Source organism: Cupriavidus pinatubonensis, assembly GCF_019602855.1.
GTDB classification, from domain to species: Bacteria; Pseudomonadota; Gammaproteobacteria; order Burkholderiales; family Burkholderiaceae; genus Cupriavidus; species Cupriavidus pinatubonensis.
Map to the genome: position 1 here is coordinate 794,111 of NZ_CP080766.1, position 57,671 is coordinate 851,781.

Annotated in this window: 44 protein-coding genes (2 of these 44 running past the window's edge); 24 read left to right on the forward strand and 20 right to left on the reverse strand. The window is 65.7% G+C overall.

Going from position 1 to position 57,671, the window contains the following annotated elements; all coding sequences use genetic code 11:
- Both K2O51_RS03590 and K2O51_RS03595 read left to right on the forward strand, forming a co-directional pair.
- Nucleotides 1-1,366: the 3' portion of a mechanosensitive ion channel family protein gene (locus K2O51_RS03590; protein WP_220630489.1), read on the forward strand. The gene continues 923 nt to the left of window position 1, outside the view; the window shows 1,366 of its 2,289 coding nt (coding positions 924-2,289); the start codon falls outside the window, past its left edge; its stop codon occupies nt 1,364-1,366.
- A gap of 394 nt (nt 1,367-1,760) precedes the next feature.
- Nucleotides 1,761-2,942 (forward strand): helix-turn-helix transcriptional regulator, encoded by a 1,182-nt coding sequence (locus K2O51_RS03595; protein ID WP_220630490.1) that lies wholly within the window; start codon nt 1,761-1,763, stop codon nt 2,940-2,942.
- A 75-nt stretch (nt 2,943-3,017) separates the two neighbouring features.
- On the opposite strand, the gene K2O51_RS03600 is transcribed toward K2O51_RS03595, so the two are convergent.
- A complete protein-coding gene (locus K2O51_RS03600; protein ID WP_011299686.1) occupies nt 3,018-3,911 on the reverse strand; it encodes a LysR family transcriptional regulator in 894 nt (297 codons plus the stop codon).
- 101 nt (nt 3,912-4,012) lie between these two features.
- Between K2O51_RS03600 and K2O51_RS03605 the strand changes: the two genes are divergently transcribed.
- The 5 genes from K2O51_RS03605 to K2O51_RS03625 all read left to right on the forward strand — a co-directional run bounded on the left by K2O51_RS03605 (nt 4,013) and on the right by K2O51_RS03625 (nt 8,947).
- Nucleotides 4,013-5,236 carry a CaiB/BaiF CoA transferase family protein gene (locus K2O51_RS03605; protein ID WP_140949812.1) on the forward strand — a complete coding sequence of 408 codons (1,224 nt, stop codon included), beginning with the start codon at nt 4,013-4,015 and terminating at the stop codon, nt 5,234-5,236.
- Nucleotides 5,233-5,700, forward strand: a complete 468-nt coding sequence (locus K2O51_RS03610) for a MaoC family dehydratase (protein WP_011299684.1) — start codon at nt 5,233-5,235, stop codon at nt 5,698-5,700. Before K2O51_RS03605 ends, K2O51_RS03610 begins: the two co-directional genes overlap by 4 nt.
- Nucleotides 5,701-5,763: 63 nt before the next feature.
- Complete coding sequence (locus tag K2O51_RS03615) at nt 5,764-6,747, forward strand: tripartite tricarboxylate transporter substrate binding protein (protein ID WP_220630491.1); 984 nt, start codon at nt 5,764-5,766, stop codon at nt 6,745-6,747.
- A gap of 20 nt (nt 6,748-6,767) precedes the next feature.
- Nucleotides 6,768-7,928, forward strand: a complete 1,161-nt coding sequence (locus tag K2O51_RS03620) for an acyl-CoA dehydrogenase family protein (RefSeq protein ID WP_220630492.1) — start codon at nt 6,768-6,770, stop codon at nt 7,926-7,928.
- A gap of 26 nt (nt 7,929-7,954) precedes the next feature.
- Nucleotides 7,955-8,947, forward strand: a complete 993-nt coding sequence (locus K2O51_RS03625; RefSeq protein ID WP_220630493.1) for an acyl-CoA dehydrogenase family protein — start codon at nt 7,955-7,957, stop codon at nt 8,945-8,947.
- Nucleotides 8,948-9,009: 62 nt separating this feature from the next.
- Here K2O51_RS03625 and K2O51_RS03630 read toward each other — a convergent pair whose 3' ends face one another.
- The 8 genes from K2O51_RS03630 to K2O51_RS03665 form a co-directional block, all read right to left on the reverse strand.
- Entirely contained in the window at nt 9,010-10,563 is a 1,554-nt protein-coding gene (locus K2O51_RS03630) for a SpoVR family protein (protein ID WP_011299680.1), read from the reverse strand.
- A gap of 135 nt (nt 10,564-10,698) precedes the next feature.
- Nucleotides 10,699-11,961, reverse strand: a complete 1,263-nt coding sequence (locus K2O51_RS03635) for a YeaH/YhbH family protein (RefSeq protein WP_011299679.1) — start codon at nt 11,959-11,961, stop codon at nt 10,699-10,701.
- Between the two features lie 37 nt (nt 11,962-11,998).
- Entirely contained in the window at nt 11,999-13,921 is a 1,923-nt protein-coding gene (locus K2O51_RS03640) for a PrkA family serine protein kinase (RefSeq protein WP_011299678.1), read from the reverse strand.
- A gap of 403 nt (nt 13,922-14,324) precedes the next feature.
- A complete protein-coding gene (locus K2O51_RS03645) occupies nt 14,325-15,515 on the reverse strand; it encodes an acyl-CoA dehydrogenase family protein (protein ID WP_011299677.1) in 1,191 nt (396 codons plus the stop codon).
- A 165-nt stretch (nt 15,516-15,680) separates the two neighbouring features.
- The gene (locus K2O51_RS03650; RefSeq protein WP_220630494.1) at nt 15,681-16,460 is read right to left on the reverse strand and encodes an enoyl-CoA hydratase/isomerase family protein; all 780 of its coding nucleotides are present in this window, start codon (nt 16,458-16,460) and stop codon (nt 15,681-15,683) included.
- A 43-nt stretch (nt 16,461-16,503) separates the two neighbouring features.
- Complete coding sequence (locus K2O51_RS03655; protein ID WP_011299675.1) at nt 16,504-17,484, reverse strand: Bug family tripartite tricarboxylate transporter substrate binding protein; 981 nt, start codon at nt 17,482-17,484, stop codon at nt 16,504-16,506.
- Between the two features lie 38 nt (nt 17,485-17,522).
- Entirely contained in the window at nt 17,523-19,250 is a 1,728-nt protein-coding gene (locus tag K2O51_RS03660; protein WP_220630495.1) for a long-chain fatty acid--CoA ligase, read from the reverse strand.
- A gap of 13 nt (nt 19,251-19,263) precedes the next feature.
- Nucleotides 19,264-20,268: a tripartite tricarboxylate transporter substrate binding protein gene (locus K2O51_RS03665; protein ID WP_011299673.1), complete on the reverse strand. Its 1,005-nt coding sequence runs from the start codon at nt 20,266-20,268 to the stop codon at nt 19,264-19,266.
- 340 nt (nt 20,269-20,608) lie between these two features.
- Here K2O51_RS03665 and K2O51_RS03670 point away from each other — a divergent pair, with 340 nt between their 5' ends.
- Nucleotides 20,609-21,757, forward strand: a complete 1,149-nt coding sequence (locus K2O51_RS03670; protein ID WP_220630496.1) for an AraC family transcriptional regulator — start codon at nt 20,609-20,611, stop codon at nt 21,755-21,757.
- An 87-nt stretch (nt 21,758-21,844) separates the two neighbouring features.
- On the opposite strand, the gene K2O51_RS03675 is transcribed toward K2O51_RS03670, so the two are convergent.
- Together K2O51_RS03675 and K2O51_RS03680 are read right to left on the reverse strand one after the other, a co-directional pair.
- Nucleotides 21,845-23,068: a CaiB/BaiF CoA transferase family protein gene (locus K2O51_RS03675; protein ID WP_245001829.1), complete on the reverse strand. Its 1,224-nt coding sequence runs from the start codon at nt 23,066-23,068 to the stop codon at nt 21,845-21,847.
- A gap of 13 nt (nt 23,069-23,081) precedes the next feature.
- The gene (locus K2O51_RS03680) at nt 23,082-23,996 is read right to left on the reverse strand and encodes an SDR family NAD(P)-dependent oxidoreductase (protein WP_011299670.1); all 915 of its coding nucleotides are present in this window, start codon (nt 23,994-23,996) and stop codon (nt 23,082-23,084) included.
- A gap of 193 nt (nt 23,997-24,189) precedes the next feature.
- Between K2O51_RS03680 and K2O51_RS03685 the strand changes: the two genes are divergently transcribed.
- Entirely contained in the window at nt 24,190-25,092 is a 903-nt protein-coding gene (locus tag K2O51_RS03685; RefSeq protein ID WP_011299669.1) for a LysR family transcriptional regulator, read from the forward strand.
- A gap of 36 nt (nt 25,093-25,128) precedes the next feature.
- On the opposite strand, the gene K2O51_RS03690 is transcribed toward K2O51_RS03685, so the two are convergent.
- Nucleotides 25,129-25,614, reverse strand: a complete 486-nt coding sequence (locus tag K2O51_RS03690; RefSeq protein WP_011299668.1) for a DUF2628 domain-containing protein — start codon at nt 25,612-25,614, stop codon at nt 25,129-25,131.
- 934 nt (nt 25,615-26,548) lie between these two features.
- Between K2O51_RS03690 and K2O51_RS03695 the strand changes: the two genes are divergently transcribed.
- From K2O51_RS03695 to K2O51_RS03715, 5 genes are all read left to right on the forward strand, one after another.
- Nucleotides 26,549-27,718 carry an acyl-CoA dehydrogenase family protein gene (locus K2O51_RS03695; protein WP_011299667.1) on the forward strand — a complete coding sequence of 390 codons (1,170 nt, stop codon included), beginning with the start codon at nt 26,549-26,551 and terminating at the stop codon, nt 27,716-27,718.
- A gap of 8 nt (nt 27,719-27,726) precedes the next feature.
- The gene (locus K2O51_RS03700; RefSeq protein ID WP_011299666.1) at nt 27,727-28,926 is read left to right on the forward strand and encodes a CaiB/BaiF CoA transferase family protein; all 1,200 of its coding nucleotides are present in this window, start codon (nt 27,727-27,729) and stop codon (nt 28,924-28,926) included.
- A 63-nt stretch (nt 28,927-28,989) separates the two neighbouring features.
- Nucleotides 28,990-30,363 carry an MmgE/PrpD family protein gene (locus tag K2O51_RS03705; protein WP_011299665.1) on the forward strand — a complete coding sequence of 458 codons (1,374 nt, stop codon included), beginning with the start codon at nt 28,990-28,992 and terminating at the stop codon, nt 30,361-30,363.
- A gap of 10 nt (nt 30,364-30,373) precedes the next feature.
- Nucleotides 30,374-31,213, forward strand: coding sequence for an HpcH/HpaI aldolase/citrate lyase family protein (locus tag K2O51_RS03710; protein ID WP_011299664.1), 840 nt, complete (start codon nt 30,374-30,376; stop codon nt 31,211-31,213).
- A gap of 17 nt (nt 31,214-31,230) precedes the next feature.
- A complete protein-coding gene (locus K2O51_RS03715; protein ID WP_011299663.1) occupies nt 31,231-32,094 on the forward strand; it encodes an HTD2 family dehydratase in 864 nt (287 codons plus the stop codon).
- A gap of 598 nt (nt 32,095-32,692) precedes the next feature.
- Here K2O51_RS03715 and K2O51_RS03720 read toward each other — a convergent pair.
- Nucleotides 32,693-33,661, reverse strand: coding sequence for a Bug family tripartite tricarboxylate transporter substrate binding protein (locus tag K2O51_RS03720; protein WP_220630498.1), 969 nt, complete (start codon nt 33,659-33,661; stop codon nt 32,693-32,695).
- A gap of 92 nt (nt 33,662-33,753) precedes the next feature.
- Nucleotides 33,754-35,268: a class I adenylate-forming enzyme family protein gene (locus tag K2O51_RS03725; protein WP_220630499.1), complete on the reverse strand. Its 1,515-nt coding sequence runs from the start codon at nt 35,266-35,268 to the stop codon at nt 33,754-33,756.
- A 290-nt stretch (nt 35,269-35,558) separates the two neighbouring features.
- Between K2O51_RS03725 and K2O51_RS03730 the strand changes: the two genes are divergently transcribed.
- Nucleotides 35,559-36,752 carry an acyl-CoA dehydrogenase family protein gene (locus tag K2O51_RS03730; RefSeq protein WP_011299660.1) on the forward strand — a complete coding sequence of 398 codons (1,194 nt, stop codon included), beginning with the start codon at nt 35,559-35,561 and terminating at the stop codon, nt 36,750-36,752.
- Between the two features lie 13 nt (nt 36,753-36,765).
- Nucleotides 36,766-37,899 carry an acyl-CoA dehydrogenase family protein gene (locus tag K2O51_RS03735; protein WP_011299659.1) on the forward strand — a complete coding sequence of 378 codons (1,134 nt, stop codon included), beginning with the start codon at nt 36,766-36,768 and terminating at the stop codon, nt 37,897-37,899.
- 139 nt (nt 37,900-38,038) lie between these two features.
- On the opposite strand, the gene K2O51_RS03740 is transcribed toward K2O51_RS03735, so the two are convergent.
- The 6 genes from K2O51_RS03740 to K2O51_RS03765 all read right to left on the reverse strand — a co-directional run bounded on the left by K2O51_RS03740 (nt 38,039) and on the right by K2O51_RS03765 (nt 43,483).
- Nucleotides 38,039-38,779: a GntR family transcriptional regulator gene (locus tag K2O51_RS03740; protein WP_140949824.1), complete on the reverse strand. Its 741-nt coding sequence runs from the start codon at nt 38,777-38,779 to the stop codon at nt 38,039-38,041.
- A 137-nt stretch (nt 38,780-38,916) separates the two neighbouring features.
- Nucleotides 38,917-39,942 carry a Bug family tripartite tricarboxylate transporter substrate binding protein gene (locus K2O51_RS03745; RefSeq protein WP_011299657.1) on the reverse strand — a complete coding sequence of 342 codons (1,026 nt, stop codon included), beginning with the start codon at nt 39,940-39,942 and terminating at the stop codon, nt 38,917-38,919.
- A gap of 75 nt (nt 39,943-40,017) precedes the next feature.
- Complete coding sequence (locus K2O51_RS03750) at nt 40,018-41,034, reverse strand: Ldh family oxidoreductase (RefSeq protein ID WP_220630500.1); 1,017 nt, start codon at nt 41,032-41,034, stop codon at nt 40,018-40,020.
- The gene (locus K2O51_RS03755; protein ID WP_041680383.1) at nt 41,031-41,966 is read right to left on the reverse strand and encodes a hydroxyacid dehydrogenase; all 936 of its coding nucleotides are present in this window, start codon (nt 41,964-41,966) and stop codon (nt 41,031-41,033) included. The genes K2O51_RS03750 and K2O51_RS03755 overlap by 4 nt, the downstream gene beginning before the upstream one ends.
- Nucleotides 41,966-43,141: a UxaA family hydrolase gene (locus K2O51_RS03760; RefSeq protein WP_140949828.1), complete on the reverse strand. Its 1,176-nt coding sequence runs from the start codon at nt 43,139-43,141 to the stop codon at nt 41,966-41,968. Before K2O51_RS03760 ends, K2O51_RS03755 begins: the two co-directional genes overlap by 1 nt.
- A gap of 60 nt (nt 43,142-43,201) precedes the next feature.
- Nucleotides 43,202-43,483, reverse strand: coding sequence for a UxaA family hydrolase (locus K2O51_RS03765; RefSeq protein WP_011299653.1), 282 nt, complete (start codon nt 43,481-43,483; stop codon nt 43,202-43,204).
- Between the two features lie 573 nt (nt 43,484-44,056).
- Here K2O51_RS03765 and bcsB point away from each other — a divergent pair.
- The 8 genes in view from bcsB to bcsG are tightly spaced (at most 30 nt apart) and all read left to right on the forward strand, a layout consistent with a single transcriptional unit that may run on beyond the window.
- Nucleotides 44,057-46,378: a cellulose biosynthesis cyclic di-GMP-binding regulatory protein BcsB gene (gene bcsB, locus K2O51_RS03770; protein ID WP_245001830.1), complete on the forward strand. Its 2,322-nt coding sequence runs from the start codon at nt 44,057-44,059 to the stop codon at nt 46,376-46,378.
- Between the two features lies 1 nt (nt 46,379).
- Entirely contained in the window at nt 46,380-47,558 is a 1,179-nt protein-coding gene (gene bcsZ / locus K2O51_RS03775; RefSeq protein ID WP_220630502.1) for a cellulose synthase complex periplasmic endoglucanase BcsZ, read from the forward strand.
- Complete coding sequence (locus K2O51_RS03780) at nt 47,543-51,340, forward strand: cellulose synthase subunit BcsC-related outer membrane protein (protein ID WP_220630503.1); 3,798 nt, start codon at nt 47,543-47,545, stop codon at nt 51,338-51,340. The genes bcsZ and K2O51_RS03780 overlap by 16 nt, the downstream gene beginning before the upstream one ends.
- A gap of 8 nt (nt 51,341-51,348) precedes the next feature.
- Entirely contained in the window at nt 51,349-53,064 is a 1,716-nt protein-coding gene (bcsE, locus tag K2O51_RS03785; protein WP_220630504.1) for a cellulose biosynthesis protein BcsE, read from the forward strand.
- Between the two features lie 6 nt (nt 53,065-53,070).
- Nucleotides 53,071-53,274 carry a hypothetical protein gene (locus K2O51_RS03790; protein WP_220630505.1) on the forward strand — a complete coding sequence of 68 codons (204 nt, stop codon included), beginning with the start codon at nt 53,071-53,073 and terminating at the stop codon, nt 53,272-53,274.
- Entirely contained in the window at nt 53,271-54,062 is a 792-nt protein-coding gene (gene bcsQ / locus K2O51_RS03795; protein ID WP_011299647.1) for a cellulose biosynthesis protein BcsQ, read from the forward strand. The genes K2O51_RS03790 and bcsQ overlap by 4 nt, the downstream gene beginning before the upstream one ends.
- Nucleotides 54,059-56,626: a UDP-forming cellulose synthase catalytic subunit gene (gene bcsA, locus K2O51_RS03800; RefSeq protein ID WP_220630506.1), complete on the forward strand. Its 2,568-nt coding sequence runs from the start codon at nt 54,059-54,061 to the stop codon at nt 56,624-56,626. The genes bcsQ and bcsA overlap by 4 nt, the downstream gene beginning before the upstream one ends.
- Nucleotides 56,627-56,656: 30 nt before the next feature.
- Nucleotides 56,657-57,671, forward strand: the 5' portion of a protein-coding gene (bcsG, locus tag K2O51_RS03805) for a cellulose biosynthesis protein BcsG (protein WP_220630507.1). 554 nt of this gene lie beyond the right edge of the window; the window shows 1,015 of its 1,569 coding nt (coding positions 1-1,015); it begins with the start codon at nt 56,657-56,659; its stop codon lies beyond the right edge, outside the window.

The following is a 57,671-nucleotide window of genomic DNA, read 5'->3' on the forward strand; positions in this document are numbered from 1 at the left end:
GACCACGCTCGGCACCAATCTGAGCGCCTTGATTTCGACAGGCGCCAACGTGGCAGCCGCGATCCTGATCGGCGTGTTCGCGCTGCGCTTCCGGCGCCAGGTGGGCCAGCTTATCGCGCAGCGTCCGCTCGAATTCCGCCAGTCGCATCCGGCCATGACGGACCTGCTGCGCCTGGCCGGCCAGGCCTGGCATCTGCCCGTGCTCGCCGTGGTCGTGGCATCGGTGATCGGCACCGTGCTGGCCGCCGGCCATGCCGATGTTTTCCTGCGCCGCACGGTGGCCTCGGTGTCGCTGTTCGTTGTCGCGCTGTTGCTGACATTGATCGCAGGCCGGTCCCCGAAGGCGAAGGTGCGTGCGCCGCGCATCCGCGACCGGCGGCGTTCCGCCTATCTGGAGCGCTTCGGCCGCTTCGCCATGGCGCTGGTGCGCGTGGTGATATGGATCTCCGTGATCGAACTGGGCACGCGCATCTGGGGGACGTCGGTGCTCCATCTGGTCGAAGCCTCGCCCGCGGGCCGGCACATTGCGGAGTCCGTGCTGAGCGTGACCGCCACAGTGCTGCTCGCGTGGCTGGTCTGGCTGCTGATCGACACGGCCATCACGCAGGCGCTGTCGCCTGCATACGGCCGGGCCGCGCAGCCCAGCATGCGCGCCAAGACCATCCTGCCGCTGGTGCGCAATGCGTCATTCGTGGCGCTGCTGGTCATCGCGATGATGGTGGTGCTGGCCAATCTCGGGGTCAATGTCACCCCGCTGCTCGCGGGTGCCGGCGTGGTCGGCCTGGCGATCGGGTTCGGCGCTCAGAGCCTGGTCCAGGACCTGATCACGGGGCTGTTCATCGTGATCGAGGACTCCATTGCCATTGGCGACTCCATCGAACTGCCCGACCATGCCGGCGTGGTCGAAGGCATGACCATCCGGACCGTCAAGCTGCGCGACGGCAAGGGCGCGCTGCACACGCTGCCGTACAGCCAGATCAAGGCTGTGAAGAACCTGTCCCGCGGGTATGGCTATGCGGTCTTCAACATTGGCATCGCCTACCAGAGCGACCTGGACCGCGCGCTGGAACTGATCCGGACCACCGGCGCCCAGATCGCGCACGACCACCGCTACTCCCACAAGCTGTTGTCCGGCCTGGACATCCTGGGCCTGGACCGCTTCGACCCGAGCGGCCCGGTGGTGCTGGCGCAGTTCAAGACCCGCCCGCTGATGCAGGCGGAAATCACGCGCGCGTTCAACGCCCTGCTCAAGCGGCAGTTCGACACCAACGGTATCCGCATGGCGTCGCCCAGCCTGACCATCCAGCTCGACGGCGGAACGGCCGGCGCGGCAAGCGTCGAAGCCGTCATGCCGCGTACTGAATGAGATTCTTAAATCACGCAGAAACGGGTACGTTGTCGCTTTTGAGAAACGCGGCTGTCACTTTGACGTCGAAATTTCTTCATGACTCGGTATAGCGCATTAACATCCGCGTTATGCAAGCGTCGACATATTGCCAATGCGGTCCCGCTGCGCTCGCTTGACTGAGCGCTAGCCCCCCAAGGCGGGGATAAATCGAACTGGATTGTTTGGCATGATTGCCGGCATGCAGCATGGACAATGCTTGCAGAGCATCTTGCACGCGGTACCGTCACGTTACGGTGCCGTGGCCACGGCGCGCACAAGAACGCCCGGGCACCACAGCAGCAAGGGAAACACAAAACAGCAGCCATCTTGAAATGGCGATCGGTAAAGGCGTTTGCCACCGGGGGAACTGAATATGGGCGAACACCCGACGACCGACGATGATTTTCATCGTCTGGTCGACTGCATCTACGAGTCCGCAATGGACGTGGCGGCCATGCCCGCCGCTCTGGACCTGTTTTCGCGCTACACAGCCACAGGCAGCCCGCGCTACCTGATCTGGGACAAGCTGTCCGGCCATGCCCGGCTCGGCGTCACCCCGCACGGCTGTTTCACGAGCGGCGTCAGCCTGCCCGACGGCGTCATCCCGCCATCGGATCCGGGCCAGCCGTCATACGCGGGGCCCGCACTAGCCATCGCCGGCGATGCAGAGCCCATGGCGGACAGCGTCGCGACAGCGGTTGCCGTCTCGCGCGACGGCGACGAACTCGAACAGGGCATCCGGCTGATCGACACCGCCGAGATCTGCGTACTCATGAGCGGCACCAGCACGGGACACAGCCATGTCAGCCGATCCGTACGCGAACGCCGGCTGGCCCATGTCATGCCGCACTGGGCGCGCGCCGCGCGCTTGCAGCAGCGCAACTTCGAGCTGAGCGGACTGGCTTCGCTGGGTCTGGCCGGACTCGACACGCTGGACTTCGGCGTGATGGTGCTGCAGGCGGACATGCGCGTGCGCTATGCCAACAGCTGGGCCGAGGCCCTGGTGCAGGCCGACAGCAACCTGTCGCTCGAACAAGGCCTGCTGCACGCGCGCGATCCATCGCTGCAGTCTGTGCTGCACGGACTGCTCGATGGCGCCGTGCGCGGCCGCGGTGCCGACGCGGCCTCGGGATCGTGGATGCACATCACCTCCGGCGGACAACCGGTGCCGATCATCGTCGTGCCGCTGGTGTCGCGCCAGCCCGTGGAAGGTCCCTGGCAGTTGCCGGCGGCGATGATGCTGCTAGGCAACTCGGAATCGCGGTCGGTGCTTGATGCGGCGGTGTTGACCTCATTGTTTGGGCTGTCGCGCAAGGAAAGCATTATTGCCATCCGGCTGGCTGCCGGTGAAACGCTTAACGAGATTGCTGAGCGGGAGTTCCTGTCGCCGCATACCGTGCGGGTGCATATCCGGGATACGTTGCGAAAAACCGGAACCCATCGGCAGTCGGAGTTGGTGAGGTTGTTGCACCTGTTGCCGGGGGTGAATCTAGTGCGGGCAGGAGCTATATCCGCTGCGCGGCCCAAGGGGGGGAGGCAAGGGAAAAGCAGGTGAGGATTGTCGCTCTTGGCCGGCGCTGGTGTTTCGCGGGCCAAGAGCGACACCCCAACCCCAACCCAAAGGCCCCTTTTAACCCCCCACCGCCTCCAACGCCGCCCCCAAAAACCTCTCCACCTGCCGATCCGCATCATCGGCCCGCGCCGCGAACGCAATCCCGATCCGCCCCGCCGGCCGCGGGCTGGAGAGCGGCAAAAACCGCACCCGCCGGTTCGCATACCGCGTCGCCACGCTAGGCACCAGTGCCACGCCAAGCCCACTCTCCACCAGACTGATAATGGTCTGGACCTGCACCGCCTCCTGCGCCACGCGCGGCACAAACCCGGCTTGCTGGCACAGCATCATTGACACCGCATGCAGGTTCGGCACCGCCGCCGCCGGATGCATGATGAACGGCTCGGCCGCGAGCGCCTTCAGCGGAATCGATTCCTCCTTCGCATGCGGGCTGTCCGCAGGCACGGCCGCGACGAAGACGTCGCTCTCCAGCGGTGTCAGCGTGTAGCCGCCGCTGCTCAGGATCGGGAAGCGCACCAGCCCGGCATCCAGCCGGTGCTTCTCGAGCTGGTCCAGGATGTTCGCGGTGGTGGATTCATGCAGCACTAGCTCGATCCCCGGGTGAGCGGCGCGGAAGGCGGGGATCAGCTTGGGCAGCAGCGCATAGGTCGCTGAACCGACAAAGCCGATCCGCAGCGCGCCGCGTTCGCCTTGCGCAGCCGCCATCGCCGCGGCGCGTGCCTGCCCCGCATGGAACAACGCGCGCCGCGCATCCTGCAGCGCTGCTTCTCCGGCCTGGGTCAGCCTCACGCCGCGCGGTGTTCTCACGAACAGCGCGGTGCCGAGCTGCTCTTCGAGCTTGCGGATGGAAATGGACAGCGGCGGCTGCGCCATGTGCAGGCGTTCGGCAGCCCGGTGGAAGTTGCCGGTCTCGGCCAGGGCAACGAACTGCTGGAGTTGACGCAGATCCATCTCGATATCCAGTGAATATCAGTTTCTAAAAAACTAATATTAGACCAGACATGTCCCGGTGATCTACGCTGTGCTCACAGTAAAGATCCGGAGACAGACGCATGCTGCCCTTAGCAGGCATCCGCGTGATCGACCTTTCCACGGTCGTGATGGGCCCCTACGCGAGCCAGTGGCTGGCCGACCTTGGCGCCGAGGTCATCAAGGTCGAGCCGCCCGAAGGCGACTCCACCCGGCGTACCGGCCCGGCCGCCGAAGCCGGCATGGCCGCCATCTTCCTCGGCGTGAACCGCAGCAAGAAGAGCATCGTGCTCGACCTGAAGCAGCCCGCCGCGCAGGAAGCGCTGGACCGCCTGCTGTCCGGCGCGGACGTGCTGATGCACAGCATGCGCCCGCAGAAGCTGGCCGCGCTGGGCCTGGCTCCGGCCAATGTGAAGGCACGCCATCCGCAACTGGTCTACGTGAGTCTGCTGGGCTTTGCCGAGGAAGGCCCGTACGGCGGACGCCCTGCCTACGACGACATCATCCAGGGACTTGCCGGCAACGCCGCGCTGATGGCGGCGCAGACCGGCAGCAGCCGCTATTTCCCGACCATTGCCGCCGACAAGACCAGCGGATTGGTGGCAGCGCTGTCAATATGCGCGGCACTGGCCGGCCGTGCGCGCGGCGACGGACAAGGCACGATGGTCGAGGTGCCGATGTTCGAATCGATGGTCGCGTTCAACCTGGTCGAGCACTTCTATGGCCGGCATTTCGAGCCGCCGCGTGGGGGCACCGGTTATCCGCGCGTGCTGGCGCCGCTGCGCCGCCCATACCAGAGCGCCGACGGCCATGTCTGCATGATGCCGTACACCGATGCCCACTGGCGCGACTTCTTCCGCGCCGCCGGCCGCCCCGAACTGGCCGCCGATGCGCGCTTCACCGATATCTCCGCGCGCACCGCGAACATCGAGACGCTGTACGAGATCACGGGCGAAATCGTGGGCGGGCACAGTACCGCGCATTGGCTGGAGCTATGCGAATCCCTGCAGATTCCGGTGGCACGGATCAACGAACTCGACGACCTGCCCGACGATCCGCACCTTCGCGCGACCGGCTTTTTCGAGCCGGTTGAAGACGCCGCGATGGGCACGCTGCGCTTTCCCGGTGCGCCGGTGCGCTTCGACGGCACGCGCGCGCCGATCGGCGTGCCGCCGCGCCTCGGCGAGCACACCGCGGAGCTGCTGGCGCAGGCCGGCCTGACACAGCAGGACATTGACGGGCTATATGCCACGGGCGCCGCCCGCGGTACTTCCGGCAGCAAGAACGACACCAAGGAGACAGCATGACGAAAAGCGACCTGCCGCGGCTCGGCCAGGGCTTCTACTGGCAGGACCTGAAGGAAGGCCAGGCCTTCCGGACTTTCCGCCGCACCGTCACCGAGACCGACCTCGTCAACTTCATCTCGGTCACCGGCATGGTCGAGGCCATCTTTATCGAGGACGGCTACGACGGCGGCGCGATCGGCGGGCGGCCGGTTCCGGGCGCGCTGACGTACACGCTGATCGAGGGCTTCATCCTGCAGACCATGATCCAGGGCACGGGGCTCGCGATGCTTGAACTCACGCAGCAGATCCTGGCTCCGGTTGTCGTCGGCGACACGGTATGGGCCACGGTCACGGTGACCGGCATCCGGCCGACGTCTCGCAGCGGCCGCGCAGTGGTCGATTCCGCGATCGAGGTCTTCAACCAGCGCAACGAGAAAGTCATGACGTACACGGCACGGCGACTGCTGGCAGGACGCGCCGACTGAAGCCTGCCGCGCCCGGCGGACCGCATTGGAATTGACCTGACGATTTCGTGGAGGAGACAACAGATGAAGGCAAAGACCCTCATTAAGACCATGGCCGCGCTCGTGCCGGCCTTGCTCGCCAGCGCGACTGCGCTGGCACAGGATGGTGCCGGCTTCCCGGCCCATCCGATCCGTCTGGTAGTGCCGTTCCCGCCGGGCGGCCCAACCGACCTGGTGTCGCGCGTGATCGCCAAGCGCATGACGGACGAGCTGGGCCAGCAAGTGCTGGTGGACAACCGTCCCGGCGCCAACGGCAATATCGCCGCCGAGATCGTCGCCAAGGCGCCGGCCGACGGCTATACCGTGCTGTACAACACCTCGTCGATCGCACTGAGCCCCGCGCTCTACAGCAAGCTGACCTACGACGTGCGGCGCGACTTCGCGCCGGTGGTGCTGACCGCCATGGTGCCGCTGGTGCTCGAAGTCAACGCGCAACTGCCGGTGCAAAACGTCAAGGAATTCATCCAGTACGCCAAGGCCCATCCCGACAAGCTGACTTATGGCTCCGCTGGCAATGGCAACGTCACGCACTTGGCTGCGTTCCTGTTCCTGCAGGCCAACGGCCTGAACGCGGTACACGCGCCGTACAAGGGCAGCGCGCCCGCGCTCACGGACCTGGCAGGCGGGCAGGTGCAGTTCATGACCGACACCATCAATTCGTCGCTGCCGTTCATCCGCGACAAGCGCATGCGCGCCCTGGCCGTGACCAGCAGCACGCGCAGCTCGCAATTGCCGGACGTGCCGACCGTGGCCGAAACCGTCATGCCGGGCTTTGAAGTCGGCGCCTGGCAGGGCATGATGGTCCCCGCCAAAACGCCGCCGGAAATCGTCCGCAAGCTCAACGCCGCGACCATGAAGGCGCTGGCCAACCCCGAAACCCGATCCGCGCTGGCCGCGCAGGGCGCCGAGCCGCGCGGCTCGACGCCCGAGGCCTATGCGAGCTACCTGTCCGCCGAGATGACGCGCTGGCGCAAGGTGGTCAAGGACTCCGGCGCCACGCTCGACTGACACGCACCTGGATATTCAACGTGACCGCACTGCTTTCCACTTTCCAGCTCACCAGCCTGCCGCCGCACGCCATGGCGTTCCGCGAGCAGGTCCGGGCCTTCCTGGCCGAACAGATGCCGAAGCTGCCGCCCGAAGTCCGCGCACGCTCGTGGATGGGCTTTGACGCTGCCTTCAGCCGCGCACTCGCCGCGCGCGGCTGGGTCGGGATCACGCTGCCGGCCGAGTACGGCGGTGCCGGCCTGGATCCGTTCTCGCGCTTCGTGCTGGTCGAAGAACTGCTGGCCGCCGGTGCACCGGTATCGGCCCACTGGATTGCCGACCGCCAGAGCGGTCCGCTGATCCTGCGCTACGGCAATGCGGCGCAGAAGGCCAAGTACCTGGCCGCCATCTGCCGCGGCGAAGCGTTCTTCTGCATCGGCATGAGCGAGCCCAACTCGGGCTCCGACCTCGCGAGCGTGGCGACGCGTGCCGTGCGGCAAGCGGATGGAACCTGGCTCCTCAATGGCCGCAAGATCTGGACGACGAACGCGAACCACTGCCACTACATGATTGCGCTGGTCCGCACCTCTGGCACGCCACAGGACCGGCAGACGGGGTTGTCGCAGGTGATCGTCGACCTTTCGGCACCCGGCGTCACGGTGCGGCCGATCCAGGACCTGACTGGCGATGCGCATTTCTCGGAAGTCAGCTTCGAAGACGTGGTGCTGGCGCCCGACGCGCTGGTCGGCCAGGAAGGCAGCGGCTGGGAACAGGTCAATGCGGAACTCGCCTTCGAGCGCAGTGGCCCGGAGCGGCTGTACTCGAGCGTGGTGCTGCTCGATACGTGGCTGGCCGCGCTGCGGCGCCTGCCCGAAGCGCGGCGCGACACCGTCACCGCCGGCCGGCTGGTCGGCCACCTTGCGGTGCTGCGGTCCATGTCGCTGGCCGTAACGGCGCGCTTGGCCGCCGGCGAAAGCCCGGTGGTCGAAGCCGCGCTGGTTAAGGATCTCGGCACGACGTTCGAGCAGTCGATCCCGGCGCTTGTCGAAGCCGCGCTCGGCGACGAACCGGCACTCGCGGCCGATGGCGCGCTGTACCGCACGCTGGCCTATGTCACGCAGATCGCCCCGTCCTATTCGCTGCGCGGCGGCACGCGCGAGATCCTGCGCGGCATGATTGCGCGCGGCCTGGGTCTGCGCTGAACGCGTCCGTTACTGAGTCCACCGCCATGCATAACACCTATTCCGACGCGCTCGACGCCCTGCTGCGCGATCTTTGCCAACCTGCCACGGTCCGTGCCATCGAACAGGGTGCCGATACGGCGCCACTGTGGCAAGCGCTGCTGGAAAGCGGCTTTGCCGACTGCCTGCTGCCTGAATCGGCCGATGGCGCCGGACTATCCCTGTCCGACGCGGCCCCGGTGCTCTACGTACTGGGTCGTCACGCCATGCCGCTGCCGCTCGCGCAGACGCTGTTCGCCCGCGCGCTGCTACACGCGCACGGCGTGCAGGCGCCAGCCGAACCGATCGCACTCGCAAGTTTCGATGACGAGAGCCCAGCCACGCTGGTGGCCGACGCCCGCCACGCGGGCTGGTTCCTGGTGCAGACCGGCACCCGCTGCGTACTGCTGCCGGCGTCCACCGCCGGTGCCGAGCCGACCGGCGCCCACGCCGACCTGACCGTGCGCCTGCGCCGCCCCGATATCCAGGCTGAACGGGCCTTCGAACTGCCCGCCGGCACGCTGCGCACCATCGGCGCCTGCCTGCATGCCGCGCAGATGGCCGGCGCACTGTCCCAGGTCATGGACATGACGCTGCAGTACGCCAACGACCGCCTGCAGTTCGGGCGCGCGATCGGCAAATTCCAGGCCATCCAGCACCAGATCAGCGAGATGGCCGAGCACGTTGCCGCCTCGCGGTTGGCCGCACAGATCGCGTGCGAAGGCTCGGGCAGCACGCCCGATCCGGCCCGCGCCGCCATCGGCAAGTTGCGCGCGAGCGACGCGGTCACGCCCGTGGCCGCCATCGCCCATGCGGTGCACGGCGCCATCGGCATCACCGAGGAATTCGACCTGCAGCTCTACACGCGCCGGCTGCACGCATGGCGCGTGGCCGACGGTTCGGATCGCTGGTGGAGCCGCGTGCTCGGCGAGCTTGTGTGCGCGGAGCCATCACGCGGCGCGGTGGAACTGGTGCGAGACTGGTGCGAGACCGCTGGCTGACATCCGAAACGAAACGGCGGCCCGGTTAGGGCCGCCGTTTCGTACACGGAAAACTCTCAGGCTCAGGCCGCTAGGCTCAGCCCGCCACCGGGCACCTTGCGGTGGCGGCGTTCCGGCTTGCACTCGTACTTGAGTTCGCGCCGGCCATCCTCATACGCCACTTCCAGCCGCACGTTGAAGCCCCACAGGCGCGTCACGTGGCGGATCACCTCGTCGAAGTTGTGCGAAAGCGGCCGGCGGTCGCTTTGCTGGTGACGCAAGGTCAGCGAGCGGTCCCCACCCACATCGACATTGGTGACCTGGATATTCGGCTCCATGCCGGACAAGTCGTACTGCGAGGCCAGCAGCTGCCGGATCATGCGATAGCCCTCATCGTTATGGATGGCCGTCACGCGCAGCTTGTTCTCGCGGTCGTCGTCGAGCACCGAGAACAGCTTGAGTTCGCGAATGACGCGCGGCGACAGGAACTGGAGCAGGAAGCTCTCGTCCTTGAAGTTGCGCATGGCGAAGTCGAGCGTGGTACGCCAGTCCGAGCCGGCGATCTCCGGCGCCCAGTAGCGGTCCTCGTCGTCCGGGTTCTCGCACATGCGGCGCAGGTCCTGGAACATCAGGAAGCCCAGCGTGTACGGGTTCAGGCCACTGTAGTATGGGCTGTGGTACGGCGGCTGGTAGATCACATTGGTGTGCGCCTGCAGCAATTCCAGCATGAACGCGTCGTTGACCAGCTTTTCCTCGTAGAGCTGGTGGATGATCGTGTAGTGCCAGAACGTGGCCCAGCCTTCGTTCATCACCTTGGTCTGGCGCTGCGGGTAGAAGTACTGCGCGATCTTACGCACGATGCGCACGATCTCGCGCTGCCACGGCGCGAGCTTGGGCGCGTTCTTCTCGATGAAGTAGAGCAGGTTCTCCTGGGGCTCCGGCGGGAAGGTGCCTTCCGGCTCGACCGCGTCGTCATCCGCCGCAAGCGCGTGCGAGCGGTGCTTGGGCAGCGTGCGCCACAAATCGTTGACCTGCATCTGCAGGTAGTTCTCGCGCTCGGTCTGACGTGCCTGCTCTTCGGTGATCGACAACTTCTTGGGTCGCTTGTAGCGGTCTACGCCATAGTTTTGCAGTGCGTGACAGGAGTCGAGCAGGAGTTCCACCTCTTGCTCGCCATAGCGCTGCTCGCATTCGGCCACGTAGTTCTTGGCGAACAGCAAGTAATCAATGATGGCGTCCGCGTTGGTCCAGGCGCGGAACAGGTAGTTGCCCTTGAAGAAGGAGTTATGGCCGTAGCACGCATGCGCGATGGTGAGCGCCTGCATGGGCAGCGTGTTTTCCTCCATCAGGTAGGCGATGCAGGGGTTGGAGTTGATTACGATCTCGTAGGCCAGCCCCATGTGGCCGCGCTGGTAGCTGCGTTCCGAGGCCAGGAAGTGCTTGCCGTATGACCAGTGGCTGTATCCCACCGGAAGGCCGGCCGATGCATAGGCATCCAGCATCTGCTCGGCGGTGATGATCTCGATCTGGTTGGGATAGGTGTCCAGGCCGAATTCGCCGGCAATACGGGCGATCTCGCGGTCATACCGGTTGATCAGCTCGAAGGTCCATTCCGAACCCGTGGAGAGATAAGCCATCTTCACCCCCATCTGGCGGGCAAGCGGGCCGCTCCCGGCATACGTTGCCCGGGACGGCGACGCTGCGCCGCGTTGCCACTGTCAACGTCCTGCTGGTCCACCGGAACCGGTGGACCGGAAAGGCCCTTTTGCCCGTCAGGCCGCGCGCTTCTGGAACAGGTCGTGCAGAACCGGATAAATCTCGTCCGGACTGATGATGCGCTGCATCGCGAAGTGCTCGAACTGACCTTTGACCGTCAGGTACTCTTCCCAGAGATTCTGCGGTTCCTCCGAGGCAACCTCCACATACGCGTAGTACTGCACCAGCGGCAGGATCGACTCGCGCAGCAAACGACCACACAGCTCGGAATCTCCGGCCCAGTTGTCGCCGTCGGATGCCTGCGCACAGTAGATGTTCCACTGGCTGGGCGGATAGCGGTCATGGATGACCTCGACCATCAGCTTCAGCGCGCTCGACACCACGGTACCACCGGACTCACGCGAATGGAAGAAATCCTCCTCTTCCACCTCCTTGGCCACGGTGTGATGGCGAATGAACACCACGTCGATGCGCTCGTAGTTACGTTTCAGGAACAGGTACAGCAGCATGAAGAAGCGCTTGGCGAGATCCTTGCGGCTCTCGTCCATCGAGCCCGAGACGTCCATCAGGCAGAACATCACCGCCTGGGCCTGCGGCCGCTTCTTGAGCACGCGGTTGTTGTAGCGCAGGTCGAGCTTCTCGATGAACGGTACGCGGTCGATGCAGGCACGCAGGTGCCGCATCTCTTTCATCAGCTCGAGCGCGGAGTCCGCGTAAGGACCTTCCTTCTCCAGCGCCTCGTTGTAAGCGTCCTCCAGTTCGCGCAGGCGCTTCTGGTACGGGCTGGACAACGCAATGCGCCGGCCGATCGAACTGCGCATGGTGCGCAGGATCGACAGGTTCGAAGGCGTGCCGTCGATCGAGTAGCCGGCGCGCACCTTGCGCACTTCCGCGATCTTGGCAAGGTGGCGCTTGGCCAGGTCCGGCAGCGCCATGTCCTCGAAGAAGAAATTCAGGAAATCCTCGCGCGACAGCGTGAAGACGAAATCGTCCTCGCCCTCGCCGCTATCGCTGGCGCGCGAACCGGTTCCGCCGCCGCCCTGCTGCTGGCGGTCGAATGAATCCCCCCGGACGAACTTCTTGTTGCCGGGATGGATCCATTCACGCCGCCCGCCCGGGCCGTGATGAAAGATCGGCTCGGAGATGTCCTTGACCGGAATGGACACCTGACCGCTTTGCTCGATGTCCATGATCTTCCGGCCGGACACCGCCTTCGCAACCGCCTGGCGTATCTGCTCTCGGTAGCGCTTGATAAAGCGCTGCTTGTTGACGGCACTTTTGTTGCCGCCGTTCTCACGCCTGTCGATGACCGTGCCCATGTATATGCCTTCGAAAAGAGGCCTGGTTCAGGCGCAGTTACGATGATTTTCTTACGCGCAGATACCACTCCACCAGCAGTCGGACTTGTTTCGGCGTATACCCCTTTTCGACCATGCGGTTGACGAAGTTCTCGTGCTTCTCCTGGTCTTCGCGCGAAGACTTGGCGTTGAACGAGATGACCGGCAGGAGATCCTCGGTGGTGGAGAACATGCGCTTCTCGATCACCATCCTGAGCTTCTCGTAGCTGGTCCAGACCGGATTCTTGCCACCGTTGTGGGCTCTCGCGCGCAGCACGAAGTTGACGATCTCGTTGCGGAAGTCCTTGGGGTTCGAGATACCCGCTGGCTTTTCCACTTTTTCCAGTTCGTCATTCAGCGCGTTGCGGTCGAGGATTTCGCCGGTATTCGGATCGCGGTATTCCTGGTCCTGGATCCACAGGTCGGCGAACACCACGTAGCGGTCGAAGATGTTCTGCCCATACTCGGAATACGACTCCAGGTACGCCGTCTGGATCTCCTTGCCGATGAACTCGACGTACGGTGTAGTCAGGTACTCCTTGATATACGACAGCAGCTTCGCTTCCTGTTCCGGCGGGAACTGCTCGCGCTCGATCTGCTGTTCGAGCACGTACAGCAGGTGCACCGGGTTGGCCGCGACTTCGGTGTTGTCGAAGTTGAAGACCTTGGACAAGACCTTGAACGCGAAGCGCGTCGACAGCCCGTTCATGCCCTCGTCCACACCTGCATAGTCGCGATATTCCTGGTACGACTTCGCCTTCGGATCGACGTCCTTCAGGCTCTCGCCATCATAGACGCGCATCTTCGAGAAGATGTTCGAGTTTTCGGGCTCCTTGATGCGCGTGAGCACCGCGAACTGCGCCATCATCTTCAGCGTGCTCGGCGCGTTCGGCGCCGCCGCCAGCGAACTGCTGCGCAACAGCTTGTCGTAGATTTTCACCTCTTCCGACACGCGCAGGCAGTACGGCACCTTGACGATGTAGATGCGGTCGAGGAAAGCCTCGTTGTTCTTGTCCTGCTTGAACGTCTGCCACTCGGCCTCGTTCGAGTGCGCCAGGATGATGCCGTCGAACGGAATCGCCCCGAAGCCCTCCGTGCCCTTGTAGTTGCCCTCCTGCGTGGCGGTCAGCATGGGGTGCAGCACCTTGATCGGCGCCTTGAACATTTCCACGAACTCGAGCAGGCCGCGGTTGGCCAGGCACAGGCCGCCGGAATACGAGTAGGCGTCAGGATCGTCCTGCGGGAAATCCTCGAGCTTGCGAATATCCACCTTGCCGACGAGCGAGGAGATGTCCTGGTTGTTCTCGTCGCCCGGTTCGGTCTTCGAGATCGCAATCTGCGACAGCACCGACGGACGCAGCTTGACCACGCGGAACCGCGTGATGTCGCCATTGAACTCTTGCAGGCGCTTCACCGCCCACGGAGATGGAATGGTGCTCAGGTAGCGGAGCGGAATGCCATAGTCCTCTTCCAGAATCTTGCCATCTTCCTCCGGCGAGAAAAGACCGAGCGGAGATTCATGGATCGGCGAACCCTTCAGCGCGTAGATGGGTACCTCTTCCATCAACGCCTTCAGTTTCTCCGCCAGCGAAGACTTGCCGCCACCAGGAGGCCCGAGCAGATACAGGATCTGCTTGCGCTCTTCCAGGCCCTGCGCGGCATGCTTGAAGAACGCGACGATCTGCTCGATCGTGTCCTCCATGCCGTAGAAATCGCGGAAGGCCGGATAAACCCTGATGACCTTGTTGAAGAAGAGTCGGGACAGGCGCGGATCATGGTGGGTGTCCACCAGCTCCGGCTGACCGATCGCGGCGAGCATGCGCTCGGCCGCAGTCGCATAGGCAGTCGGATCCTTCTTGCAGATATCCAGGTACTCCTGGATGCTGTATTCCTCTTCCTTGCGAGCTTCGAAACGCGTGGCGTAATGGCCGAAAATGTCCATTCCTCACTCCCGTCAGAGTCCTCATCCGAGGTCAAGGCACTGCTACTCCCCTGAGGCTTCGCGTCAGCTTTCGCGGTCCACCACCCCGGCTTGGCGACCTGGTCATGTTGCGAAGTCTTTACTTCATCATAGTCAAATAACGGCGAGGGTGGAGCTCTAGTTGACGATTCGCATGTATGTAAGCAACGGCATTACCAACCAGAAAACACCACATTTGAACCAGAGCGCTTCCTCGCGCGCGACGGGCCATTGACTATGGCTTGTGACAAACCTTACACCTTTCTGCCCTAGCCTGCACAGACGGTTTTGTAACCAGTACACAAAAAAGGCCAGCGATTTCGCCGGCCTTTTGCTGAGGTTTTCGCGGCGTGCATCAGCACACGCCGACTGCTGATGACAGCACTCAGAGCGTGCGTGCGACCAGCTCTTTCATGATCTCGTTCGAGCCACCGTAGATCTTGCCGACACGCGCATTCGCGTACATGCGTGCAATCGGGTATTCGAGCATATAGCCGTAGCCGCCATGCAACTGCAGGCACTCGTCGATGATTTCGCAGTTGCGTTGCGTGCACCACCACTTGGCCATTGCCGCGGTCGCTGCGTCGAGCTTGCCTTCCATCAGCCGCACCATGCAGTCGTTCACGAACGTGGCCGCGATGGTCGCATTGGTCTTGCACTCAGCCAGTTTGAAACGCGTGTTCTGCAAGTCGAGCAACGGCTGACCGAACACCTTGCGCTCGCGCACATAGTCGGTCGTCAGCTCGATGGCGCGCTGCATGCTCGCCACCGCACCAAGGGCGATGATCATCCGCTCCTGCGGCAACTGCTGCATGAGCTGGTAGAAGCCTTGCCCCTCCTGCTCGCCGAGCAGGTTCTCGCAAGGTACCAGCACGTCGTCGAAGAACAGCTCGGCAGTATCCTGGCCTTTCTGTCCGATCTTCTCCAGGATGCGGCCGCGACGGAACCCCGGCAGATCACGGGTCTCCACCATGATCAGCGACACCCCGCGCGTGCCGGCTTCCGGATCGGTCTTCGCAATCAGGCAGACCAGGTCGGCGTGATACCCGTTGGTAATGAAAGTCTTTGCACCGTTGATGCGATAGCAATCCCCGTTTTCTGTCTTCTCGCGCACCGCGCGGGTGCGTACCGATTTGAGGTCCGAGCCGGCACCTGGTTCCGACATGGCGATCGCCGCCACCATTTCGCCGCTGGCCATCTGTGGCAGCCATTTCTCCTTCTGCGCCTGTGTGCCGTAGTTGAGCAAGTAGTGGGCCACGATGCCGCTATGCACGTTATTGCCCAGGCTGGTGCAGATGCCGCGCGCCATTTCCTGCGTGATGACGGCCTCGTGCGCAAAGGTGCCACCACCGCCGCCGTATTCCTCGGGGATGCTCGCGCACAGCAGGCCGATCTGGCCGGCACGGCGCCAGACGTCGCGGTCGATATAGCCCTGCTCGGCCCAGCGCGATTCGTTCGGCGCCAGTTCACGTTCGACAAAGCGCCGCACCGTGTCCCGGAACAGGACCAGGTCTTCGGTCATCCAGGGGGCCTCGGTGGAGGCAGCGGCGGTGGCATTCAGTTCGGGAGATCCCATGATGTGTATCGACTTCGAAATGCAAAGGGAAAAGGAGGACAGGCGGCATTACCGCTGTCGCGCCTCTATATAGATAGGCGTATTTCGTTGAAGCCTTGCGAGGTGGGCGCCTGTCCGCCATACCGCAGCGCAGCATGCCGCACGCACCCTGTTGCTTCGCAGGACTTAGTCAGGCCAGCGATAACGCGGCGGCTGCTTGGACAGGAAGCGATTCGCGGCCTCCTGGCGGTATTCCGTGGCGAACGCGATGCCCTGGCCGTCCGCCTCCATGGCCAGTATGCTGTGCAGGTCCTGGTTCAGCGACGCATTGAGCGCCTTCTTGGTTAGCGCCAGCGCAACGGGCGAGGCCTCGGTGAAGGCGCGGGCCATCGCACGGGCGCGCTCCTGCAGGCTGTCTGCTGGCACGATCTCCATGACGATGCCCTGCTCCTGGGCCGCCTCGGCGTTGAGCTCGCGCATCGAGAACATCAGCGCCTTGGCGCGCTGGAGGCCGACCATGCGAGGCAATGTGTAAAAAACGCCACAATCCGGAATCAAACCCAGACGCAGGAACGGCAACCCGAACCGGGCACGCGGGGTGGCCAGGATGATGTCGGCGGTGAGCGCCAGGCTGAATCCCGCCCCAAAAGCCGCGCCATCGACCGCGGAAATGACAGGAATCTCGAGATTGATCAGCGTCTCGAGCCACGGATGGATATTGCCCAGCCGCTGGCGCCCCTGCGCTGCGCTGATCTCGCCCTGCATGGAGCTGATGTCCCCGCCCGAGCAGAAATCGGTGCCGGCACCAGTCAGGATCAGCGCGCGCACGCTGGTGTCCTGGCGCAGCTCGTGCATCACATCGCCGATTTCGCGGCGCATGACGCCGTTCAGCGCATTCTTGCGGGCCGGGTAATCGAGCGTAAGGGTGGCAATGCCGTCTTCCACGGCATAGCGAATCGTTTCCATTGATGACTCCATGTAATGCTGCGGTTCGATGCCTGACTGGCGCTCAGTCCAGCTGGATATGCGCGTCGCGTACGATCTTGGCCCACTTGGGCATGTCGCCCGACACCACGGCGGCCAGCTCCTGCGGCGCGGAACCGACTGGCTGAAGGCCCATGCCGGCCAGCTTCTGGGTGATCTCGGGCAGCTTCACGATGCGGGCGGTTTCGGCGGCCAGGCGTGCGGTCACGTCCTTCGGGGTGTTGGCGGGCAGAAAAAGCGCAAACCAGCCGCTCGGCTCGAAGCCCTGCAGGCCCTGCTCGGCGAACGTCGCCACGTTCGGAATAGCCTTGTAGCGCTGCGTGCCCGTAATGCCGAGGATCTTGAACTTGCCGCTGGTCAGGTACGGATACGCCGACGTCACATCGACGAATGCCGAATCGACTTGGCCGCCGAGCAAGTCGTTGAGCAGCGGTGCCGCGCCCTTGTACGGAATGTGCGTCAGCTCGATGCCAGCCTGTTGCCGCAACAGTTCGCCGTGCAGGTGCGACGACGTGCCGTTGCCATACGAGCCATAGCTGAGCTTGCCGGCCTTCGCCTGCGCGATGAACTCGCGCATCGTGTTGGCCTGCACGCGGTTGGGCACCACGAACAGATCCGACGACTTGGCGATCAGCGAAACCGGCGTGAAATCCTTGTTCACGTCATACGGCGTACGCTTGTACAGGCTCGGCGACTGGATCAGCGCCGTGATGGCCAGCAGCACCGTGTAGCCATCGGGTGTCGCCTTCGCGACGATGTCGTTGCCGAGCATGCCGCTCGCGCCGGGCTTATTGTCGACCACCACCGGCTGGCCCCACGCCTCGGCCAGCCGCTGGCCGATCATGCGGCCCACGGTATCGGTGCCGCCGCCGGCCGGGTATGGCACGACCATACGGATCGGCTTGCTGGGGTAGTTCTGGGCCACTGCCTGGCCCACGTTGCCAAGCATGGCGGCGCCCGCCAGGGTGCCGGCCTGCGCCAGCCAGGTTCGTCTGCTCTTCTGCATGATGCTGTCTCTCTCCAAAACTCTGTCTTGGTCCGGTCTCACCGGCCTTCCGTGCCCGTCTTGCCCAGGCCCGCCGGTTGCATAGCCTCTTCCTGCAGCGCGCGCCACTGGATCTTGCCCGTGGCCGACTTGGGCAGGGCGTCGACGAATTCGACGATGCGCGGCACCTTGTAGGCAGCCAGACGCTCGCGGCACCAGGCCATGATGCGTTCCGGGTCAGCCTCTGGCGTGCCGCGCGATTCCGCACGCAGCGCCACGACGGCCTTGACCGTTTCGCCACGATGGTCATCGCGCGCGGCGATCACGCAAGCCTCGTGGATCGCCGGATGCCCGTACAGCAGGTTCTCCACCTCGGCCGGCCAGACCTTGAAGCCCGACGCGTTGATCATCCGCTTGAGGCGATCGCGCATGAAGAAGTAGCCCTCTTCATCCATGAAGCCCAGGTCGCCCGTGCGCAGGAAGCGCTTGCCGTCGATCTCGATGAACGACTCTTCGTTGGCCTCCGGGTTGTTCCAGTAGCCGAGCATCACCTGCGCGCCATGGGCGACGATCTCGCCGATCTCGCCTTGCGGCAGTTCGGCCAGCGTTTCCGGGTCGACTACCCGAGCGTCCACACCGAAGGTGGCGATGCCCAGGCATTCGCGCTTGGGCTTCTGACGGGGGTTCGACAGCAGGAACGACGCCGTCTCGGTCATGCCGTAGGCCTCGACGTAGGGCAGGCCGAAGCGCTCCTGCAGCATATTGGCCACGGCATCGGGCATGGCCGCACCGCCACCGCCGAGGAACGCCAGGCTGGACAGGTCGCGTTGCGTCACGCCGGGCTGTGCGAAAAAGTCCACCAGCATCGCCGGCGGCGCGCCCCATACCGAGACACGATAGCGCTCGATCAGGTCGGCGGCGAGCGAGCGCTCCCAGCGCGGCATCAGCACCACGGTGGCGCCGAGGTAGATCGGCGAATGCATGCAGTTCTGCATGCCGAGCAGGTGGAACATGGGGGCCACCGCCAGGACCACCGCCTCCGGCGTACTGCTGCGCCACACCTGCGAGCCCACCGCGGAACTCATCATGGTGCCGTGGGTATGCATGCAGCCCTTGGGGTTACCGGTCGTGCCGGACGTGTAGGCCAGCATGCACAGCGTGTCGTAGCCGGCCTCGTGCGGACGTGGCAGTTGGCCGGCATTGCAAGCGGCCTCCCATGTGACGGGCATCGCACCGCTCGGTGCCGCGCTCAGCGCGGGCGCCGGCTCGCGCAGCCAGGCCGGCACGGGCAGGCCACCGTCGTCATGCAGCATGCCCGCATAGTGGTGCACGATCACATGGCGCAATGCCTTGCCGTGCAACGGGGCAACGCGGTCGTACAGTTCGCTGCCGCAGAACACGGCCACGGCGCCACTGTCGGCGACCACGTGTTCGAGTTCGGCCTCCAGCCACATCGGGTTGGCCGGAACGACCACGGCCTCGGCGCGCAGGATGGCGTAGTAGGCCGCGATGAACTGCGGGCAGTTCTGGCTGAACAGCACCACCCGGTCCCCGGGCTGGATGCCGCAGGTGTGCTGCAGATAGCCAGCCATGCGCTCGACCTCGTCGAGCAGCGCGGCGTAGGAAATCGCGGCGCCGAAGTACTGGATCGCGGTCTTGTCGGGATAGCGGCGCGCGGCCACCTCCAGGTTGTAGAACAGGCTGGTACGCGGCGCATGCAGCGACGCCGGCAAGCCGGCGGGCCAGGCGGGGGAACGGTAAGGCTGGGAGGTACTGGCGGACTTCATGTCAGGCAAAGGCTCAGTCAAGACGAATGTTGTGGGTACGGATCACCTTGCCCCAGCGTACGTAGTCGGACTGCACGGTCTGGGCAAAGGCATCGGGCGTGCTGCCGGTCAGGATCACGCCCAGTTCGTTCATGCGCGCGCGCACCGCAGGGTCGGCAAGCACCTTGTTGACGTCGGCCGAGAACTTCTCGACGATCGCGCGCGGCGTGGCGGCCGGCAGCAGCAGGCCGAACCAGCCGAGCGAATCCATGCCGGCGATGCCGGCTTCCTTGAATGTCGGCACATCAGGCAGTTGCGGCGAACGCGAAGCACCCGTCACGGCAAGCGCGCGCAGGCGCCCGGAGGCGTTATGCGGTTTGGCGCCCATTACGGAGATCACCGCCGATGGCACTTGGCCGCCGAGCAGGTCGTTCAACTCAGGCGCCTCGCCCTTGTAGGAGACATGGATCATGTCCAGCTTGGCGGTCTCGTTGAAGATCTCGCCGTAGAGATGGCCGCTCGAACCGGTGCCGTACGAGCCGAAGGAATACTGTTTAGGCTTGGCGCGCACCAGCGCAATGAATTCCTTCAGGTTCGTGGCTGGCACTGCGCCGTTGACGGCGAACACGAGGTTCGTGGTACCAAGCTCAGACACGGGCGCGAAATCCTTCACCGGGTCGAACGGGGCCTTGGTGTAAAGACTCGGCGCCTGCACGAGCGTCGTGATGGTGAGCAGTGCGGTGTAGCCGTCCGGCTCGGCGCGTGCCACCACTTCCGAGCCGATCATACTGCTGGCGCCAGGGCGGTTCTCCACCACGACGGGACGCTTCCAGGCCTTGCCCAGACCGTCGGCAATGGCACGCGCCAGGACGTCAGTCGCCCCGCCGGCCGGATAAGGAACCACCAGGCGCACGGATTTCGACGGGAAGGCCACTTGCGCCATCGCCGAACCGGCGCCCAGCAAGCCGGTTGCGACCCCGCCCAATGCCAGCAACCCGGCACCAAGACGCTGCAATGCACTACGACGATTTGCCTGCATGTGGTTGTCTCCTTTGTGTTTTTGGTTCGCGGCGAAGGGCTCTGCCCGTTTTGCTGACGCCGGCGATGTATCCGTTGGCGTGGCCGTGTCCGGCTTGCCGGTGGCGGTCCGTTCGGTGCGGACCTTTCCACAGCGAGAGGGTGCGCGATGGGAGGTGGTCCGGACAATGACCAGACGACCCAAAATGATTGGCCGAATCGCTCAGTTGAAAGGCAGGCTTTGGCAAATCCCGATTGTGCGGTGCGACCCGACCGCGATAAGGTCTGCCTCAGGCCACCATGCCGCCAGTCCGCCATTGCCAGGGCAATGCCCGGCGCGCCCCAACACGACGAGGAGACTCATGCACATCGTTGCCACGCCCGCTCACCGGCATCCCGTGCCGGGCATGCCGCGCAGCATCGCCGCGCCGGGTCCGGCGTTGGCCGGCACCGCCAGCACGGTTATGACAACGCTGGCCGCAGCGCCGGCGCCGGCGCGCCACACGATCGCCATCCATCACGTCCAGCAGATCGTGCTCGGCGTGCGCCGGCTCGGCGGCGATATCGATGCGCTGCTGCGCCGCGCGGCCATCTCGCCGGCACTGCTGGCATCGCCCACCGCGCGCGTCACGCAAGACCAGTACGCCGCACTGATCCGCACGCTGCGCCGCATCACGCGCGACGAACTCTGGGGCCTGCTCAGCCGCCCCGTGCCGCCGGGGGTGTTCGCCCAGGCTGCCAGTGCAATGATCCACTGCGCGACGCTGGAAGAAGCGATCCAGGCCGGGCTGCGCCAGTACCGGCTGCACATCGGCGACTTCACGCCTCGGTTGCACCGCAGCAACGATGGCAAGACCGCTTCCGTGCAATTGCAAGCGCATGCGCCGGCAACGCCGTGCCATGTGTTCGCGGAGTCGACGTTCGTCTTCCACGCCTACGGCCTGATCAATTGGCTGGTGGCACGGCGCGTGCCGCTGGCCCGCGTCGACCTGAGCGCAGGCGCGCCGAAGGGACAGACCGACACCGAACGAATCTTCAACACGACGGTCCGGTACGGGCAACCCTGCACGGCCCTGCATTTCGACGCCGCGTGGCTCCGGCTGCCGGTGATGCAGGATGCCACCGGCCTCGGCGAGTTCCTGCGCGAGGCGCCGCACAAGCTGCTTGTGCGCTACCGCGACAACAGTTGCCTGGCCGAACGCATCCGCCTGCACCTGCGCTCGCACCTCGACGACGAACTGCCATCGCTGGAGCAGATGGCGCAGATGCTGCGCCTGACGCCGCAAACGCTGCGCCGGCGGCTGCGCGACGAAGGGCGTGGCTACCAGAATATCAAGGACAACCTGCGGCGCGACGTAGCGATCGGCATGCTCGAGCGCTCCGACCTCTCGCTGCAGCAGGTCGCGCTGCGGCTCGGCTTTTCAGAGCCGAGCACCTTCCACCGCGCGTTCAAGAAATGGACGGGCGTGGCGCCCGGCGAATACCGGCAGCTCGCCAGCGCCGGCAGCTGACGAGCCGGCAAAAACCAGCGCAAACAAAGAAGCCGGCGATGACAACGCCATCGCCGGCTTGACCCTGTCGGGCTTCTACGCACGCGCTCAGACCACGCCCTGCTCCCGCAGTGCAGCGATCCGCTCCGCGGACAAACCGAGCACTTCGGCAAGCACACGTTCCGTGTGTTCGCCAAGGCGCGGCGGCGGCGCGTCATATTGCACCGGCGTGGTTGACAGCCGCAGCGGGCTCTTGACCGTCGGGCAGATCGCACCGTCCTTGCGGACCAGGTCGACCTGCAGTTCGCGATGACGGACCTGCTGGTCGTCGAGCACCTGCGCGTAGTCGTTGATCGGCCCGCACGGAATGCCCTGCGCCTCCAGCGCCTCGACCCAGTGTGCGGTCGAACGTGTGCACATATGGGCCTCAAGCATCGGCACCAGCAATTCGCGGTGGATGATACGACCCGAGCCCGTGGCAAAGCGCTTGTCGGCGGCCAGATCCGGACGCTCGATACCCCGGCAATAGGCCTGCCACTGGCCGTCGTTGCCGGCCGCGACAATCATGTAGCCATCCGACGTCGCAAAGACGTGGTACGGCACCATGTTCGCGTGCGCATTGCCATAGCGCGGCATGGCCTGGCCGGTAATGCGCTGGGCGATGATCGGCGTCGCGCCCACGGCCACCACGGCGTCGAGCAGGGCCATGTCGATATGCTGGCCTTCGCCCGTGCGCTCGGCATGCCGCAGTGCGGCAAGCACAGCCACGGTCGCGTACATGCCGGTCAGCACGTCTACCACCGCCACGCCGACCTTCTGCGGACCGCCGCCGGGCAGGTCGTCGCGCTCGCCGGTCACGCTCATCAGTCCGCCGATGCCCTGGAAGATGAAGTCGTAGCCCGGCTTGTGCGCGCTCGGCCCGGTCTGGCCATAGCCGGTAATCGAGCAATAGACCAGCGCCGGATTGATCGCCTTGAGGCTTTGATAGTCGAGCCCGTAGCGCTTCAGGTCGCCGACCTTGTAATTCTCCAGGACGATGTGCGACTTGGCCGCGAGTTCGCGCACGATCGCCTGCCCTTCCGGGCTCGCGATGTCGAGCGTCAGCGACTGCTTGCCGCGGTTGGCGCCGGCGAAGTAGGTGGCATCGCGCGAAGGCTGGCCTTCGGGATCCGGCAACCATGGCGGGCCCCAGGAGCGCGTGTCGTCGCCGACCCGGGGGCGTTCCACCTTGATGACTTCCGCGCCGAGGTCCGCCAGGTTCTGCGCGCACCATGGCCCGGCCAGGATGCGCGACAGGTCGAGCACCCGGACACCGGCCAGTGCGCCCTGCATGGCGGGCGCCATCTCAGATCGGATCCCAGCTGATCACGTCGGGCGAGCGCTCGAGCTTGAAGAAGCTGTTGCGCATGGCCGGCATGGCGATCTCGCCAATCGATTCCGGCGTCCAGCCTTCGCTCATGTGCACCGAGCGCACCGGCCGCGGCTGGCTCATCAGGATGATTTCGTTGGCGCGCACGGCGAAGATCTGACCGTTGACCTCGGCTGCGGACGGGCTGGCCAGGTAGACGGCCACGGGGCCGATCTTGCCGGCTTCCATCTTCTGCAGCTTGGCCACGCGTGCCTTCTCTTCCGGCGTCTCGGCCGGGATCGAGCTGGTCATGCGGCTCCATGCGAACGGCGCGATGCAGTTCGAGCGCACGTTGAAGCGCTGCATGTCAAGTGCGATCGACTTCGACAGCGCGGCGATGCCGAGCTTGGCGGCCGAGTAGTTGGCCTGGCCCAGATTGCCGATCAGGCCCGAAGTCGACGTCATGTGCACGAAGGCGCCGCCTTCCTGGTCCTTGAAATAGTTGGCTGCGGCGCGGCTCACGAAGAAGGTGCCGTGCAGGTGCACGTCGATAACCGAACGCCATTCCTCTTCATTCATCTTGAAGAACATGCGGTCGCGCAGGTTGCCGGCGTTGTTGACCACGGCATCGATGCGGCCGAAGTTGTCGAGCGCGCACTGGACGATGGCGTTAGCACCGTTCCAGGTCGACACGCTGTCGGTGTTCGCCACGGCCTCGCCGCCGGCCGCGCGGATTTCTTCCACCACGCGCTGTGCGGGACCGGCATCGCCACCTTCGCCGGTCATCGACACGCCAAGGTCGTTGACCACGACCTTGGCGCCGGCAGCTGCCATCGCCAGCGCGATACCGCGCCCGATTCCACCACCCGCGCCCGTTACCAGCGCTACCTTGCCTGCCATCAAACCGCTCATTGCGTTGCTCCTCTGAATGCTTTTCCCGGTCAACAGACCGCGTTTCTGGCGACAATAACGGCTGCCCGCGACGGCCGTGCCAGTCGCAGGCAAGCATGTCCGGATGTTATTGCCACGCGAGATACGATAAATTGGCGGCTGAAACATTGGAATTCACGAATCGCAAAAGTGGCCTTTGGCCTGACGGAACCCCATGCATTACGACCTGACCGACCTGCGCCTTTTCCTCAACGTCGGTGAAACGGAAAACCTGACCCGCGCAGCGGAGCGCAGTTTCCTGTCCCTGCCGGCCGCCAGCACGCGCATCAAGCAACTGGAAGAGGCGTTCCAGACCCAGCTCCTGATCCGCCAGGTGAAAGGCGTCAGGCTGACCCCGGCCGGCGATACACTGCTGCACCATGCGCGCGAGGTGTTCCGCGAGCTCGAATGCCTGCACTCCGACCTGCGTCCCTATGCCAAGGGCGTCAAGGGCAAGGTCCGCCTGCTGGCCAATACGACCGCCACCAACTCGTTCCTGGCGACGGGCCTGTCCCGTTTTCTAAGTGAAAACCCTGACGTCGATGTGGAGCTGGAAGAGCATCTGTCGCAGGAAATCGTGTCCGCGATCAGCGCGGGCGCGGCGGACCTTGGCATTGTGGCGGGCGAAGTCGCGACCCAGGATCTCGACGTCATGCACCTGTGCAGCGACGAACTGATCGTGATTGCGCCGGTCAACCACCCGCTGCCGCAGTTCAAGCGGCTGCACTTCGCCGACCTGCTGGATACCTGCCGCTTCGTCGGCCTGAACCAGTTCAGCGCGATCCAGTCCTTCCTCGACCGCATCGCCAGCGGCATGGGCAAGCGTATCAGCCTGCGCATCCAGGTCGGCAGCTTCGACGCGGTCTGCCGCATGGTCGAGGCCGGCGCCGGCATCGCCATCGTGCCGAACAGCTGTGCGCGCCGCTATGCGAGTCGCAAGGTGCTGCGCTTTATCTCGCTGGAAGATGAATGGGCGCGCCGCGAATTGCGCCTGTGCCGCCGCCCGGGCCGCGAACTGCCACAGTTCGCCGAAACCCTGATCCAGTACCTGGTCGACGCTGCGCGCGAGCCTGTATAGAGTTGGCAATACATGGCCGTTCGCCCACTGGCGGCGCTAGGCCACCAGCCTCGCGAGCGGCCGCAGCGACACCAGCATGACCGCGATCAGCAGCGCCATGGCCGCCACACCCGGCCAGCTCGTGCGGCCGCAGCGCGCAAGGGAATCGTTGACCACTTCGGGCGACCAGTGGTAATCGCGCAGGCGCTGGATCGTCGATTCCGCATGCATGCGGTACAGCTGGTTACCGTAGAAGCCGAGGACCAGCGCCATGGCATAGGCTAGCGGCCGTGCGAGCACATCCGGCATCTGGACATGGAACAATGCGTGCAGCACCGGTTCGGCGCACAGGACGATGGCGTAGACGCCGACCTGCCAGTACATGCGGCGGTAGGCCATCCAGAAGGGCCCAAAGAAGAACGCGGCCCAGTTCCACGCCATGCCGTTGTTCGCCGCCGCGACCTGCCAGCGAGCGCGGTAGTACGGGAAACGGGATCCTACGAACACGGCGAACGCCGCTTCGTCACTGATGATTGCTTTCATGCCACACTCCCCTGCGGTGGGCTCCTGACGACGGGGCCTCCGCGACAGAGCATAGGCCTGCGCCGCTGCGCGGAGCGTGCGGTTGCGCGCAGAAAGATCGAATTTCCCGACTGCGCGCGGCGGGCCGGCTCGAGAGCCAATCAGCTGCCTGGAATGTGCGTGCGAAGCAGGACAGCGCCCTGCCGTTGATCGTGCCGCATGGGGCGGGCGCGCGGGGGACATGGCGACGCTGCGCGGCCTTGCCCGGCGGCACCGCAGTGCCGCCGGGCGCGCCGTCTACGCCCCTCGCGGACATCGTCCCGTCTCGCCGCCATGTGCCGGCCCTGTGCGCCAGGTGAGGACGTAATCCGTTTTGCTTCCCCTGTTTTTTTTGGCGGACCGCAGGTGACGCCTCCCCGTCGCCAATGCGAACCGCCATGCCATTGTGACCGATGCGCGGCGCCGTATCATCATCAAAATTAGTGATGCGCGCCGCGATTCTTCGCGTGGCAGGCGCTCGCCACGTCACGCCACACAAATGCGATGCCGTCCTACAGCGCAACCGGATGCCCCCGGACACGACAGCGCAGCCGTTCCTTCTATCGTGAATACGTACAAAAAAGGAAGGAGCACATCATGCCCTATATCATCGCGTGGCTTCTCGGCGTTCCGGCCTTCGTGCTGATCCTGATCTGGCTGTTCATGCGCTGATACGCTCCGCGCCAATAGCATGCCAGAAGACGCCCGGCTCGCCGGGCGTCTTGCTATTGGGGCTGGCCTTTCACCGCAGAATGCGCACGCTGTGCCGGCCTCGCATCTGGCCACACTGGCCCGCCCCCAAGCCGCACCTAAGCCGCACCTAAGCCGCACCTAAGCCGCTCTTTCGCAAATCCGAATTTCAGGCCAAAGGGCTGTCGGGAATAATGGCCCCATTCAAATCGACCGGGCCTACCCCATGTTTGCAGATCAGGATCAAGACCAGCTTTTCCCGGAAATCCGCGAAGCCGTACGCGACCTTTGCGCGGGTTTCGATTCGGCCTACTGGCAGCGCATTGAAGAACAGAACGGTTTTCCCGAGGAATTCGTTCAGGCGCTTACCCACGCGGGCTGGCTGTCGGCCCTGATCCCCGAGGCCTACGGCGGTTCGGGCCTGTCGCTGACGGCCGCCTCGGTCATCATGGAAGAAATCAACCGCAACGGCGGCAACTCCGGCGCCTGCCACGGCCAGATGTACGTGATGGGCTGCCTGCTGCGCCACGGTTCGGAAGAGCAAAAGAAGCGCTGGCTGCCGGGCATCGCCTCGGGCGAACTGCGCATGCAGTCGATGGCTGTGACCGAGCCGACCACCGGCACCGACACCACCAAACTCAAGACCACTGCCGTGCGCAAGGGCGACAAGTACGTCGTCAACGGCTCGAAGGTGTGGATTTCGCGCGTGCAGCACTCGGACCTGATGCTGCTGCTGGCCCGCACCACGCCGCTCGACCAGGTCAAGCGCAAGTCCGAGGGCCTGTCGGTGTTCGTGGTCGACCTGCGTGAAGCCATCGGCAAGGGCCTGACAGTTCGGCCGATCCGCAACATGGTCAACCACGAGACCAACGAACTGTTCTTCGACAACCTCGAAGTGCCGGCCGAAAACCTGATCGGCGAGGAAGGCAAGGGCCTCAAGTACATCCTCGACGGCATGAACGCCGAGCGCATCCTGATCGCCGCCGAGTGCATCGGCGATGGCTACTGGTTCGTCGAGCGCGCGAGCAACTATGCACGCGAGCGCATTGTGTTCGACCGCCCGATCGGCCAGAACCAGGGCATTCAGTTCCCGATCGCACGCTCCTACGTCAACGTCGAAGCCGCCAGCCTGATGCGCTACAAGGCTGCAGCGCTGTTCGACGCCGGCAAGCCGTGCGGCAAGGAAGCCAACATCTCCAAGCTGCTCGCCGCCGATGCATCGTGGGAAGCGGCCAACGTCTGCCTGCAGACGCACGGCGGCTTCGGCTTCGCGGCCGAGTACGACATCGAGCGCAAGTTCCGCGAGACCCGCCTGTACCAGGTCGCACCGATCTCGACCAACCTGATCCTGTCCTACGTGGCCGAGCACGTGCTCGAGCTGCCGCGTTCGTTCTGAGGCCGCGCATGACTGCATCTACGCCCAACGGCATCCGGCCGCTCGACGGCATCCGCGTGGTGTCGCTCGAACACGCGGTCGCGGCCCCTTTCGCCACGCGCCAGCTTGCCGATCTCGGTGCGCGCGTGATCAAGATCGAGCGCCCTGGCGTGGGCGATTTCGCCCGCGGCTATGACGAGACCGTGCACGGCCAGTCGTCGTACTTTGTCTGGCTCAACCGCGGCAAGGAGAGCCTGACGCTCGACCTGAAAGACGCCGAGGCACAAGCCATCCTGCACAAGTTGCTGGCCGATGCCGACGTACTGGTGCAGAACCTCGCCCCTGGCGCCGCCGCGCGCATGGGCCTCGACTTCGACACCCTGCATCCGCGCTACGAAAAGCTGATCGTCTGCGATATCTCGGGCTACGGCGACGCGGGCCCCTATCGCGACAAGAAGGCCTATGACCTGCTGATCCAGGCCGCGGCCGGCCTGGTCGGCCTGACTGGCGGCCCGAACGAGCCGTCGCGTGCCGGCGTGTCGATTGCCGACATCTCGGCCGGCATGTACGCCTACAGCGGCATCCTCTCGGCGCTGCTGCAGCGCGGGCGCACCGGCAAGGGCCTGCGCGTGCAGGTCACCATGCTGGAAACCATGGCGGAGTGGATGAACCAGGTGCTCTACCTCGGTCACTACGGCGGCAAGCCGCCGGCGCGCGTCGGCGCCTCGCACCCGACCATCGCGCCGTATGGCATTCATCGCACTGCCAATGGCAGCGTGATCTTCAGCGTGCAGAACGAGCGCGAGTTCGCCAACTTCTGCGAGATCGTGCTCGGCAATCGCGAACTCGCACAGGACGAGCGGTTCTCAAGCAATACCGCGCGCGTGCGCAACCGGCCCGAACTCACCACCATCATCGAGGATCGCTTCTCGACGCTGACCGTGGCACAGGTCGAGGAATTGCTCGACCAGGCACAGATTGCCAACGCCCCGATGAACGACATCGAAGGCGTGTGGAATCATCCGCAGTTGCAGGCGCGCGAGCGCTGGCGCAAGGTGGAGACGCCGAATGGCACCGTCGACGCGCTGCTGCCGCCGGCCAATCTTTCCGGCGTGGAGCCGGCGATGGGCGCCATCCCCGCCCTGGGCGCGCACACCGCTTCCATCCTGGCCGAACTCGGCTATGGCGCTTCGGACGTCGAAGCCCTGGCCGCCAAGAAAGTCGTCTGAGCGGAAGGGTCCGGCTTCGCCCGGGCCTTTCCCTTTTTCAAACGTTACCGGCACCCAGCCAACATGAGCGCTGACCACACCTACCCGACCCGCCAGCTCTGCGAATTCCTCGCCCGCTTCACGCTGGCTGACGTACCCGCCCCTGTCATCGAGCGCACCAAGGACCTGTTCCTTGACTGGATCGCCTCGGCGATTGCCGGCAAAGATGCTCCCGCCGTATGCAAGATCCAGGAATTCGCGGCCGCCATGGGCCCGTCGACCGGCGACGCTGAAGTCTTCGTCGACCGTCGCCGCACCTCGCCGTACTTTGCCGCGCTGATCAACGGCGCGTCGTCGCACGTGGTCGAGCAGGACGATGTGCACAATGGCTCGGTGCTGCACCCGGCTGCCGTGGTGTTCCCGGCCGTGGTCGCCGCCGCGCAGGCGGAAGGCAAGACCGGCGCGGAGGTGCTGCTGGCGTCCATCGCCGGTTACGAAGCAGGCATCCGCATCGGCGAATTCATGGGCCGGTCGCACTACCGCATCTTCCACACCACGGGCACGGTCGGCACGCTGGCTGCCGCTGCAGCGGTCGCGAAGCTCTACAACCTCGACGCCGAAGGCATCAACCAGGCGCTGGGCTCGGCCGGCACGCAAGCCGCCGGCCTGTGGGAATTCCTGCGCGATGCTGCGGACTCGAAGCAGTTGCACACCGCCAAGGCCGCCGCCGACGGCCTGCAATCCGCGTGGCTGGCCCGTGCCGGCTTCACCGGTGCGAAGCAGATCCTTGAAGGCGCACAGGGCATGGCCGCCGGCATGTCGAGCGATGCGAACCCGGCCTGCCTGACCGATGGCCTGGGCACGCGCTGGGCCACGGCCGAGACCTCGTTCAAGTTCTTCGCCTCGTGCCGCCACACCCATCCGGCTGCCGACGCGCTGAAGGTGCTGATGCAACGCGAGGGCGTCAGCGCCGACCAGATCGCCAGCGTCACGACGCATGTGCACCAGGGCGCCATCGATGTTCTCGGCCCGGTGGTCAACCCGACCACTATCCATCAGGCCAAGTTCTCGATGGGTACGGTGCTGGGCCTGGTTGCCGTGCACGGTCACGCCGGCCTGCCCGAGTTCGAGCAGCACGCGCTGCAGGACGCGAAGGTTGCCTGCTTCCGCGGCAAGGTGGAGATGGAGCTTGACGACGAGATCAACGCCGCCTACCCGCGCCAGTGGATCGGCCGCGTGACGGTGCGCACCACCGACGGCCGCACGCTGGCCGCGCGCGTCGATGTGCCCAAGGGCGATCCGGACAACACGCTCTCGCGCCCCGAGCTTGAGGCCAAGGCGCTGCAGCTGGGCGCATTCCGCCACGGTGCGACCGAGGCCGAGATGCGTGTGATCATTGCGCGCGTGTGGGCCCTGGAAAGCGCACCGACCGTCAACGACTGGCTGCCCGCACGCTGAGGCACAGACCATGTCCACTGCAGTCACCTACCTGTTTGTGCCGGGCGACCGGCCCGAACGCTTTGACAAGGCCGCCGCGGCGAAGCCCGATGTGATGGTCCTCGACCTCGAGGATGCCGTGCATCCGGACGCCAAGCCGGCGGCGCGCCAGGCCATTGCGGATTGGCTAGCCGCGGGCGCCGCTGCCAATGCCAATGTACGCATCAATGACAGCGCCGCTGCGGGCTTCGCCGCCGACATCGAATGGCTGCGCAGTTTGCCGAAGGGCACGCCATTGGCGGGCCTGATGGTGCCAAAGGCGGAAGACGCCGCGGCACTGGCTGCGATCACCGAGGTCCTGCGCGGGATCAATCCGGAAGCCGAGCTGATCGCCATCATCGAAACCGCGCTCGGGCTGCATCAGGTTGATGCCGTGGCGACTGCCAACGGTGTTGCCCGGCTGGCATTCGGTTCGCTCGACTATGCGGTCGACCTGGGCTGCAGCCACACGCGCGATGCGCTGGCCTATGCGCGTGCGCGTATCGTTCTGGCATCGCGCGTGGCTGGCCTGACGCCTCCCGTCGACGGCGTCACCACGGCGCTGAAGGATGAGTCCGTCCTGGCCGACGACGTGGCCTATGCCCGCGCACTTGGCTTTGGCGGCAAGCTCTGCATCCACCCGGCACAGCTCGGTGCGGTTCGTGCCGGCTTCCTGCCCTCGCCCGAGCAACTCGACTGGGCGCGGCGCGTGCTGGAAGCGACCGCCAGCGGCAGCCATGCCGTGCAGGTGGACGGCAAGATGGTGGATCGCCCCGTCATCGAACAGGCGCGTCGCCTGCTCGCGCTGGCGCAACCGTCAGCGGCACACTGAACACGAAGGTAGTCGTCATGACCCAGAACTCCCAACTCGACCATCTGCGCACATGGATCGGCCGCAGCGAATCGCGCACCGAGACACTGACGCCGGAACCGGTGATCGGCCTGGCCGCCACCTTTGACCTTGACACGGAAGCCGTGGTGCGGGGGCCGCTGCCGCCGCTGTGGCACTGGCTCTACTTCCTGCCGCGCGCGCCGCAGCGTGATATCGGCGCCGACGGCCATCCGGCTCTCGGTGGCTTCATGCCGCCCGTGCCGCTGCCGCGCCGCATGTGGGCCGGCAGCGAGCTGTCGTTCGAACGCCCGATTCACGTCGGCGACACCGTGACGCGTACTTCGACCATCCAGGACGTCCAGCACAAGTCCGGCCGCAGCGGCGAACTGTGGTTCGTCGCCGTTGACCACGAACTGAGCGTCAACGGCCAGATTGCCGTGCGCGAGCGCCACGACATCGTCTATCGCGCCATGCCGGAAATCGGCAAGCCGCAGCCGCCGCGTCCGCGCCTGGAGCATACGGCGCAATGGCAACGCACGCTGCGCGCCGATCCGGTCATGCTGTTCCGTTATTCGGCGCTGACCTTCAACGGCCACCGCATCCACTACGACCGCGAGTACACGCGGGACGTGGAAGGCTACCCGGGCCTCGTCGTGCACGGCCCGATGCAGGCCATGCTGATGCTCGACCTGGTGGCGCGCGAACAGCCCCAGGCACATGTGCGGCGCTTCGGTTTCCGCGGACTGGCACCGCTGTTCGACCAGGACATCATCACCGTTGGCGGCACGGCCGATCCGGCACAAGCCGGCAAGCTGATCCTCTGGACCGGAGACGATGCTGGGGGCCAGGCGATGCAAGGGTGGGCCGAGATCGAAAGCTGATCAAGTTCTCGATTGCAGAAGCGCAAAAGGGGCAAGCGTCAGGCTTGCCCCTTTTTTGTTGGTCCTCCGGCCGAATGGCCGGCATGCGCGAAGGAAGAGAGAGAGAAAAGCAGACCTCGGGCGCCAGCGAAGTTGATGAGCTTGCCGCCGACTACGACCGCGCGCAGCGCAGCCGAAGGCGTCCCACCACTGCCCTCATTGGAACGCTGTACCCGTGTCCGTCTTGGGGATCGTCCAAAAGCCGTCCCGCGCCAGGCACAGTTTCTGACTCACATAGCGTTAGCAGGGTGGAACGGCTGACCACCGTGACAGGCGTCCAAAGCCGTTGGAACCACTGCCGCCGTGGAATTGATGGCCAGCGGCAACGACGCGTTTTTCTGCTTACTCTTTTGTCGCTCGGACAAAAGAGTAAGTCGCCGGCTACGCCGGCGAAACAGCGGCGTCTGTCAAGCACGACCATTCAATCCAACCCAGACCCCTAAAACCGGCAAAACCACCCAACCAACGGCGCCAGCCAAAAGCAAAGCACTACCTTCGCAATTTCGGCGATGAACCATCGGTGTACCGCACAAGACAGCGCAGCACACCCGATCTTCGATCAATCAGCCTGGATATTCGCCGTCTTGACCACGCCACCCCACAGCTTCAGTTCCCGCTGGATGCGGTCAGCGAGCGGCTTCGGACCGGAGATGTTGAGGTCGTAGCCACCGGCCGTCATGCGCTGCTTGAACGCCGGATCGTCGCCGATGGTCTTCTGCGCCTTGATGAGCTTGTCGACCACGTCGGCAGGCAGCTTCTGCGGGCCGATCAGCGCATACCAGCCGGTCAGGTCATAGTCCTTCAGACCGGACTCGATCATAGTCGGCACGTTCGGCAGCGCCGGGTTGCGCGTCTTCGACGTGACCGCCAGTGCCCGTACCTTGCCACCGTTGATATGGCCGATGGCCGTACCGGTGATGTCGAACATGAACGTCACCTTGCCGCTCATCACGTCGGCCATCGCCGGCGAGTTGCCCTTGTACGGCACATGCAGCATCTTGACGTGGCTCATTTGCGCGAGCAGTTCAGCGGACAGGTGGTTGGACGCTCCGACGCCCGCCGAGCCGAACGACACATCGTCCGGATGCTTGCGCGCGTAGTCGACCAGTTCGCCGACGTTCTTCGCCGGGAAGTCCTTGTTCACGAGCAGCACATTGGTGTAGTCCGTGATCCGGCCGATGTACGTAAAGTCCTTGAGCGGATTGAAATTGACCGAGCGCTGGATCAGCGGCGTCATGGTCATGGTCGGGCTAGCCACGAAATACAGCGTGTAACCATCCGGTGCCGACTTGGCGGTCAGGTCGGCGGCAATGGCGCCGCTTGCCCCGGCACGGTTGTCCACGACCACTGGCTGGTGCAGCGCACGGCCGAGCTGGTCGGCATAGATGCGCGCCGCGGTGTCGACCGGACCGCCAGGTGCATAGCCCACGATCAGCTTGATCGGGCGCGACGGATACGCATCGGCCGCCCATGCAGCCCCGTGCAGCAGCGTTGCCATCATCGCGGCAACGGTCATCCAACGTTTCATGTTGTCTCCTCCAGATTGACTTTGTATTACCCGCCGAACGCGAATCGCGATTCGCGATTCGCGTTCGGCGGCAAGAAAAAAGGGCCGGGCAATCAGCCCAGCAGGGCCCGCAGCGGCTGCTTGAGCAGCTTGCCGCTCGCCGTCGTGGGAATCACATCGATCACGCGCACTTCCGCCGGGCGCTTGTACGGTGCGAGGCTGTCCCGCAGATAAGCGTCGAGCTTGGCGCGATCGGGTTCGACGCCGTCCTGCATCTCGATGAAGGCCACGACTTCTTCATTGCCGTCGCTGGTGTTGCGACCGACCACGGCCGACTGCCGCACGCCCGGGAACGCGTTGATCACGAATTCCACTTCGATCGGGTACACATTGAAGCCCGAGCGGATGATCAGGTCCTTCGAACGGCCCGAGATGAACAGCGCGCCGTCGGCGTCGAGGTAGCCAAGGTCGCCGGTATTGAGCCAGCCGCCCGGCAACAACGCTTCGGCGGTCTGATCGGGGTTGCGGTAGTAGCCGAGCATCACACCCGGGCCGCGCACACGGATCTGGCCGCGCTCGCCGGCCGGCAGCAGATTGCCGTCGCCATCGGTGATATTGATCTCGACGCCTTCGACGATGTAGCCGGCCGAGCAGTCGGCACGCGGTGCTTCCATGCGCGTGATGAACAGCGAGCCGGCGTATTCGGTGATGCCATAGCCATGGTGCAGCGGCTGGCCGAAGTACGTTTCCACGTCGCCCTTGAGGGTCGGATCCAGCGGCGCGCCGCCGGTGTAGAGATAGCGCAGCCGCGGATAGGTCTTGCGCTCGCGCTGCTGCGCGACCGCCATGATGCGCGTGAACATCGTGGGCACGCCCTGCAGGATGGTGACGCCCGGCGATTCCAGCGCGTCGAACACCTCGTCCGCATCGAAGCGCGGACGCAGGAACAGGCTGGCACCCCCGTACAGCGTGGCCAGCAGCACCGTGGCAATGCCGAAGATATGCGACATCGGCAGCGCGCCGTACGCGACATCGGCTTGCCCCATGTTGCGCGAGGTCGCGGAAATGCGCGCGAAGTGCGCCAGGCCTTCATGCGGCACCATGACGCCCTTCGGGGCACCGGTCGTGCCCGAGGTGTAGATCAGCGTGGCAACTTTGCGCGCCTGTCCGGCCGGTACGCGGTCGGGCGCGGTTGCGGCGCGGACCACGGTCATGCCCTCGTCATACACCGGGCAGGCCGTGACCTTCGCATCGAGCCGGCGGCCATGCGCGGCGGCCACGTCGGAAACGTGCCCCGTGAACAGCACCAGCGCTGGCTGCGCATGATCGCGGATATTGTCGATTTCGCGCGCCGACAGGCGGGCATTGACCTGGATCGGCCATGCATGCAGCGTGCTGCAGGCGAACATGGTAACGACCATCTCGTTGCAGTTCTCGCCGACCACCATTACGCGGTCACCCTCGCCCACGCCCTGCGCGGCGAGCCAGTCCCGTGCGCTCTCGATGCGGCGCCACAGGTCGCCGTAGCTGATGACGTTGCCGCTTTCGTGCAGGCAAGGCGCCTGCGGCGTTTGCGTGGCCCAGTGACGGGGAATATCGTGGATGAACTCGGGGCGGAAGGAAGACATGATGCTCGCTGCTCGATCGGGATTGGAATGCGCCAAATGCGTCGAAGAATGCACTGCAACGCACTTGCCGCAGGTCATGGAGTGTGCGCCATGTATTCCGGGGAAGCCATTTCGAATTCGCTAAGGCCGTCTTCGGCGGCGCTTCGCACGGCACAGCGGTTCTGCCTGAACGAAGGGCACCTTTGCCATTGATGAAGAACCGAACGGCAAGCCCCTCATACAATCGGCCGGCACAGTGAAGGGCCGCCGCGCATACGCCATGCGGCCCGCGTACCACAGGGGACATTCAGATGGATTTGCGTTTTACCGCTGAGGAACAGGCCTTCCGCGAGGAAGTCCGGGCGTTCGTCCAGGCCAATCTGCCGGAGGACATCCGCAACAAGGTGCTGAACCACCAGCGCGTTGAGAAGGACGACTATGTCCGGTGGCACCGCATCCTGCATGCGCACGGCTGGGGCGCGCCGACGTGGCCCAAGGAATGGGGCGGCACGGGCTGGAACGCGCTGCAGCGCCTGATCTTCGAGATCGAGACCTTGCGCGCCGGCGCGCCGCGCATGCTGCCGTTCGGCCTGACCATGATCGGCCCCGTGCTGATGAAGTATGCGAGCCAGGAACACAAGGAACGCTTCCTGCCGCGCATTCCGACGGTCGAAGACTTCTGGTGCCAGGGCTACTCCGAGCCGGGTTCCGGTTCGGACCTCGCCTCGCTCAAGACCCGCGCCGTGCGCAAGGGCGACAAGTACATCGTCAACGGCCAGAAGACGTGGACCACCATGGCCCACTTCGCCGACTGGATCTTCTGCCTGGTCCGCACCGACCCGGAAGCCAAGGCCCAGGAAGGCATCTCGATGCTGCTGATCGACATGAAGTCGCCCGGCGTCACCGTGCGTCCGATCAAGACGCTCGACGGTGGCCACGACGTCAATGAAACCTGGTTCGAGGACGTGGAAGTCCCCGTCGAGAACCTGCTCGGCGAAGAGAACAAAGCCTGGACCTACGCCAAGTACCTGCTTGGCCATGAGCGCACCGGCATCGCCGGCATCGGCCATTGCCACCGCGAACTGCGCCAGCTCAAGCATTACGCGGCCCAGACCACCGACGGTGCCGGCCGCCCGCTGATCGAGGACGTGCGCATGCGCGACAAGATCTCGCGCATCGAGATGGACATCATGGCGCTCGAAATGCTGCTGCTGCGCGTGGCAACGCAGTCGGGCGGCCAGCCGGGTCCCGAGGCCTCGATCGTCAAGATCCGCGGCTCGGAAATCCAGCAGGACCTGGCCATGCTGATGATGGAAGTAGCCGGCCCCAACGCGTGGCCGTACTCGCCCACGTGGCTGGAGCCCGGTGTCGAAGAGCCGGTGTCGGGTCCGGAGTGGGCTTCGTCCGCATCGTCGACCTACTACGACATGCGCAAGACCTCCATCTACGGCGGCGCCACCGAAGTGCAGAAGAACATCATCTCCAAGATGATCCTGGGTTTCTGAAGGGATAGCAGACATGGACTTCACCTACAGCGAAGAGCAGCAGATGCTGGCGGACAGCCTGCGCCGCTTCATCGATACCGAATACACCTTCGACGCGCGCCGCAAGAGCTCGCGCGCCGGCGAGGCGCTGGACCGCAACCTGTGGAACAAGCTTGCCGAAATGGGCGTGCTGGGCCTGACCGTGCCGGCCGACTTCGGCGGGTTCGGCGAAGGCGCCGCGAGCCAGCTCGTGGTGCAGCGTGAGCTGGGCCGCGGCCTGGTGCTGGAACCGGTCACGCCCAGCGGCGTCATGTCGGCGGCGATCCTGTCGGCCTACGGCAGCCTGCAGCAGAAGGAAGAATGGCTGCCGGCAATCGCTAGCGGCGAGCGCATCGTCACCCTCGCCTACCTGGAACCGACCACGCGCTATCGTCCCGAGACCGCCCGCGCCAGCGCCGAGCGCAGCGGCAGCGGCTACGTGCTGAACGGCACCAAGAGCCTGGTCTGGCACGGCGCTTCGGCCGATGCCTACCTGCTGACCGCGCGCATCGCCGGCAGCAATGACGTCGCGTTGTTCCTGGTGCCGCGCGACAGCGCCGGCCTGACCGTGACCGGCTACCCGACCATCGACGGCCTGCGCGCCGCCGACCTGTCGCTGCAGAACGTCACCGTGAGCGCCGACGCCCTGGTGGGCCAGCCGGCTGATGGCTTGGCGGCCCTGGGCGTAGGCATGGAGCACGGCGTCGCCGCGCTGTGCGCAGAAGGCGCAGGTGCGATGGAAAAGCTGATCGAGATCACCGGCGAATACCTGGCCACGCGCCAGCAGTTCGGCAAGCCGCTTGCAGCGTTCCAGGCACTGCAACACCGCATGGCCGACATGCTCGTGCAAAAGGAACTGGCGCTGTCGATGGCCTATGTGGCCGTCCAGGCGATCGACGAAACCGACCCGGCACGTCGCCGCCGCATGCTGTCGGCCGCGAAGGTCACGCTCGCGCGTGCCGGCCGCTACGTCGGCCAGCAGGCCGTGCAGCTGCATGGCGGCATGGGCATGACCGATGAACTGTCCGTGGGTGATTACTTCAAGCGCCTGACCATGCTCGACCAGCTGCTTGGCGACAGCGACTACCATCTGCAGCGCTTTGGCGAAGTGATGGAAACCGCTGCCTGAGGCCAGCGTAGTCAGACCGGCGCTCCCGCAGTCTTGCAGGAGCGTCGTCCAGCGCGGCGAACCTGAGCCGGACCTAGTCCGGTTCGCGTTCGCCGCGCTGCGTTTCAGCTTCAGGATTCAGGATTCAGGGCTCAGCGTCTCAGGGCTGCGACAGCACGAACTCGTGGCCGGTGGTATCGAGCCGCGACACGCGATATTCGATGCGCTCGTCGTGATACGACGATGCGACTCGCAGGATCTTCAGCAGCGGGCTGCCGACCGGCACGCCGAGCAATGCCTCGTCATCCTCGTCGGCGAGCGCCGAACGCAGGCGTTCCTCGGTGCGGATGATGTTGATGCCGAACGCATCCTGGTAGAAGTTGTAGAGCGTATTGGGACGCTCGCGCAGTTGCTTCTCGGACAGCGCTTTAAACCGTTCCTCTGGGACCGTGATGGCGTCGATCATGACCGGCTTGCCTTCCAGCGACAGGACGTTGGTGAACCGGAACACGGGCTCGCCGACCGCCAGCCCCAGTGCGGCCGCCTCGTCCTTGTCTGCCTTGGCCCGGCGGAACCTGGCCAGCTGCACGGTCGGATATTCGCGATGCCCGTCCTGCCGGACGATGCGGAAGAAGCGGAAGAAATGGTCTTCGAGCCGATGCGTCGCCACGAACGTGCCGCGGCCCTGATGGCGGATCAGGATGTTCTCCGCCACGAGTTCGTCGATCGCCTTGCGCAGCGTGCCGATCGACACACCGAAGCGTTCGATCAGCTTGCGTTCGGACGGGATGACCTCGCCCGGCTTCCATTCCCCGTCCGCCAGCGCGGCGAGTATCGCCTGCTTCACATCCTTGTACAGGACACCGCCGATGGCGCTGCCCGCTTCGAATCTCGCGCCCACGTTGAGGATCCCCTGAGATGCAATTCCTTAGATAGGCCGGATCATATCAAAGCAATTTCCTGCCGCCGCGCCATGCCTGTCACCGGCGCGAACCCCATGCGCCGGCGCTCCTTCGCCGTCCGACCTTGCTATCAGCACTACTCGACGCGGATGTGCTTCTCCTCGATCAGCTTCGCCCAGCGCGTCACTTCGGTATTGAAATACTCGTTGAACGGCGGGCTCTGCGGCGCCGGCGTGAAGCCCGCCGCCACGATCCGCTCACGCATGCCATCGGTCTGTAGCAAGCGTCCGACCGACGCCGTCACCTTCTCCACAATCGGCCGCGGTGTGCCCGACGGCATCATCAGGCCCGTCCAGTTCTCGACGATCAGATCCGGGAACCCGGCCTCGGCCACCGTGGGCACATCGGGCAATTGCGGATGCCGCTCACGCGTCGTCACCGCGAGCGCGCGCAGCTTGCCGCCCTTCACGTAGGCGATCGACTCCGGAAAATTGGAGAACACCACATCGAGCTGCCCGCCGATCAGGTCCGTCATCGATGGCGCCCCGCCTTTATACGGCACATGAGTCATGTTGGTGCGGGTCTGGCTTTCGAATAGCGCGAGCGTCAGATGCGGCGGCGTGCCGTTGCCGCTCGAGCCGGCATTGAGCCTCGCCTTCTGCGCTGCGGCTGCCAGGTCCTTCATCGATTTGATCGGCGAATTCGCAGGCACGACCACGAGCATCGGCGACGACGCAATACGCGCCACGGCCACCAGGTCCTTCTGCATGCTGAACGGCAGCTTCGGGAACAAGGTCACGTTGGACGCGTGGGTCAGCGTAACGGCGAGCCACGTGTAGCCATCGGCCGGCGACTTGGCGACCTGATCGGCACCGATATTGGCATTGCCGCCGGGCTTGTTGTCGACGACGATGGGCTTCTTCCATTCCTCCGCGAGCTGCTGCCCCACCAGCCGCGCCATGATGTCCGTCAGCCCGCCGGCCGAGAACGGCACGACGTAACGAATCGGCTTGCTGGGGTAGTCACTGGCGGCCGGTGCCGGGCCGCTTGTCTGTGCTGCTGCCGGCGATGCGGCCAGCCAGGCGAGCGTCGAAACTGCGGACAATGCAACAAGCGCGCGGGCGGCAAGCCTCAGCGCCGGGCGAATCAAGCCTCGATGCATGGTGTGTCTCCGTTTGGGGTCGCCGGCCCGCCTTTTTTGTCGACTGGCGGGTCCGTCTTCGTTGTGGAATGACTGCTATGCCTTCACCTCCTCGCCCGCAAGCGACAGCAGTTCTGCAAGCTGCGCTTCCGGCATTTCAATGCCGTGTTGCTGCGCCTCGGTTTGCAGCGCGTAACGCCGCGCACCGGGTAGCCGCGTGCCGGTATCGTCGAGCATCACCTGCAACAACGCTTCGACCCGCTCGCCATATACGTCCGATCCCGCGAAGGCGCCGGGGTCGAGCACGAGGAACAGTTGCCCGATGCGCGGCCGGTTGCCGGCATCCGTGAAGAACGAATCGGCCTCGGCGCCGAACTGCGCGCCGGCCAGCGTGGTCACCAGCAGTTCGACCATCAGGGCCAGCATCGCGCCTTTGACGCCGCCGGCCGGCAGCATCGAGCCGCGCAGCGCCGCCCGCGCATCGGTGGTCGGCTGCCCGTGCTCGTCCAGCGCCCAGCCGGGCGGGATAGGCTTGCCCTGCTTGGCCGCGACCATGATCTTGCCGCGCGCGACCTCCGACAGGGACAGGTCGATCAGGACCGGCAGCCGCCCCTGCCGCGGAAATGCCGCGGCAATCGGATTGGTGCCGAAGAGCGCGCGCTTGCCGCCCCACGCCGGCATCGCCGCAGGCGAGTTGCCCATGGCGATGCCGACCATGCCGGCACGGGCCACGGTATGGAGCGGCAAGCCAGCGGCGCCGAAGTGATGGCTGTTGGTGACCGCGCCGACGCCGACGCCGGTCTCTCGCGCCCGGCGCATGGCCTCGGCGATCGCCAGCTCACAGGCCGGGAACGCAAACCCGCAAGCCGCATCGACCAGCACGGCGCTGGCGCGTGTACTGCGCACGGTCGGCACCGCTTGTCCGTCCACGCGATCGTGCCTCAGGTGTCCGACATACATCGGCACGCGCGATACGCCATGGGAGGCAAGTCCCATGGCATCGGCCCGCACCAGCGCCGCGGCTGTGGCGTGCGACTGCAATTGGCTCGCACCGGCCCTCCGCAAAGCGGATCGGGCCAGTACTTCCAGCTTCTCCATCGGGATACGGCTCATGGCAGCGCCTCCAGCGTTTGCCGCACCTTCTCGGCAATCATCATCGACACGCGCGCATTGGCCTCACGCGTGACGCCGCCGATATGCGGAGTCAACACCAGGTTCGGCACGTCTGCGAGCACGCTGTCCGCGGGTAGCGGCTCTGCCTCGAACACGTCCAGCGCCGCGCCGGCAAGGTGCCCTTCGAGCAAGGCGCCAGCCAGCGCGCCCTCGTCCACCACGCCGCCACGCGCCGTGTTGATCAGCACGGCGCCCCGCTTCATCGCGCCAATGCGCTGCGCGTTCATCAGGTGCCGTGTGGCCGCCACAAGCGGAACATGCAGGCTTACCGCATCGGATTGGGCCAGCAAGGCATCCAGCGTCATGCACACCACGCCGGTAGCTGACCAGACCGGATCGTCTGGTGCGAGCATCGGATCATGCGCGACGACTCGCATGCCGAACGCCTGCGCGAGCGCGGCGGCCTGCCGGCCGATATCGCCGAAGCCAATCAGGCCCAGCGTCTTGCCCAAGGCCTCGCGCCCTTCCGACAAGCGGGCACGCGGCCACTTGCCGCCGGCTACCTCGGCGCTGCCGAGATACGCGCCACGCAGCAGCAGCGCCGCCGTGGTCACCACGTACTCGGCAACGGATCGCGCATTTGCGCCACTCGCCGGAATCACGCGGATACCGCGGTCACGGCACGCTGCGACATCGATATTGTCGAGCCCCACGCCAAGCCGGCCGACCACGCGCAGCGCGGGCGCCCGCTCAAGCAGCGCCGCGTCGACCTGGGTGCGGTTGCGCACGATCAGCGCATCCGCACCGGCCAGCGCGTCGAGCAAGGCGCCGCGCTGGTCCACCCAGCCCGGCTCGTAGCGCACGTCGAAGCCGGGCGTGAGCGCCTGCACCGCGGCCGGGTCCATGAACTCGCTGATGCAGATGCGCTTCATCATGCGGACTCGTGGATGCGCGTCAGCACGAATTCGCGGTGGCCGAGCGCCTCGGCAGCGGTCCAGCGCCCGTTGGCCGTGGCCAGCATGCACTCGAGCAGCTTGTCGCCGGTCTGGTCGAGCGTCTGTTCGCGTTGCAGCAAGCCTGAGCAATCGACGTCCATGTGCTCGCTCATCAGCCGCACCGTACGCGGATTCGCGCAGAGCTTGATGACCGGGACGATCGGGTTGCCGATCACGTTGCCCTGCCCCGTCGGGAAGAAGTGCACGACGTAGCCGGCGGCGGCGCACAGCGTCACCATTTCAGCCGCGGCGGACGACGAATCCATGAACCACAGGCCCGGATGGGTCGGTTCCTCCGCCTTGTCCAGCACACCGTCGACCGTGCACTTCTTGCCGATCTTCTGGATATTGCCGAGCGCCTTCTCTTCGATCGTGGTCAGGCCGCCCGCGATATTGCCCTTGGTCGGCTGGGATTCCGAGAGGTCCGAGGTCTTCCAGCGGTCAATCATGCCCTGGTAGCGCTCGAACATCGCCATGAACTCGTGGCGCACCGTGTCATTGACGCAGCGCGCCGCGACGATGTGCTCGCCGCCGGTCAGTTCCGAAGTCTCGCCGAACACCAGCGTCGTGCCGAGCGGATGGAGCTTGTCGAACGCGTTGCCGACCGTAGGGTTGGCGCCGCAGCCGGACGTGGTATCGGACTCGCCGCACTTGGTCGATACCCACAGTTCGCTGATCGGGCATTCGACGCGATGCAGCGCGGTGGCGTACTGCACGTATTCCTTGGCCGCCTTCGAGGCGCGCATGATGGTCTCGTGGTCGCCGTGGCCTTCGATGCCGAAACCGACCACGGGCTTGCCAGTCTTCGCGATGCCGTCGACGACACGCTTGGTCCAGCCGTCTTCGATGCCGATCACCACCACCGCGGCGACGTTCGGATTGCTGCCCGCACCAATCAGCGTGCGGAAGTGCAGGTCCAGGTCCGGCCCAAACTGCAGGCGGCCATACGGGTGCGGAATCGCCATGGTGCCTTTGATGGAGGCGGCCACGGCTTCGGCGGCGGCATTGGACAGGTCGTCCAGCGGCAGGATGATGACGTGGTTGCGCACACCAACGCGGCCATTGTCGCGGCGGTAGCCCCAGAAGGTGGTGTTTTGGTCGATCACGGACATGACGTGGCCCTCGGATTTGGAATGGGGATCAGATGGATGGGGTGACAGCGGCGCGGCGAATTACCAGCGCTTGGTCTTGATGTTGTGGACGTGGGCGTGCTCGCCGGCCTTGATCGGGGCCACCACCTTGCCAATGTCGATGCCGTACTTGTAGACGGTGTCATTGGGCGACATGTCGCACAGCGCCACCTTGTGGCCGATGGGAATCGGCTGCAGCGCCGTCACCGTGATGATCTTGTCCTCATCCATGATCCACGCATTGAGCCTGGTGCCCGCCTGGATGCCCTCCACCACGGCCACCGCGACGGTGTCCTTGGCGTCATGCAGCACGACATGAATCATTTCTTGTCTCCTCGGTTGTGGGTCGGTGTGTGGGATTGATGTTAGGAGGGAGATCGGTCTATGTCAACTAGCTCATATATATGAGTTGTATGAATAAAGGATTTCGTAGACGAACGGTGTGAAGGAGCCGCTCTTGAACGATCCGCTAGCAGGACTCCGGTACGGCGTTGCAAGAGCGTTGCCGATCGGGCGCCTTTGGCCAGGCTGCGCGCCGACAGTCTTCGTCGACTACCTGGCATGCTGGCGCCACCATCAAAGAGATGTCATAATCACATTTCAATACGGTTATCCACGCAATTAGGCCAAAATAGGCACTTTTGACAGATGCTTCTGTCGCCAACGCCTTTTCACTTTTTGGGGAAGCGGACATAAATGTTTTCGTGAAAGGCATCGGTCATGTGCATCAGGCGAAGCATTGGGTCTACACTCAGCCGAACCGTTGAACGGCTGGTCTTGTCATCCCGGCCGGCGAGCCCGACTGCCGGAAATCAACGACTCGAACGGCGGCGGGACGCTGACGCGCCAACAGGCGATGCCTCCACCGTTCGCATGAACAGGAAAAGGCCTTCCGCCATGCCCCGCTCAGCGTACGCCCAGACACCCCGCCGCCGCCTGCTATCCGCCAGCCTCGCCCTGATGATGCTGTCCGCGCCGACATGGCCATGGCATGGCGTGCTTGCCGCGCCCACTTCCGCCGCCACGTCCGCCAGCGCCGCAGCGGCTCCGCAGCCGGCCGAAACCCCGCCTGCGTTGCCGACAGCTACCAGCACCCAGGTCCTGACCCTGCGCCAAATGGGCTCGTATGGACCAATTGCATTGCGCGGCGTCGACGATGACCGCTCGCTCGATGTCGGCGTGCGGCTCGATGAAGTGGTCACCGCGGCGAAGCTCAAGCTTGTGTTCACGTATTCGCCGGCACTGATTTTCCCGTTGTCGCATATCAAGATCACGCTCAATGACGAGGTGATCGCGACCGTGCCGCTAGAGGAAAAGGAGGCCGGCCGCCTGGTCACGCGCGAGATCGAGCTGGACCCGCGCTTCTTCACCGACTTCAACCATCTGACGGTGCAGCTGATCGCGCACTACACGATGGATCATTGCGAGGACCCGCTGCACTCCAGCCTGTGGGCCGATATCAGTCCCGCCACCACGCTCACGCTGAGCAAGGCGCATATGACGCTGCCGGACAGTCTCGCCTTGCTGCCGGCGCCGTTCTTCGACCGGCGCGATAACCGGCGCGTGACCGTGCCGTTCGTCCTGCCGGCCAACGCCGACGCGGCAACGCTGCGCGCGGCCGGCGTGGTCGCGTCGTGGCTGGGCGCGCTGGCGTCGTACCGCGAAGCACGCTTCCCGGTGGCACGCAGCGCACCGGCGGATACCGACTCGATTGCCTTCGTGCTGCCCGGGGCCCTGCCTGCCGGCATCGCGCTGCCGGAAATCAAGGGCCCGTCGGTCAGCGTCATGCCCAACCCCGCCAGTCCTCACCGCAAGCTGCTGGTCATTGCGGGCCGCAACCCGCAGGAACTGCAGACGGCGGCCAACGGGCTCGTGCTGAGCAAGACGGCGATGGCCGGCAGCAGCTCGCAGGTGCAGTCCGTGGATATCGGCAACCCGCGCCAGCCTTACGACGCACCTGCCTGGGCGCCAACGGACCGCCCGATCCTGTTCAAGGAACTGGTGTCCGACCCGCAGCAGTTGCAGGTCGCAGGCTACAACCCCAACCCGATCCGCGTGAACCTGCGCGTGCCGGCCGACCTGTACGACTGGACGCGCAGTAACGTACCGCTGAACGTACGCTACCGCTACACCGCGCCGCCCACATACAACGATTCGGTGATCAGCATCGACATCAACGACCAGCTCGTGCGCTCGTACCGGCTCAAGCCGCTTGCGATGAAGGACGACCAGAACCTGGTCAGCGTGCCGCTGCTGTCAGGCAGCAGTGTGTCGGCCGCGAACCTGATCGGCATCCCGGCGTTCCGCGTGGGCAGCAACAACCAGATGCAGTTCAATTTCCACATCGATTCGCAGAAGACCGGCCTGTGCACGTCGACCGCTACAAACGTGGCGCGCGCCGCGATCGATCCCGATTCGACCATCGACTTCAGCGCCTTCTCGCACTACACCGGCCTGCCCAATCTCGCGTTCTTCGCCAACAGCGGCTATCCGTTCACGCGGCTGGCCGACCTGGCCGACACCGCGGTCGTCATGCCCGACGCGCCCACGGCACTCGACCAGGAAGCCTTGTTGACGCTGCTCGGCCACATGGGCAAGTGGACCGGCCTGCCGTCGCTGCGCGTGTCGGTGGTGCCCGCTGCGCAGATCGACAGCGTGCGTGGACGTAACCTGCTGATCGTGGGCACCGGCAGCGCCGCGGGCGTGCTCGGCAAATGGGGCAAGTCGCTGCCGATGCTGATCGAACGCAGCCGCACCGAGATCACGCTGCGCGACCAGCGCAGCCATGCCTGGTCCAACTGGCTCAGCGGCATCGAGGAGGATCCGATCACGCCAACCGGGCGCGCCATCCTGACCGCCGATGGCCCGCTGGCCGCGCTGGTCGGCTTCCAGTCTCCCTATGCCGAAGGCAACAGCGTGGTAGCGCTGACCGCAACCGAAGACGGTCGCGTCGCAGACCTGCTCGACTCGCTGGAAAGCCCGGGCAAGGTCGCGCAGATGCGCGGCGACCTGACTGTGGTTCGCCAGGACCAGGTCGACGGCCTGCGTCTCGGTGAACGCTATTACGTCGGCGACCTGCCATGGTATGCGCGCGTCTGGATCCGGGTCTCGGCGTTCCCGAGCCTGATGGCCATTGCCGGTCTGCTCGCCGGGCTGGTCGTGGCGCTGTCGCTGTTCTGGACGCTGGGCAAGCTTGCGGCACGGCGCAACGGAGGCTGACATGTGGCGCGCCTTGCCGGGTCTGACCAGGTGGCTCGCGGCCGGCGCGCTCGCGTGTGCCTGCGTCGCCGCGTTGCCCGCGCATGCCGCCACATGCGGCTGGGCCGACTGGGACACCTTCAAACGCACGCTGATCAGCGCCGACGGGCGCGTCATCGACGCGAGCACAGACGACAAGGTCACCGTGTCTGAAGGGCAGGCCTATGGCCTGTTCTTCGCGCTTGTGGCGAACGACCGCACCACGTTCGACAAGCTCCTCGCGTGGACCGAGAACAACCTTGCGCAGGGCGATCTCATCGCCCATCTGCCCGCCTGGATCTGGGGCCGTATTCCCGCCGACAAGGCCAAGGACGGCAAGGAGACGTGGGGCGTGATCGACACCAACTCCGCTTCCGACGCCGACCTGTGGATCGCCTACACGCTGCTGGAAGCGGGCCGCCTGTGGAACGAGCGGCGCTTCACCGCGCTCGGCACGCTGACGGCGCGCCGCATCATGCGCGAAGAGACTGCGGCCATGCGCGGCCTGGGCCGCACCGTGCTGCCTGGCCCGGTCGGCTTTTCGCTGAGTGAAGGCCGCTGGCGCGTAAATCCGAGCTATGTGCCGCTGCAGGTCATGCGGCGCCTTGCTGTGTTGCTGGCAAAAGAGTCTGGCTGGGACCAGCTTGTGGCCAGTTCGTTGAAGGTCATCCTGGAAACCGCGCCGCGCGGCTTCTCGCCGGACTGGGCCGAGTACGACAACAGCCGCGGCTTTCTGCCCGATACCGCAACCAAGGCCGAAAGCGCCTACAACGCGATCCGCGTCTATCTGTGGGCGGGCACGCTTGCCGCCGACGATCCGCAGCGAGCCCGCATGCTGCAGCAGTTCATGCCGCTGGCCGACTACGTCGCAGCCCACGGATATGCGCCTGAACGCGTCGACACGCAGACCGGTCAGCCAGGCCTCGATTCCGGCAATGCCGGTTTCTCGGCGGCAGTCGCGCCCTACCTGGCCGCGCTCGGCCGCACCGACCAGGCGCGCGCGCAGGCGCAGCGCGCGCGCGAACTGACTGCACGCGAGCCGCTCGGCTACTACAGCCAGGCGCTTGCGCTGTTCGGCCTCGGCCACCTGGACGGCCTGTACCGCTTCGCAGGGGACGGCGCCCTGCTGCCAGCCTGGAAGACCGGATGTCCCGCGCGCTGACGCCCCTCGTACTCGCCGTCGTCAGCGCGCTGGCGGTGCCCGCCATGGCGCAGCAGGCAGAGAAGCCGTCGCCGGAGATGACGCAGTTGCTGGCCGCTGCGCGCATGTGGGAAGCCAAGAACCGTACCGATATCGCACGCGGCATCCTGGACAAGGCGCTGCTGATCGATCCGAACCAGCCGGATGCACTGATGCTGCTCGGCCTGATCGAAATTCGCTCGAACCGGCCGCTGGAAGCGGACAAGATCCTGCGCACGCTGCGCCAACGCGCACCGAACCATCCGGCCACGCTGGAGCTCGAAGACGCCTATCGCATTGCCACGCGCGACAAGCAGGAGATGGCGCGCATCCGGCTCCTCGCGCGCGCGGGCAAGTCCGAGGAGGCCATCGCACGGCTCAGGCAACTGTTTCCGCGTGGCGCTCCGCGCGGCGAACTGGCTGTCGACTACTACCGCATCATGGCCGGCACGCCCGCCGGTCGCACGGCCAGCATTGCCGAGTTGCGCGCGCGCGTGCGCCAGGACCCCGATGACCTGCGCCTGGCCATGGCACTGGCCAGCCTGCTGACCGACCGCGAAGCCACGCGCCAGGAAGGGTTGGGCATCCTGTACCGCATCGTCCAGCGTCCCGACGGCGACCGCAAGTCGGCACTGGAAATGTGGAGGCGTACGCTGTACGGCGTCAGCGATGACCCGGCGTACTTCAAGTGGTTCGAGCTCTATGTGAAGGAAGTACCCGACGACACCTCCGCCCGGCAGACGCTCGCGGAACTCGCCAAAAAGGGTGGCGCCGCCAGCCCGGCCTCGCAGGCACGGCGCCGTGGCGAACAGCAGCTTGCACGCGGCAACGTGCGTGAGGCGGAAACCGCGCTGGAAAGTGCCAACCGCAAGCGCCGCAACGATGGCGAGACGCTCGGCAACCTGGGGCTCGTGCGATTGCGCCAGGGCCGCCACGACGAAGCGCGCGAACTGTTCGCGCGTGCCGAGCAACTCGACAGCGGCAACCGTGGCAAGTGGCACAGCCTGAAGGACACCGCCAGGTTCTGGGGCACGGTGGCCAAGGCGCGTGAAGCGAATGCCCAGGGCAAACCCGCGCAGGGTGAAGCCCTTGCACGGGAAGCGCTCGCGCTACAGCCCGGCAATGCCAATGCGCGCGGCGTGCTGGCCGACGCACTGATCGCGCAGAACAAGCTGCCCGAAGCCGAGGCGCTGCTGCGCGAAACGCTGGCAGGACCCGAACCCGATATCGGCACGCTGCGCACACTGGTCAAGCTGCTCAACGACAGCCAGCGCAGCGACGAAGTCGGACCGTTGATCGCGAGCACTGGGAGCCGGTTAAAGGGCTCGGCGGACGAGCTGCGCAGCTTGCGCGCGGACTTGCTGTCGCTGCAGGGCGAACAGCTGCTCGCGCAGCGCAAGCAAAGCCCCGCGCTGGCAAGGCTGGAGGAATCGATCCGGCTCGCCCCCAACGATCCGTGGACACGCTTCACACTCGCTCGCGCCTATCGCGACCTCGCGCTGCCCGCGCTGGGCCGCCGCGTGATGGAAGACGGCCTGGCCGCGTCGCCCACGAGCGAGATGCGTTACGCCATCGCGCTGTACCTGAATTCGGTCGACGATATCGATGCCGCCAGCAGCGTGCTGGCGGGTGTGCCGGAAGCCGAGCGTTCCGATTCCATGCGGCGCCTGGCTGGCAACCTGCAGGCGCAGCGGCTGTTGCGCGAGGCGCGCCAGCTTGTCGCTGCGGGACGCGAACAGGAAGCGGAAGACAAACTGCGCGCCGCCGCAGACGCCGCGCGCGACGATCCGCAGATGCTGGCGTCGGTCGGGCGCGAGTGGATCGCGATCGGCCAGCCCGACACCGGTCTCAGGCTGGTGCGCGACTGGCTTGACGCGCATCCGCAGGACCCGGCCATCGACGTGCGCATCCGCTATGGCGAGTTGCTTGCGTCGGCCGAGCGCGACGACGAACTGCGCACCTGGATTGCAGAGTCCAGCGCCCTGCCCGGCATTACGCCGGAACAGCGTGCCGATTTCGATGACCAGTTGCTGCGGCTGGCGCTGCGCGACACGGACCGCCGCGTCGCCGACGGCGACCTCAAGGGCGCCGAGCGGATGCTCTATGCGGTGCCCGCTGCGCAGCAGAATGACCGGCGCTGGCTGCTGGAACTGGCCGACCTGCGCGAAGCCCAGGGCGACTACGACGGTGCCGCGCAGGCCGCGCGCGAGGTGCTGACGACCCATCCGCAAGATGCCGATGCGCGCCTCACGGTCGCACGGATGCTGGAACGACAGGGCAAGGACGACCAGGCGCTCGAGGAAGTGCGCGCGGTACTGGCCGACACGCCCGGGGACGATATCGATACGCGTCTCGCCGTCGCACGCCGCTTCACCGCCATGCGGCGCGAGGACGAGGCGCTGGCCGTGGTCACGCCCTTGCGCGAACGCTATCCGGAGCGTTCCGACGTCACCATGCAGGCTGGCCGCATCGCTCAGTCGCGCGGCAACTTCAATGGCGCCGCCTTGCTCTACCGCGAAGCGCGCGTGCAGGAGCAGCGCGAGAACGAGATTCCCGGGCCCCAGGGCACCTCGGCCGAGCGCGCACTGGGCGCGCTCGAGGCACGCCGCGAAGGCCAGGTCTCAACCGCCGTGCTGTTTTCGAACAAGTCCGGCGACCCGGGCATCTCGCGCCTCAACGCGACCGAGATCCCGCTGTATGTGCGCATTCCGAACGGCTACACCGGCCACGCTTTCTTCCATGCCGACACGGTCTTGCTCGACGCGGGTACCTTGCCTGCCGACAGCCTCCCGGGCTCTCGCGACTTCGGCAAGATCCGTGCGCTGGGCAACAACGGGCTTGGCCCGATCAGCCAGAGCGACCGCGGGGTGGCATTGGCCGCGGGCTACGAGTTCAACGGCGCGTACAACAGCTGGCGCGCCGACATCGGCACCACGCCGCTCGGCTTCACGCTGCAGACCGTGGTTGGCGGTTTCCGCTACCGCGCGGAGATGGGCCCTGCGTCGGCGACGGTGGACATTTCTCGCCGCGCAGTAACGAGCAGCCTGGTGTCATACGCCGGCGCGACCGACCCGCGCCACGTGGATCCGCAGACCGGCGCCGTCACGCCCGCCGAGAGCTGGGGCAACGTGGTGCGCAACGGCATCCATGCGCGATATGCGCGCGACGTAGGGCGTTTCGGCCTCTTCGCCGACCTTGGCTACGGCGTCTACACTGGAACGAATGTCCTCACCAACCAAGAGTTCACCGTGCGCACCGGCTTCGACGTGCCCGTGTTCGTGCGGCGCGACCAGCGCATCACGAGCGGCGTGGTGCTGAACTACTGGCGCTATGCCGAGAATGAGCGCTTCTACACGTTCGGCCACGGTGGCTACTACAGTCCGCAGAAATACCTGTCGTTCCTGATTCCGCTGGACTGGACCGGGCGACGCGGCCTGCTGTCGTGGCGGCTGCGCGGCTCGGTCGGCATGTCCAGCACCTACGAGAAGTCCATGGACATCTACCCGACCCGGCCCGACCTGCAGGCGATGGTCGGCGGCGCGCAGTACGAAGGCGGCTCCGGCGGCGGCTTCAGCTATACGGTCGGCGGTATCGTCGAGTACCGCTTCGCACCGCACTGGGTGGCAGGTGCCGGCTTCGACATCGACCGTTCGCGCGACTACGCGCCGAACCGCGCCTTTGCCTACTTGCGCTACTTCTTCGAGCGCCAGCAGGGAGCGGTTCCCTACCCGCCCACGCCGGTGCGGCCGTACTCCACTTACTGAGGGCCCGCATGAACGATACGCGTCCAGCCCGCTCCCGAAACACTGCCTCCAGCCCATGGCTGCAGGCGCGCCACGCGCTCGCCATCGATGCACTGCCGCCCGCGCTGGCCGCGCTGCAGCCCGGCGCGGTGCATGCCGTCTACGCCGACGCCTCGCCGGCGCGCGACGCACTGTTCTGGCAAAGCGCCGCACAACTGCTGCGCGCGCGCACCACGGTGCTGTCCTCGCGCGAGCCGGCCGAAATCGGCGCGATGCTGCGCCAGCACGGCCTGGACATCGACAGCTGCCGCACGCTGCACAGCCGTGCCAATGTCTGCACGCTGCGCGCCGTGCCCGACCGTACGGGCTCGGACGTGTTGCTGGAGGCCATGCAGGCGATGGTCGATCAATGCGGCGCGGCGGGCGGTGAAATCCTGCTCGAAGGTGCCGAAGCCTTCCTGCCCTGGGATGACGCGACGGCCCTTGCAGATGCCGGCGCACGGCTGGCGCATTGGTGCGCCGCGCAGGGCTGCGGCCTGTTGCTGCTGGCCGCCCCGCCCGACGGCGCGGAAACGCTCGATCTCGCGACCCTCGCCCGCTTTCACCAGCACTTCGCCGGCGCGGCCAGGCTGGCACAAGTACAAGGCCAGTACGTCTGGGAAGTCGGCTTCTGGCGCCACAAGAATGCCGTTCTGCCGCGCGAAGTCGTGCCGCTGCGCTTCTCGCCGGAAGACCACGGCCTGATGGCAGGCACCGGCAATGCCGATGCCGCGGACGGCGTACCGGTCGGCCTGCTCGCGCCCGACGAACACCGCGTCATCGTCAGCCGCGATGCGGTGCTGCGCGAGCGCTGGATTCCCGCCGAATGGCAGGTGGTGCCCGACAATGACGCCGTCGTGGCGGCCGCGTCCGGTGCCGTGGCGGCCACCGTGATTCTGCACTATGGTGACCGCCAGGAACTGGAGCCGCTGGCCGCGCAGGTCCACAAGCTGCGCCACCACGGCGGCAAGGCGCTGAAGATCGTCGTGCGCGAAGACAAGGAGATGCTGCGCCAGCGCTATGAGCTGCTGATGATAACGCTCGGCGCCAATATGGTGATCCTGCGCAACACGCCATTCGCGCGCATGCAGACGCGCATCGATTCGCTGCAGGGCCAGGTGTTCCAGCGGCCGATCCTTCCCGACTACAAGAGCGCGCTGTCCGCAGTGCTGGCCACGGCAGCAACTGGCTACCTGCCCGCGGCCGAATTCATTGCGCTGGTGCGCAGCACGCTCGAGCGCAGCACCGTGGTGCGCCTGCCGCACGTGCTGCTCGAGCTGCCGTTGCTGGCCGAGGTCGCGCACGTGGATGCGCTGCGCGCATGCCAGATGCGCGACGCGGGGGATCTCTGTACCGCGGGCAGCAACAGTGTCTACGCCTTCTTCTTCGCGTGCCGGCTTGAGAACGTGGAGATTGCCTGCCAGCACGTATTCCAGCGCCCCATGTCCGAATTGTTCAGCGGCGAGCTGCGCTGCGGGGATACCGAGTCGATCCTTGGCACCCTGCAGCGGCTGGAAGCCGACATCGCACAACGGCCCGCACAGGACTACAGCGGCTGGCTGGCCCAGCATGCGAACGACCGTGCCGATGCACCGGCCAGCCAGCCGGTGACCGCCGGCATCATGCCGCAGCCATCGGGCGGCCAGCGCCGGAGGCCGCGTAGCGCGCCGCAGCCGTTTTCCATTCCGATCAAACCGCAAGGCTAGACCATCATGGCGATCTTCCTGGGCTATTTCATCTGGGGCGTGATTGTGGCTGTGCCCGTCACCTGGCTGGTCTGGCGCTTCCGCCTGCTGCGCCTGCTGCCGCGCTGGCGGTTGCCGCGCTCGCGCCGTTCCGTGCGTCTGCCGGCACAGCTGCGCCCGGTCGTGATCCGCGGTCGGCCGTGGCGCGACATCGCGGGAGGCCGCGAATGAAGACCATCGCCATCATTTCCGCCGTCGGCGGCGCCGGGCGCACCACGATCACGGCGGAACTCGCTTCGCTGCTGCGCTGGCATGGGCACGCGCCACTGGCCATCGAATGCGACCCGCGCGGCCTGCTCGGCTTTCATTTCGGGCTGCGCGAGCGTGTGCGCCAGGGCCTGTCCAACACGGCTGACTGGGCTGCATGCGGCCACCGCAGCGACGACGGCGTGCTGTTCGTGCCGTGGGGCGAGCCGGGCGCGCGCGCCGCGCGCGCGGATATCGCCATGCGCCTGCATGAAGATCCGCACTGGCTGCGCCGGCTGTTGCAGGACGTCGACCTGGCCGGCGATGCCGTGACACTCGTGGACAGCGCGCCGTGGCCATCGCCGTTCGCGGAGCAGGCGCTGGCCGCCGCGGACCTCGCCCTGGTACTGCTGCCCTCGTTGCCGGAAAGCTGCGCTACGCTCGCGCCGCTGCGCCAGGCGCTCGACGATGGCGGCATCGCCAGCGCTTACGTCGTCACGCGCTTGCAGCCGGGCCGCCAGTTGCACACCGACGTCTCCGTGCTACTGCGCGCCACGCTTGGCGACGCACTGTTGCCCTACGAGATCCATGAGGATGCAGGCGTGCCCGAAGCGCTGGCCCGCGGCGAATGCTTCTGCCGCAGCACGCCGCATTCGCAGACCGCGCATGACTTGCAGGGACTGGCCTCGTGGGTGTCAGGCTGGCTGCTGAACGGCGCACGCGCCGGCAAGGGACAGGCCGGCGGCCAGGTGCAGCGCGGGGTGGCGCCATGAGACTGCCATCGGTATCCGGCATGTGGGAGGCCTTGCGCCGCCAACTCGCGCGGGAACTCGGCATCTCTGTCAGCGCGCCCGCGGGCTTGTGGTGGCTGCGGCTGCTGTTCCGTGCCCCGCCGCCGGGACGGCCCGACGTGCCGCTGCGCTGCGCGGTCTGGCTGAGCGAGCGCGCGCACGTGCGCCTCGAGATCGGCCGCGCGCATGGTGCTCGCATCTGGCTGCAACGGCTGCTGTTACGCGCACCGCGTGCGATCCGCCCGCTCGCGGCAGATTTGCGGCAGCGCCGCCAGCCGCAGGCCGCGCCCGAAGCCAGCGCATTGCGGCGCTGGTTCCGCAGCTGGCTGGAACCGGCCTACTTCCGCGTGAAGCGGCTGCGGCACCGGCTGATGGCGCGCCTGCCCACGGTGGACTGGCACGGCATCGCCAACCGACTGGAAGCGCTGTCGCCCACACTCGGACAGGTCCCTCTGCTGATGCCGATCCTGCTGGTGCTGGCCGCGGTCTCGGGCATCCTGCTCTGCACCACCCCCCTGCCGCTGCGCGACCAGTTCCTGCTGGTCGTGCTGATCCTGACCGGCCTCTTTTTCCTGCGCCGCATTCCGGGCCGGCTCGCCACGTTGTCGATGGCTGCGCTGTCGGTGCTGATGGCGGGCCGCTACATCTGGTGGCGACTGACAACCACGCTGCGCTTCGAGACCACCGTCGAAGCCGTGTTCGGCTACCTGCTGCTGATTGCGGAACTCTACACGTGGATCGTGCTGTTCCTCGGGTACCTTCAGACCATCTGGCCGCTGAACCGCAGGCCGGCAGCGCTGTCGCCGGATCCGGCCGACTGGCCTACCGTGGATGTGTTCATCCCGACCTACAACGAACCGTTGCGCGTGCTGCAGCCCACCGTCTATGCCGCACGCAGCATGGACTGGCCCGCCGGCAAGATGAACGTCTATGTGCTCGACGACGGCGGCCGCGAAGAGATCCGCGCCTTCGCCGAGGAAGCGGGCGTGCATTACCTGGCGCGCGATGAACACACGCACGCCAAAGCCGGCAACATCAACTCCGCGCTGAAGCAGACCGCGGGCGAGTACGTGGCGATCTTCGACTGCGACCACATTCCCACGCGCTCCTTCCTGCAGATGACGATGGGCGAGTTCCTGGCAGACCCGAATTGCGCCATGGTGCAGACGCCGCACCACTTCTTCTCGCCGGACCCGTTCGAGCGCAACTTCGATACGTTCCGCCGCGTGCCCAATGAAGGCAGCCTGTTCTACGGCCTGATCCAGGATGGCAACGATTTCTGGAACGCGACGTTCTTCTGCGGCTCCTGCGCTGTCATCAAGCGCGCGCCGCTGACCGAGATCGGCGGCATTGCAGTCGAGACCGTGACCGAGGATGCGCATACCGCGCTCAAGCTGCACCGGCTCGGCTACAACAGCGCCTACCTGCGCACGGTGCAGGCCGCCGGCCTGGCCACCGAAAACCTGGCCGGGCACATCGGCCAGCGCATCCGCTGGGCGCGCGGCATGGCGCAGATCTTCCGCATCGACAACCCGATGTTCGGCAAAGGCCTGCACCTGTTCCAGCGGCTGTGCTACAGCAACGCCATGCTGCATTTCTTCTACGGCATTCCGCGGCTGATCTTCCTGACCATGCCGATTGCCTACCTGTATTTCGGGCTGCACGTGATCCACACCTCGGCGGTACTGCTCATGGCTTACGTGATCCCATACCTGATGGTCGCCAGCATCACGAATTCGCGGCTGCAGGGCCGGTACCGGCATTCGTTCTGGGCCGAGGTCTATGAATCGGTGCTGGCGTGGTACATCGTGCTGCCCACGACCATGGCCTTCGTCAACCCGCGCCTCGGCAAGTTCAACGTGACCGCCAAGGGCGGACAGATCGAGGAAGACTACCTTGACTGGACTATCTCCAAGCCTTACGTGCTGCTGCTGGCGCTGAACGTCGTAGGCCTGGCGCTCGGTGCGGGCCGTGTGCTGTTCGACGACAGCTTCGAGGCCTCGGCAGTGATCATGAACATGGGATGGGCACTGTTCAACCTGGTGATGCTGGGCGCGGCCATCGGCGTCGCGCGCGAGGCGCGGCAGGTGCGGATTTCGCACCGCATTCCCATGCGCGTGCCGGCCACGCTGCTGCTGCCCGATGGACGCACGCTGGCCTGCCGGACCGAGAACTATTCGCTGGGCGGACTCGGCCTGATGTTGCCTGTCGAGACCCGCGTCGATCCAGGGGAACAGGTCGGCGTCTGCCTGTCGCGCGGCAAGCGCAGCTACCACTTCCCCGCCGTGGTGACGCGCAATGCGGACCGCCATCTCGGCGTGCGCTTTGAAGACATGGACGCGCTGGCCGAACAGCAGCTGATCCAATGCACGTTCGGCCGCGCCGACGCGTGGATCAACTGGATCGACGAGCAGCCCGTGGACGTACCGCTGAATGGACTGAAGGAAGTCATCGAGATGGGATACCAGGGCCTGCTGCGACTGGTCGACGCCGCGCGCGCCTCGGTCGCCGGCATCTTCGGCCGCGTGGGGCCGCGGCAACCCTGAGGCTGACCTGCTGACCTCACTGACACCGACATGGGAATCTGGAACCTCTACTTCATCGTCAAGCTCTACCTGTTCCATATCGGACGGGTCGAGCCGCAATGGCTGCTCAATATCCTGTTCGCGCTCGCGCTGGCCATCCACATCCCGAACCGCGCGCTGGCCGCACTGCGGCAAGTTGTGGCGGTGGTCGCCGGCGCCGCGCTGCTGTACTGGGAATCGAACCTGCCGCCGTTCGAACGCGCGATATCGCAGTTCTCCAACCTGCAGGCGTTCACGCCTGCGTATATGGTCGAACTGCTCGGCCGGCTGGTCAGCCGGGAAATGCTGCTCACGGCGCTGGCTGTGCTGGTTGTCTTCCTGCTGGTGAATCGCTGGGTACGCGTGACCACGCTGGTGTTCGCGGCGCTGGTGTTGGTGCCGCTGTGGCAGGTGCTGTCGGTGGGGCCGGTGGTCGGCGGCGGACAGCAGGCCATCGCGGGCACCGAAACGGCCGCCGCCGGCGGTGCACCGGGCGAGGCCGGCTGGGATGCCCGCCTGAACGCGTTCCGGCAGCAGGAAGCCCAACGCTCGGTGCACTTCGGCCCGCTTGCCGCGACGCCCGATACGCAGTACGACATCATCGTGCTGCATATCTGCTCCTTGTCGTGGGATGACCTGGATGTCGCCAAAGCGCGCGACAACCCGCTGCTGTCGCGCTTCGATTTCTTGTTCACCAACTTCAGTTCGGCCGCCAGCTACAGCGGCCCGGCAGCCATCCGTGTGCTGCGCGCTGCGTGCGGGCAGCCGCAGCACAAGGACCTGTACGATTCGGCGCCGGCCGAATGCCACATCTTCTCGGCACTGGCCGATGCAGGCTTCAGCACGCGGATGCTGCTCAACCACGACGGACACTTCGACAACTTCCTGCAGGAAGTGGAACAGGAAGTCGGTGTGCCGGGCGTGAAACCGCCATCGAACGATGGCCTGCCGGTCGCCATGCGTTCGTTCGACAACTCCCCTGTCGCCGGTGACTTCGACGTACTGCAGCGCTGGTACAAGAAGCGGC

Bases quoted from the DNA above. Each gene is read 5' to 3' on its own strand.
- K2O51_RS03595 (WP_220630490.1), top strand. From the start codon at position 1,761: ATGGGCGAACACCCGACGACCGACGATGATTTTCATCGTCTGGTCGAC.
- K2O51_RS03600 (WP_011299686.1), bottom strand. From the start codon at position 3,911: ATGGATCTGCGTCAACTCCAGCAGTTCGTTGCCCTGGCCGAGACCGGC.
- K2O51_RS03605 (WP_140949812.1), top strand. From the start codon at position 4,013: ATGCTGCCCTTAGCAGGCATCCGCGTGATCGACCTTTCCACGGTCGTG.
- K2O51_RS03610 (WP_011299684.1), top strand. From the start codon at position 5,233: ATGACGAAAAGCGACCTGCCGCGGCTCGGCCAGGGCTTCTACTGGCAG.
- K2O51_RS03615 (WP_220630491.1), top strand. From the start codon at position 5,764: ATGAAGGCAAAGACCCTCATTAAGACCATGGCCGCGCTCGTGCCGGCC.
- K2O51_RS03625 (WP_220630493.1), top strand. From the start codon at position 7,955: ATGCATAACACCTATTCCGACGCGCTCGACGCCCTGCTGCGCGATCTT.
- K2O51_RS03630 (WP_011299680.1), bottom strand. From the start codon at position 10,563: ATGGCTTATCTCTCCACGGGTTCGGAATGGACCTTCGAGCTGATCAAC.
- K2O51_RS03635 (WP_011299679.1), bottom strand. From the start codon at position 11,961: ATGGGCACGGTCATCGACAGGCGTGAGAACGGCGGCAACAAAAGTGCC.
- K2O51_RS03640 (WP_011299678.1), bottom strand. From the start codon at position 13,921: ATGGACATTTTCGGCCATTACGCCACGCGTTTCGAAGCTCGCAAGGAA.
- K2O51_RS03645 (WP_011299677.1), bottom strand. From the start codon at position 15,515: ATGGGATCTCCCGAACTGAATGCCACCGCCGCTGCCTCCACCGAGGCC.
- K2O51_RS03650 (WP_220630494.1), bottom strand. From the start codon at position 16,460: ATGGAAACGATTCGCTATGCCGTGGAAGACGGCATTGCCACCCTTACG.
- K2O51_RS03655 (WP_011299675.1), bottom strand. From the start codon at position 17,484: ATGCAGAAGAGCAGACGAACCTGGCTGGCGCAGGCCGGCACCCTGGCG.
- K2O51_RS03660 (WP_220630495.1), bottom strand. From the start codon at position 19,250: ATGAAGTCCGCCAGTACCTCCCAGCCTTACCGTTCCCCCGCCTGGCCC.
- K2O51_RS03665 (WP_011299673.1), bottom strand. From the start codon at position 20,268: ATGCAGGCAAATCGTCGTAGTGCATTGCAGCGTCTTGGTGCCGGGTTG.
- K2O51_RS03670 (WP_220630496.1), top strand. From the start codon at position 20,609: ATGCACATCGTTGCCACGCCCGCTCACCGGCATCCCGTGCCGGGCATG.
- K2O51_RS03675 (WP_245001829.1), bottom strand. From the start codon at position 23,068: ATGCAGGGCGCACTGGCCGGTGTCCGGGTGCTCGACCTGTCGCGCATC.
- K2O51_RS03680 (WP_011299670.1), bottom strand. From the start codon at position 23,996: ATGAGCGGTTTGATGGCAGGCAAGGTAGCGCTGGTAACGGGCGCGGGT.
- K2O51_RS03685 (WP_011299669.1), top strand. From the start codon at position 24,190: ATGCATTACGACCTGACCGACCTGCGCCTTTTCCTCAACGTCGGTGAA.
- K2O51_RS03690 (WP_011299668.1), bottom strand. From the start codon at position 25,614: ATGAAAGCAATCATCAGTGACGAAGCGGCGTTCGCCGTGTTCGTAGGA.
- K2O51_RS03695 (WP_011299667.1), top strand. From the start codon at position 26,549: ATGTTTGCAGATCAGGATCAAGACCAGCTTTTCCCGGAAATCCGCGAA.
- K2O51_RS03700 (WP_011299666.1), top strand. From the start codon at position 27,727: ATGACTGCATCTACGCCCAACGGCATCCGGCCGCTCGACGGCATCCGC.
- K2O51_RS03705 (WP_011299665.1), top strand. From the start codon at position 28,990: ATGAGCGCTGACCACACCTACCCGACCCGCCAGCTCTGCGAATTCCTC.
- K2O51_RS03710 (WP_011299664.1), top strand. From the start codon at position 30,374: ATGTCCACTGCAGTCACCTACCTGTTTGTGCCGGGCGACCGGCCCGAA.
- K2O51_RS03715 (WP_011299663.1), top strand. From the start codon at position 31,231: ATGACCCAGAACTCCCAACTCGACCATCTGCGCACATGGATCGGCCGC.
- K2O51_RS03720 (WP_220630498.1), bottom strand. From the start codon at position 33,661: ATGAAACGTTGGATGACCGTTGCCGCGATGATGGCAACGCTGCTGCAC.
- K2O51_RS03725 (WP_220630499.1), bottom strand. From the start codon at position 35,268: ATGTCTTCCTTCCGCCCCGAGTTCATCCACGATATTCCCCGTCACTGG.
- K2O51_RS03730 (WP_011299660.1), top strand. From the start codon at position 35,559: ATGGATTTGCGTTTTACCGCTGAGGAACAGGCCTTCCGCGAGGAAGTC.
- K2O51_RS03735 (WP_011299659.1), top strand. From the start codon at position 36,766: ATGGACTTCACCTACAGCGAAGAGCAGCAGATGCTGGCGGACAGCCTG.
- K2O51_RS03745 (WP_011299657.1), bottom strand. From the start codon at position 39,942: ATGCATCGAGGCTTGATTCGCCCGGCGCTGAGGCTTGCCGCCCGCGCG.
- K2O51_RS03750 (WP_220630500.1), bottom strand. From the start codon at position 41,034: ATGAGCCGTATCCCGATGGAGAAGCTGGAAGTACTGGCCCGATCCGCT.
- K2O51_RS03755 (WP_041680383.1), bottom strand. From the start codon at position 41,966: ATGAAGCGCATCTGCATCAGCGAGTTCATGGACCCGGCCGCGGTGCAG.
- K2O51_RS03760 (WP_140949828.1), bottom strand. From the start codon at position 43,141: ATGTCCGTGATCGACCAAAACACCACCTTCTGGGGCTACCGCCGCGAC.
- K2O51_RS03765 (WP_011299653.1), bottom strand. From the start codon at position 43,483: ATGATTCATGTCGTGCTGCATGACGCCAAGGACACCGTCGCGGTGGCC.
- bcsB (WP_245001830.1), top strand. From the start codon at position 44,057: ATGCCCCGCTCAGCGTACGCCCAGACACCCCGCCGCCGCCTGCTATCC.
- bcsZ (WP_220630502.1), top strand. From the start codon at position 46,380: ATGTGGCGCGCCTTGCCGGGTCTGACCAGGTGGCTCGCGGCCGGCGCG.
- K2O51_RS03780 (WP_220630503.1), top strand. From the start codon at position 47,543: ATGTCCCGCGCGCTGACGCCCCTCGTACTCGCCGTCGTCAGCGCGCTG.
- bcsE (WP_220630504.1), top strand. From the start codon at position 51,349: ATGAACGATACGCGTCCAGCCCGCTCCCGAAACACTGCCTCCAGCCCA.
- K2O51_RS03790 (WP_220630505.1), top strand. From the start codon at position 53,071: ATGGCGATCTTCCTGGGCTATTTCATCTGGGGCGTGATTGTGGCTGTG.
- bcsQ (WP_011299647.1), top strand. From the start codon at position 53,271: ATGAAGACCATCGCCATCATTTCCGCCGTCGGCGGCGCCGGGCGCACC.
- bcsA (WP_220630506.1), top strand. From the start codon at position 54,059: ATGAGACTGCCATCGGTATCCGGCATGTGGGAGGCCTTGCGCCGCCAA.